Origin of the sequence: Nocardioides epinepheli, from assembly GCF_037936805.1 — a bacterium.
Classification (GTDB): domain Bacteria; phylum Actinomycetota; class Actinomycetes; order Propionibacteriales; family Nocardioidaceae; genus Nocardioides.
In genome coordinates this window covers 1-57,671 of sequence record NZ_JBBMMC010000017.1, presented here as the reverse complement: position 1 = coordinate 57,671, position 57,671 = coordinate 1, and the positions used below count along the sequence as shown (strand labels likewise).

Here is a 57,671-nt window from a genome sequence, read left to right as displayed (position 1 = left end):
CCAGCGCTCCAAGGTGCTCGCGATCTGCAACACCAACGGCTCCACGATCCCGCGCGAGTCCGACGCCGTCATCTACACCCACGCGGGCCCCGAGATCGGAGTCGCCTCCACCAAGGGCTTCTTGACCCAGCTCGTGGGCTGCTACCTGCTCGCGCTGTATGTCGCGCAGGTCAAGGGGACCCGCTACGGCGACGAGGTGGAGGAGGTGATGGTCCAGCTCGAAGCCATCCCCGAGCACATCGACACCGTCCTCGCCGGCGCCGACGACGTCTACGAGCTGGCCCGCGCCCACGTCGACTCGCGCTCGGTGCTCTTCCTGGGCCGGCACGCCGGATACCCGGTCGCGCTCGAGGGTGCGCTGAAGCTCAAGGAGATCGCCTACCTCCACGCCGAGGGCTTCGCCGCCGGCGAGCTCAAGCACGGCCCGATCGCGTTGGTGGAGGAGGGCCTGCCGGTGCTGTGCGTGGTGCCGCCGCGCGGCCGCGACCAGCTGCACGAGAAGATGATCTCCGGCATCCAGGAGGTCCGCGCCCGGGGCGCCCGCACGATCTGCCTCGCCGAGGAGGGCGACACTCGGATCGAGCCGTACGCCGACGTGCTGATCCGGCTGCCCAAGGTGCCCGTGCTGCTCCAGCCGCTGGTGGCCGTCGTCCCGCTCCAGCTGTTCGCCTGCGAGCTCGCCACCGCGCTGGGCCACGACGTCGACCAGCCGCGCAACCTGGCCAAGTCCGTCACGGTCGAGTAGCCAGGTGGCCGTCATCGGCGTCGGCATCGACGTGTGCGACCTCGACCGGTTCGCCGCCTCGATGGAGCGCACGCCCGGCCTGCGAGAGAGGCTGTTCACTCCCGCGGAGGCGGTCCGGCCGCTCGCCTCGCTGGCGGCCCGCTTCGCCGCCAAGGAGGCACTGGCCAAGGCCCTGGGCGCGCCGGCCGGACTGGCCTGGCACGACGCCGAGGTGTTCTCCGAGGAGTCCGGCAGGCCGAGACTCGAGCTGCGCGGCACCGTGCTCGACCGCGCGGCCGCGCTCGGCGTCGTCCACGTCCACGTGTCGCTGTCGCACGACGCCGGGATCGCCTCGGCCGTCGTGGTCCTCGAGAGCTGAGAGCGGTACCCCATGAGATACGCACACACCGTCGAGCAGGTCCGGGCGGCCGAGGCCGCCGCCATGGCCGCCCTCCCCGACGGAGCCCTGATGCAGCGTGCTGCGGCGGGACTCGCAGACGCCGTGCTCGACCTGCTCGGCACCACCGGCGCCGTCTACGGACGCCGGGTGGTGCTCCTGGTCGGGCCCGGCGACAACGGCGGCGACGCGCTGTACGCCGGCGCCCGGCTGGCTCGCCGCGGCGTCGCGGTGGCCGCCTGGGCACTGTCGGATCGCGTCCACCAGGCCGGTCTCGAGGCGCTACGGTCCGCCGGTGGCACGGTGCTCGACGGCCCACCCCCGGTCCGGCCGGACCTGGTGGTCGACGGCATCGTCGGGATCGGCGGACGACCCGGGCTGCGTGCCGACGCCGTGGCCGCGCTCGCCGCCCTCGACGGCGTCCCGGTGGTCGCGGTCGACGTGCCGAGCGGCGTCGACGTCGACACCGGGGCTCTGGACGGACCGGCGGTCGAGGCGGTCCTCACCGTCACCTTCGGCACCTACAAGATCGCCGATCTCGTCGACCCCGCCGCCCAGCACGCGGGAGCGGTCCACCTCGTCGACCTGGACCTGGAGCTACCGCCCGCTCCGGTCGAGGCGCTCCAGGCCGCGGACGTCGCCGCACTCCTGCCGCGGCCGCCGGTGGACGCGCAGAAGTACCTGCGCGGCGTCGTCGGAGTGCGGGCCGGCTCGGCCACCTACCCCGGCGCCGGACTGCTGTCGGTGGGCGGCGCCGACTGCGGCATGACCGGGATGGTGCGCTACGTCGGCGACGACCTCGTGCTCCGCATGGTGCAGGCCGCGCACCCCGAGGTGGTCGGCCCCGGTCGCGTCCAGGCGTGGGTGGTGGGATCGGGCAGCGACTCCGGCGCCGAGGCGACGCTCGCCGACGCCCTCGCCGACGCCGTCCCGACGGTCGTCGACGCCGACGCGCTGGCCTTCGTCTCCCCACATGGCGACAACGCCGACCTGATCCTCACCCCGCACGCCGGCGAGCTGGCCCGGATGCTCGACGTCGAGCGCGCCGAGATCGAGGCCCGTCCGCTCGAGCACGCCCGGAGTGCCGCCGAGCGGTACGGCGCCGTCGTGCTGCTCAAGGGACGCCACACGCTCGTCGTCGAGCCGGGCGGGCGCACCCGGGTCACGACCACCGGCACACCGTGGCTCGCGACGGCCGGCGCGGGAGACGTGCTCGGCGGCCTGATCGGCGCCCTGCTCGCCGCCGGACTGGCACCCTTCGACGCGGCATCGGTCGGCTCGTGGGTGCACGGCGCCACCGCCACCGCCGCCTCGGCGGGAGGTCCGATCACCGCCAGCGACGTCGCGCGTGGCCTGCCCGGGATGATGCGGGACCTCCTGCGAGAATCGACCCCATGAGCCGTGCCGAGATCGTCGTCGACCTCGACGCGATCGCCCACAACGTGGGCGTCCTCAAGGAGCTCGCCGGAGTGACGATGATGACCGTCGTCAAGGCCGACGCCTACGGGCACGGCCTGCTGCCCGTGGCGCGCACCGCCCGCGCGGCCGGCGCCGACTGGCTGGCCACCACCACGCTCGACGAAGCACGGGCGCTGCGCGCCGCCGGCGACACCGGGCCGATCCTCACCTGGCTCACGGTGCCGGGGGAGCGCTACGACGACGTCATCCGCGAGGGCATCGACCTGACCGCCTACTCGGTGGCCGAGCTCGACGAGATCGCCGCCGCGGTCACCGACGTCCCGGCCCGCGTACAGCTGAAGGTCGACACCGGCATGAGCCGCGGGGGCGCGTCGCGCGCCGACTGGGAGGCGCTGTTCGCCCGGGCCCGAGCCGGCGAGGTCGCCGGAGACTGGGCCATCACCGGGATCTGGTCGCACCTGGCCTGCGCCGACGAGCCCGACCACCCGGCCAACGACGCGCAGCAGGCCGTCTTCGACGACGCGATCGCGGCTGCCGAGGCCGCCGGGCTCGACCCCGAGCTGCGCCACCTCGCCAACTCCGCTGCGACGATCCTGCGTCCGCAGGCGCGCTACAACGCCGTCCGGACCGGCATCGCGAGCTATGGCCTCGACCCGGCCCCGTCCATCGAGCACGGCACCGACCTGCGCCCGGCGATGACGGTGCGGGCCGACCTGGCCATGGTCAAGCAGATCGCCGCCGGCGACTCGGTCTCCTACGGCTACACCTGGACCGCCCCGTCGGCCACCAAGGTGGGCGTGGTGCCGGTCGGCTACGCCGACGGCGTCCCGCGCACCGGGAGCGGGCGGCTCGAGGTGGCGGTCGGTGGTCGACGCCGACCGGTGCGCGGCATCGTGTGCATGGACCAGGTCGTGGTCGACCTGGGCGAGGACGCCGAGGTGCGCGCCGGCGACGACGTCGTGCTGTTCGGCCCGCCGGGGGAGGGGCGGCCGACCGCCCAGGACTGGGCGGAGGCCAGTGGCACCATCAACTACGAGATCGTGACGCGGGCCGGCGGACGGCTGACGCGGCGCTACATCGGAGGGAGTGAGGCATGAGCGGATCGCGGCGCTGGCTGCTGGGAGCGATCGGCGGAGCCCTGGGTGTCGCGGCGGCCGGGACCGCCGTCGGACTGCTGCGCAAGCAGCACCACACCGTGGGCCGGGCGGTCGACCTCGAGATCCCCTTCGGCAGCCTGCACTCGGCACCGGTCACCGTGGTCGCCGACGACGGCGTCCCCCTGCACGTCGAGATCGACGAGGTCGAGCCCGGCGAGGAGCCCCCCGGCACGCCACGCGGCAAGAAGGCCCCGGCTCCGGTCACCGTCATCTTCGTGCACGGCTACTGCCTCAACCTCGACTGCTGGCACTTCCAGCGCGCCGCCTACCGCGGGCTGGTCCGTAGCGTCTACTACGACCAGCGCTCGCACGGTCGCTCCGGCAGGTCCGATCGTGAGCACGCCACCATCGACCAGCTGGCGCGCGATCTGCACCAGGTCATCGAGCAGACGGCGCCCGACGGCCCGGTGGTCCTCGTCGGCCACTCGATGGGCGGGATGACCATCGTCGCCTTCGCCGAGCTGTACCCCGAGCTGATCGGCACCAAGGTGGTCGGCGTCGCGCTGATCTCCACCACGGCCGGTGGACTCGACCCGAGCCGGATCCTGCTGCCGATGCTGCCGGCTCGGGTCACCGGATCCGTGGCGCACCGGGCGATCGCCACCTTGCACCGCCGGCACAGCACCGTCGACACCGTGCGCCGGGCCGGCCGGGCGGTGGCCAACGCCGCCACCCGACGGCTGGCGTTCGGCGGCGACGTCCCGGACTCCTACGTGCGCTTCGTCGACGACATGCTGTCGCAGACGCCGTTCGAGGTGGTCGCCGACTTCTTCCCGAGCTTCGGCGACCTCGACAAGTTCGACTTCGTGGAGGTGCTCGGCTCGATCCCGGTCTCGGTGATCTGCGGCACGGCCGACAAGCTCACCTCGATCGGGCACTCCCGCAAGCTGCACGCGCGGATCCCCGGATCCCAGCTCCTGGAGTGCGAGGGAGCCGGTCACATGGTGCCCTTGGAGCGCCACGACCAGGTCAACGCCGAGCTCGACCAGCTGATCACCGCAGCCACCGCCCGGGCGTCGCGAAGGTGACCGACGACCTCAACGTGCGTCGCATCGGCCCGGAGTCGGCCGCGACGGTGCTCGAGATCGTGCGCGAGGCGTTCGGGAGCCGGCCGCCGCTCGACCCGCCCGCCGACGCGCTCACCGAGACCGAGGCCTCGATCGCCACCCGGCTGGCGCTCGGTGGCGGCCTGCTCGCGCGCTTGGACGGCGAGCCGGTCGGGGCGCTCATCCTGGACGCCGTGGGCGACGCGGTCTACCTGCGCCGGTTCGGCGTCCTCGCCGCGGCGCGCGGACGCGGCGTGGCCGGCGCACTGATCCAGGCCGCCTCGGAGGCGGCCGTCGGGAAGCCCTGGCTGCGGGTGGTGGCCCGCGAGGAGCTGCCTGCGACCGTGGCCTTCTGGACCCGGCGCGGCTTCGTGCAGACCGACCGCCGCTCTCCCTACGTCGAGCTCGTGCGACCCGTCCCGTCGTTCTACGAGGTCGCCACTCCCGAGGACATGCGGGCCCTCGGCGCGCGCGTGGCGACGAGCCTGCGGCCCGGCGACCTGGTGGTGCTCACCGGGGACCTCGGGGCGGGCAAGACGACCTTCACGCAGGGTCTCGGACTCGGGCTGGGCGTAGCGGGTGCGGTCACCTCGCCCACCTTCGTGATCGCCCGCGAGCACCGCTCGGATCGTGGCGGTCCCGAGCTCGTGCACGTCGACGCCTACCGGCTCGGCGGCGCCGCCGAGCTCGACGACCTCGACCTCGACACCTCCTTGGCCGACGCCGTCACGGTGGTCGAGTGGGGGGAGGGCCTGGCCGAGGACCTCGCCGACTCGCGGCTGCAGATCCGGATCACCAGGATGACCAGTGGCGCCGACGGCGACGACCCCGGCGGCGACGACCACGATCCCCGCCTGGTGGAGATCCTCAAGCTCGGTCCCCGTTGGGCCACGACGTGACCGACCCGGCGGCGTGCACGGCCCTCGTGGTGGTCGACGTCCAGCACGCCTTCCTCGGCGCCGACCCACCTCCCGCCGACGCCGCAGGCCTGCTGGCCGCGTTGACCACCCTTCTCGGCTCGGCCCGAGCCGCGGGCGCCACCGTGATCCACATCCGCGACCTCGGCACCGCCGACTCGCGCTTCCCGACCACCGGCGCCGGGCGTGATCTGGTGCTCGCGGTCCACCCCGGCGAGGTCGTGGTCGAGAAGACCGACGACGACGCGTTCCTCGGGACCGCCCTGGCCCAGGAGCTCGGCGGCCATGAGGTGATCGCGGTGGGCGGTCTCCAGTCGGAGATGTGTGTGGCGGCGATGGCGCGCGGTGCGATCGCCCGCGGCCATCGCGTCGTCCTTCCTCACGACGCGCACACCACCTTCGACATCCCGGCCGGACCGCTCGGCGCGGCGGTGCCCGCCGAGCACGTCAAGCGGGTCGCGGCGTGGTCGCTCGGTGACGGCGCGGCCGTGGTCGCCACCGCCGCCGAGGTCCGTTTCCGCTCTCGCCCCGATGCCCTACGGTCATAGCCGTGCTCCTCGCCTTCGACACCGCCTCGCCGACCGTCACCGTCGCCCTGCTCGACGGCGACGACGTGCGCGCCGAGGCGGTCTCCACCGAGGCCATGCGGCACGGCGAGCAGCTGGCGCCGCTGATCGAGGAGACCCTCGCGCTGGCGGGCGTGGGTCGCGGCGACATCACGGGCATCGCGGTCGGGGTCGGTCCGGGGCCGTTCACCGGACTGCGGGTCGGACTCGTCACCGCGCGCACCCTGGGCCTGGTGCTCGACGTCCCGGTCACCGGAGTGTGCAGCCTCGACGCGCTCGCGCTCCAGGCGGTCGAGGCAGGCGACGTCGGCGAGCCATTCGTCGTCGCCACCGACGCGCGCCGCAAGGAGGTCTACCTCGCCGAGTACGACGCGGCGGGCGACCGGCTCGGTGCCCCGAGCGTCGCCCGACCCGGCACCGTCGCCACCGAGCGTCCGGTGGTCGGGGAGGGCGCCGTCCTGTACCCCGACGCGTTCCCGCACCGGGTCGGCCCGGTGCGGCCGGCCGCGGCCTGGCTCGGCCTGGGGATGCTGCGCGGGCGCGCCGAACGGCTGCCCCCCGAGCCCCTGTACCTGCGCCGCCCGGACGCCGAGATCCCGGGCGCCCCGAAACCCGTGTCGTGACCGCCGTCGTCCGTCCCGCACGACCGGCGGACGCCGACGTCGTGTGGTCGCTGGAGGAGGAGTGCCTGGCGATCGACGCCTGGCCCGCCGGCCTGGTGCGCTCCGGCGTCACGGGGGAGACCCCGACCGTGTCCTTCTGGGTGGCCGAGACCGCGCAGGGCGTCGTGGGCTACGCAGCAGCCAGCGTCGTCGCCGACCTGGCCGAGCTCCAGCGGATCGCCGTGGGTACCGAACAGCGGCGCCGCGGGCTGGCCGGTCTCCTGCTCGGTGCGGTGGTCACGCACGCGAGGTCGGGAGGCGCGGACCGGCTGCTGCTCGAGGTTCGCGAGGACAACGACGCCGCACGCGCGTTCTACCGGCGCCACGGCTTCACCGAGATCGACCGGCGCCGCCGCTACTACCGCGACGGCGCCACGGCCGTGGTCATGCTTCTCCCACTCGACTGAGCCGGCCCAGTCCAGGCTCTCAGTCCAGGACCTCCGGCGCGATGCCGTCGTCGTCGAGCCAGTCCGAGCCGTCGTCGAACAGGTCGCGATCACCGCGCCGCTCGTCGCGGTCGCGGCCACCACGGCGTCCGCCGGCCACGCCTCCGGCCCCGGCACGGCCACCGGCGGCCCCACGTCCGCCACGTGCGCCGGAGCCTCCACGCGATCCCGTGCCACCAGCCAGTGGGCCACGGCCCGCCACGCCTCGTCCGGCCGTGCCGCGGGCGCCGGACCCTGCTCGCGAGCCGGGAACGCCTCCGGCCAACGGACCACGACCGAGTGGGCCGGCCGCCGACGGCCGGCTGGTCGCACCGATCGGACGAGTGGTCGGCGAGCCGGGCACGACGCCGGGAGGACGCGCTCCGGGCGGGACGGCGCCGGGCGACGCGGGCGCTCCGGGCGGAATGCCGCCGGGAGCGATCGGAGCGATGCCCGGTCCGGGCGCGGGAGCGGGGGATCCGACCGGTCCGGGAGTGATGCCGCCGGGGCCCGAGGGGATCGGTCCGGGCGCACCTGGGGCGGGCGCGCCGGGGCCGGCTGGCGTACCGGGCAGGCCGGGGCCGGCGGGGTGGCCGGGGAAGCCGGGGTGACCGGGACCTCCGGGATAGCCGGGTGAGCCGGGACCTCCGGGATAGCCGGGTGAGCCGGGACCTCCGGGATAGCCGGGCGAGCCGGGACCTCCGGGATAGCCGGGCGAGCCGGGACCTCCGGGATAGCCGGGCGAGCCAGGACCTCCGGGATAGCCGGGCGACCCGGGCTCGCCCGGGGTCGGCGGAGTCGGCATCCCGGGCTGCCGGCCGCCGATGGGCCGCGAACCCGGTGGCCGCGAGCCCCCCGGGCCGGTGCGTCCGCCCGGGCCGGTGTTCTGTCCCTCCGGGGTCTCGGGACCGCGGGATCCCACATACATCCGCTGGATCACGGGCAGTTCCTGGTCGAAGACGTGATCGAGCCGCCGCACCCACGCGAACGAGGTGTCCTCGCGGGCCTGCAGGTTGTCGTTGTACTTCTTGACCTTGTCGCTGTGCTTCTTCTGGTTCTTCAGGTCGTCATCGGTGGGCGGGCCCACCGTGCGCGGCGCGGGGCCGGGGTCGTCGAGCTCGGGGCTGTTGATGTCCATCTGGTCGCGGGCTCCCCGCGCGTCGCGCACCACCATGGCGGTGTGGACCAATGCCCGGTGCCCGTCCTTGAGCAGCTTGACCCGCTCGTCGAGTCCGCCCGCGGTGTTGAGGAAGGACCGGCCGATGGCGGGGCCGGTCTCTCCGCCGATCTCCTCGTCGCGACCCGCCGCGAGCCGCAGGGCCTCCGCGACCGAGTCGAGCAGCTCGGAGCAGCGCAGCCACTCGGCGGCGCCGCTCTCGATCTGCTGGTCGTCGGCGCCCATGAGGTAGGTGCGGAAGTCCTGCTCGTTCGGCCCGCTCATCGGTGCCCCTCCTCGGTGGTGCATCCGGGCTGATCCCCGAAGCCCGGGCCGGTGGTGCACGACTCGACCTGATCGAGGGTCGGGACCGCGGTATTGCTGATGGTGACGGTGGTGCGGCGGGTGTCGTCCTGGGCGGTCTGGTCGGTGAACTGGATGTCTTCGTGGAAGTGCCGGATCCGGGTGGCGTAGCCCTCGAGCCCGGCGACGAGGTCGCTCATCGCGCCGACGACGTGCGCATGCGCCTGGTCGACGTTCCAGCCGAAGTTCTTGCCACTCTCCGAGCCGCCGAAGGCGGTGGCCGGCGTGCCGGGCGGCCGCCCACCACGCTGGACGTCATCCGCGCTCTGGGTGAGGATGCGCACGATCTCGCGGATCGTCTCCTCCTCGACATTCAGCGCTCCCAAGATCGCGCCGACCTGCAGTGCGTCGGCGATTGCGTCGCCAAACCCCATCAGTACGTCTCCCGTCCTACTCGTGCCCAGATCACGCAATGTCGCCTACCCGACCCGAGGAGCACCAAACACCCGGGCGGCAGATTCCCGTAGGCTCGATCGAGATGACCCGTCCACCTCTCCCGCGGCGCGTCCGGCACGCGGCGGCCGCGGCCACGATCGTGACCGTTGCCCTGGTCGCGACCGGCTGCTCGGACGACTCGGGTGGCCGCGATAGCGGGCCCTCCACCGCGCCGCCCTCGTCGCCCTCGTCGCCGGCGTCGGGCGATCCGACGACGAGCGACCCGGCGCCCTCTCCGACGCCTGCCAGCGAGACTCCGACCGGTCCAGCGCCCGCTACCGGCCCCGAGCTGCGGATGAAGGCGGCCTCGGTACGGATGCCGGACGGATGGGAGCTGGACGCCAACCAGGCCCGCACCCTGGCCAGCGGCGGCGAGGGCAACCTCCGCCCCGGCCGGATGAACCTGTCGCAGTTCCCCTCCCTGGTCCAGGACCCGACTCCCCGCGAGCTCGAACAGGCGGCGATCGACACCTATCTCGATGGTCGCGGGCGGGCCGTGGCGCCCGTCGTCGTCGACGGCGTCGAGATGCGACACGTCACCGGCACGATCGACGGCACCACGGTCGATCGCTACACGACCGTCGTCGACGGCGACCTGGTCGGCCTGTCGGTGGTGCTCGCCGAGGGACTTCCCAAGCCCGAGCGCCAGGCGATCCTCGACAGCGTGCTGGCGAGCTTCACCTGGCGCTGAGCCCGGCAGGTCGGCGAGCGCTCGTCAGTCGGCCAGGAGGAAGGGCGGATCGAGGTCGGAACCGGGCAACGGCCCGAGCACCGTCTGCACCGGGCCGCCCTCGGCAAGGTCGAGGGTGACCAGCTTCCACGTGACGGAGCCGAAGTCGTAGATGCTCGCCACGACGGTCTGGTCGTCGAGGAAGCGATAGCCGCCGATGCCCTGGCTCCTCGTGGTGTCGACGGTGGCCACCTTGTTCAGGTCCCGGTCGAGCACGGTGACCTGGGCTGGGCCGAAGCCGTCGGTCTGTGGGTCGACCGCGAGCAGGTGCTCGCCGTCGGGGCTGATGTCGTCGAAGCGGTAGTCGCACGTCTCCGGCACCACCACGGCACCGGTCCGGGTGTCGAGGACCTCGCTGCACGCGGTGAAGTCGTCGACGAACCGGATCACCGCCACGACCTCACCATTGGCGGACGCCGCGCTCACCCGGCTCTTCCCCGGAGCCACTGGGGTCTGCGTGCCGTCCTGGTCGATCGCCACCGAGCGCTGCTCCTTCTCGAGGGTCACGTACACGCGGCACTCGGTGGCGCAGTCCTCGCCGACCGCGGCGACGGGGGTCGTCGCGTAGCGGGGGAGGCCCTCGGCGAGCACCCGCTCGCCGTCGCCCCAGACCGTCTGCAGGGCACCGTCGGTGGACACGAACACGACATAGGACCCGCCCTGCGAGGTGAGCGGCGGCAGCGCTGCCGCGTAGCTGTCGCTGAAGTCGGCCCTCGAGTCCTGGACATAGAGCACGTCGACGGTGATCTCGTTGAGCTCGTCAGGGTTGTTGGCCCAGGCGACGACCCGGTCGCCGAGGTCGGTGGCGCCCTCGTAGGCCTGCGGCAGCACGAGTGTCGAGCCATCTGCGCGGTGCAGCTTCCTGCCGCTCAGGTACGGCACCTGATCGCCCTGGTTCGCGGGCGGCTGGACGTTCGCGGTGTCGCTGGCGGTCGGGGTGTGCGTGGCCACCGGAGGCTGAAGCGAGTCGTCGGAGCCGCCCGCGATCAGGGCGACGGGAGTGATCAGCGCCGCAGTGGCGAGCACGCCCGCGACGACCATCCCGGCCCGCCGGCGCTTGATGGAGCCGGCGCGGCCGCGGATCTGGTCGAGGGTGAGCGGGGCCTCGTGGAGGTCGCGGACGCGGCGCTCGAACTCGCTGCTCATCTCGCGCTCCCAGGTGTCGTTCTCGGGTCGTTCGGTGTTCATCGGTCCCCCTCCTGTCGTCCGGGGTGTAGGTCGGCGGGAACCCGCTCGCGCAGCGCCGCGATCGCGCGGCTGCACTGCGACTTCACGGTGCCGACGGAGATGCCGAGGACGTCGGCGGTCTCGGCCTCGCTGAGCTGCTCGTAGTAGCGCAGCACCACCACGGCGCGAGCCTTCGGCGGCAGCGAGGTGACGACGTCCCACAGCGCTGCGCCGCGACCGTCGTCGTAGGTGTCGTGGTGCGGGCTGTCGGGGATCACCTCGGTGGCGTGCTCACGCCGCTTCCATGCCCGGCGCCACAGCGAGTTGTTCTCGTTGACCATGATCCGGCGCACGTAGGCGTCGGTGGAGGCGCGGTCGGAGACCTTGTCCCAGGCCAGGTACAGCTTGGCCAGGGAGCTCTGGAGGATGTCCTCGGCCTGGTTGCGGTCACCGGTGAGCAGGTAGGCGGTGCGCAGCAGGCTCGGCTGGCGCGCCTGGAGATACTCGGTGAACTCCCGGTCGCGCCGCTCCCTGCGGCCCGCGCTGCCCATGGCACCAGTGTCGGCGCTCGTGCGGCTGTTCAGCAGCATCGCCGCTCCTTCCCTCGTTCCACGCACCCAAGACGCGAACGGGGGAGAGAAGGTTGCAATCGTCGGTACCCGCTCGTGTCCATTCCACGCCCCGGGGGGCGCGCCGGTTGTCACGATGGGGTTGCATGGGCCGTGCACACCCAGTGACAACCGAGGAGCACACATGCAGCAGGTCAAGGCCGTGGTCGCGAAGGCCAAGGGAGAGCCCGTCGAGCTGGTCACCATCAACGTGCCCGACCCCGGTCCGGGCGAGGCCGTGGTGCAGATCCAGGCCTGCGGGGTGTGCCACACCGACCTGCACTACCGAGAGGGCGGGATCAACGACGACTTCCCGTTCCTGCTCGGTCACGAGGCCGCGGGGATCGTGGAGGCGGTCGGGCCCGACGTCACCTCGATCGCACCCGGCGACTTCGTGGTGCTCAACTGGCGCGCGGTCTGTGGCGAGTGTCGTGCGTGCGCTCGCGGCGACCTGCAGTACTGCTTCAACACCCACAACGCCACCCAGAAGATGACGCTCGAGGACGGCACCGAGCTGTCCCCGGCATTGGGGATCGGTGCGTTCGCGGAGAAGACCCTCGTCGCGGCGGGGCAGTGCACGAAGGTCGACCCCGACGCCCGTCCGGCGGCCGTCGGGCTGCTCGGCTGCGGCGTGATGGCCGGCATCGGTGCCGCGATCAACACCGGCGAGGTCACCCGCGGCAGGTCGGTCGCGGTGATCGGCTGCGGCGGCGTGGGCGTGGCGGCAATCGCGGGCTCGGCGCTGGCCGGCGCCTCGCCGATCATCGCCGTCGACATCGACCCCAAGAAGCTCGAGCAGGCCGAGAAGATGGGCGCCACCCACACCGTCGACTCCTCGAAGACCGACCCGGTCGAGGAGATCAAGCGGATCTGCGCCGAGACCTACCCCGGTGCCGAGGGCGCCGACGTCGTGGTGGAGGCCGTCGGGCGTCCCGAGACCTGGAAGCAGGCGTTCTACGCCCGCGACCTGGCCGGCACCGTCGTCCTGGTCGGGGTGCCGACGCCGGACATGAAGGTGCCCGACCTGCCGCTGATCGACGTGTTCGGCCGCGGCGGCGCGCTGAAGTCCTCCTGGTACGGCGACTGCCTGCCCAGCCGCGACTTCCCGATGCTGGTCGACCTGTACCGCCAGGGCCGACTCGACCTCGACTCGTTCGTGACCGAGGAGATCGGCATCGAGGACATCGAGGCCGCCTTCGAGAAGATGCACCACGGCGACGTGCTGCGCTCGGTCGTGGTGCTCTGATGGCTGCATCGACCAGGGTGGACCACGCCGTCTCGTCGGGCACCTTCACCCTCGACGGTGAGACCTTCGACGTCGACAACAACATCTGGGTGATCGGCGACGACACCGAGTGCGTCGTGATCGACGCGCCGCACTCGGTCGAGGACATCATGGCCGTCGTGGGGGACCGCAAGGTCAAGGCGATCGTGCTCACCCACGCCCACGACGACCACAGCCGGGTCGCGCCGGCGCTGCGCGAGCGGGTGTCGGCGCCGATCCTGCTGCACCCCGACGACAAGCCGCTGTGGGACCTCACCCACGGCGAGGACTACCTGTGGGACGTCGACCTCGCCGACGGCACCACCCTCGACGTCGGCGGCACGACCCTGCAGGTGCTCCACACGCCCGGCCACGCGCCCGGCGCGGTGTGCCTCTACGCCCCCGACCTGGGCGCGGTGTTCACCGGCGACACGCTGTTCAACGGCGGTCCCGGCGCCACCGGCCGCTCCTTCAGCGACCGCCCGACCATCGAGGCCTCCATCCGGGCGCGCCTGTTCGCGCTACCCGAGGACACCGTCGTCCACACCGGTCACGGCGACGACACCACCATCGGTGCCGAGAAGGCCCTCCTCGACGGCGCCTGAGGGGTCGTAGCGGCGATAGTCCCGGGAGTTCGGGTTGCTGTCATGCACGTTCGGCAACCCAAACTCCCGGGACTATCCCTTTTGTCGGACAACCTCAGCCTCGGTGGGAGGGGGCCGACTCGGGCTCGCCGGGCTCGGTGGGAGCCTTCTCGTCACCGTGGCCGGGCCACCAGGCGGCGTGGCCGAGGATGGCGGTGAGGGCCGGGGTGAAGAACATCGCCATCACGAACGCCGCGACCAGGATGCCGAAGGACAGCGCGAAGCCCATCGACCGGAAGAGTCCCGGCCCGCCGAGCATCAGTGAGCCGAAGGTGCCGGCCAGGATGATGCCGGCTGCGGCGATGGTGGGGCCGGCGTGCTTGATGGCCTCCGCCGCCGCCTCGCGCGGGCTGCGGCCCTCGCGGGCCTCCTCGCGCAGGCGGGCGACCATCAAGATGTTGTAGTCGGTGCCGAGGGCGGTGACGAACAGATAGATGTAGATCGGCAGGATGAAGATCAGGCCGTTCTCGCCCGCCAGGTGCTGGAAGATGATCACGGTGGCCCCCAGCGTTGCCGCGAAGCCCAGGCCGACGGCGGCCATGAGGTACCAGGGCGCGACGAGGCTGCGCAGCAGCAGCGCGAGGATCAACATGATCACCAGCGCCGCCGCCGGGAAGACCACCTTGTAGTCGCGCACCATCGCCGCCTGCAGGTCGGCGAAGACCGACGGCGTGCCGCCGACGTACGCGGTCGTGCCCGGCGGGGCGTCGCTGTGGGCGGTGTCGCGGATCGGTCCCTTGACGTCGGCGAGGGCGGCGTCGGAGGAGGTGTCGTGGTCGAGCACCAGGCTGATCTGGGCGGCGGTGCCGTCCTTGGACAGCTGAGCCGGGTAGACCGACGAGACGCCCTCGGCCTTGCCCAGCGCGGCGCCGTAGCTCTCCAGGGCCGTCGGGTCGAGCTTGTCGCCGTCGTCGGACTTCACGATCACCGGGACCGGGTCGCTGGCGCCGGCGGCGAAGTGGTCCTGGAAGGTGTTGAGCGCCTCGGTGGACTCGACGTTCTCGGGCAGGCTGGCGTTGAAGTCGAAGGACGGGTTGAACTGGAGGGAGAAGAGCGCGAGCACGACCATGACCAGCCCGGAGGCCGCGGCGAAGATGCCCGGACGACGTCCGACCGCCTCGCCGGCCCGCGCGAAGCGCGCGGCCTTCGGCTCCTGCCGCCACTTCTTCGAGGGCCAGAACAGCGCCCGCCCCAGGACGGTGACGACGGCCGGGACCAAGGTGAGCGCGGCGACCAGGGTCACCGCCACCGCGATCGCCAGCGCCGGGCCGATGGCCCGGAAGATGCCCAGCGAGCTCAGCAGCAGGGCGAGGAAGGCGACGATCACCGCGCCACCGGCCGAGGCGATCGCCTCGCCGGCCCGCTGGAGCGCGCCGACGACGGCGGTCCTGGTGTCCTCGCCGAGCCGAAGCCGCTCGCGATAGCGGAACAGGAAGAACAGGATGTAGTCGGTGCCGATACCGTAGAGGACGACGACGAGGATCGTCTCGACCGAGGAGTCGGCCTTGAGGCCGAAGATGTCGTTGGCCCACGCGATCAGGCCGTTGGCGATCACCGACACCACGCCCACGACCACGATCGGCATCAGGCAGATGATGACGCTGCGGAAGATGAGGGCCAGCAGCACGACGATGAGCACGATCGTGGCGATGCCGACGATCGCGAGGGTCCGTTCGCTCTGGTCCTGCGAGTCCAGGCCCTGTGGCACGGCGCCGGTCGACTGGACCTCGAGGTCGGTGCCCTTCACCAGGTCGGACAGGTCGCTGCGCAGCGACTTGGCATCGTCGAACGCCGTGGTGTCGTAGCCGGTGGCGCCGTCGGCGAGCCCGATGACGCCGAGCTGGACCAGGCCGTCCTCGGAGACCTGCGGAGCGCCGTCGGGCGTGGCGACCACGACCTGCGGCACGAACGTCTTGGTGCCCAGCTCCGGGCCGAGCTCCTTGGCGATCTTCGCGACCTCGGCCTGGTCGGCCTCGGTGAGCTTGCTGCCGTCGGAGCGCTGGAACACCAGGATCGCCGCCGGCGTCGTGGCGCCGGGGAACTCCTCGGACTGGATGTTGATGGCCTTGATCGACTCGTAATGGTCGGGCAGGAAGTCCGACTCGTCCTGCGTGGTCTGCAGGGCGGGGGCGAAGACGACCACGAGGGCGGCGAGCACCACCCACGCCCCGATGACGTACCAAGGACGCCGGGAGGCGACCCGGCCGAGTGCAGTGAACACAGCTACCTAGAGAACCACTTCCGAGGCTCGATGGGAAACGGATTCAGAAGGGCTCCACGAGCAGCGCCGTGCCGTGCCCGTCGACCCGGGTGAGGACGAGGGTCGCCTCGCTGTCGCCGTCGAGGTCGAGCCGGCGCCGCAGCTGCTCCGGCACGACGTCGACGCCGCGCTTCTTGATGGTCAGTCGGCCTACCCCGCGCTCGCGCAGCGCGGCCCGCAACTGCTTCTCGCGGTAGGGGAGTGGCTCCAGGATCCGGTAGCCGCGGGCGAACGGCGTGCGGAAGGAGTCGTCGGAGGTCACGTAGGCGATGTGCTCGTCGACGAGACCGCCGTGCACCCCGGCGGCGACGGCGGTGACCAGGCCGGCCCGGATCACCGCGCCGTCGGGTTCGTAGAGGAACTCCCCGATCGGGCGCACCGGTGCGCCGGGGTCGTCGTCGTCGGTGAGGGTGGCCAGGCCGCCGTCGCCGACGACGGTGGCGCGGCGGCGTGCGGTGGCCAGCCGGCCCGACCAGAGCGCGGCCTCCTTCACCTCGCCGTGGTCGCTCACCCACTCGGCCTCGACGCCGTCGGGCACCAGGTCGTGCGGGATGCCCGGCGCCGCCTTCACGCACGCGTCGCGACCGAGCAGGCCCTCGACGAACTCCCACGGCGGCGTCCAGGCCTCGGGGCGCCAGGTGCGCCCGGTCCCGGTGCGCCGGGCCGGGTCGGCGAAGGCGACGTCGAACGGTGCGAGGTCGAGTCGGGTCGCGTCGGCCACCGTGACCGCCCCAGGCAGGCCCAGTGCGGCGAGGTTGGCCTCGGCCACCGCCACCCGCACCGGGTCGAGATCCACGCCGACGCTGACGATCCCGGCCTCCGCCGCGGCGATGAGGTCGCCGCCGATGCCGCAGCCGAGGTCGACCAGGCTCTGGGTGCCGAACGCGGTGAGCCGGCCGGCTCGGTGCCGGGCCACCGGGGCGCGGGTGGCCTGCTCGAGGCCGTCGGGGGTGAAGTAGAGCGCTGCGGCACGGTCGCCGAACTTCGCCTCCGCGCGACGGCGGAGCTGGGCCTGGGTGAGTGCCGCGGCGACGTGCGCCGGGTCGGCGATTCGCCGCAGCCGGGTCTGGACGGCGAGCTCGTCGGCCGGACCGCCGGCGGTGTCGGAGGTGAGCTCGGTCGCGGTGGCGAGCAGGGCCTGGCCGTCGTCGGTCAGGAGCCATCGGAAGGCGTCGAGGTCCACCGCGGAATCCTCGCAGGCGGGGTGTCGCAGGGGCGACGTCGCGGTTCGATGACGGGCCAGGCTGGCACTCGTTGGGTGGGAGTGCTAGTTTCAGAACTGGCACTCTCGCCTTGAGGGTGCCAGCGCTTGCGAAGCGGTACGACCCCCGCGACGGCGTACCAGGGAGCAAGCCCACCACGTGAGCCCACAACCCACGCGAATCCCACGCGCAACCAAGGAAAGTGGAGGTCGACATCGTGTCGGTCAACATCAAGCCTCTCGAGGACCGGATCGTCGTCAAGGCCCTCGAGGCCGAGCAGACCACCGCCTCCGGCCTGGTCATCCCGGACACCGCCAAGGAGAAGCCCCAGGAGGGCGAGGTCGTGGCGGTCGGCCCCGGCCGCTTCAACGAGGACGGCGACGACCGCATCCCGCTCGACGTCTCGGTCGGCGACAAGGTCATCTACAGCAAGTACGGCGGCACCGAGGTCAAGTACGGCGGCGAGGAGTACCTGATCCTCTCGGCGCGCGACGTGCTCGCGATCGTCTCCTGACGCACCACATGTCCTGACCGAAACGGCGCGAGCACCCTCGCGCCGTTTCGTGTTCGGCCCCGAACCACCCCAAGTCACCACCCGAACCAATCCGGCAAGGAGCACCACCCAGATGCCCAAGATCCTGGAGTTCGACGAGAACGCCCGGCGTTCGCTCGAGCGCGGTGTCGACGCGCTCGCCGACGCCGTCAAGGTCACCCTCGGCCCCAAGGGCCGCTACGTCGTCCTCGACAAGAAGTGGGGCGCGCCGACCATCACCAACGACGGCGTCACCGTCGCCCGTGAGGTCGAGCTCGACGACCCGTTCGAGAACCTCGGCGCGCAGCTCACCAAGGAGGTCGCGACCAAGACCAACGACATCGCCGGCGACGGCACCACCACCGCCACGGTGCTCGCCCAGGCGATGGTCCACGAGGGCCTGCGCGCGGTCGCTGCCGGCGCCAACCCGATGGGCCTCAAGCGTGGCATGGACCAGGCCGCCCAGGCGGTCTCCGAGGAGCTGCTCAAGTCGGCCCGCGAGATCGAGACCCGCGAGGACATGGCCTCGGTCGCCACCATCTCCAGCCGCGACGAGCACATCGGCAACCTGCTCGCCGACGCCTTCGACAAGGTCGGCAAGGACGGCGTGATCACGGTCGAGGAGTCCAACACCATGGGCACCGAGCTCGAGTTCACCGAGGGGATGCAGTTCGACAAGGGCTACATCAGCCAGTACTTCGTCACCGACCCCGAGCGGATGGAGGCCGTCCTCGACGAGCCCTACATCCTGCTCAACCAGGGCAAGATCTCCTCGATCCAGGACCTGCTGCCGCTGCTGGAGAAGGTCATCCAGTCCGGCAAGCCGCTGTTCATCATCGCCGAGGACGTCGACGGCGAGGCCCTCTCGACGCTGGTGGTCAACAAGATCCGCGGCACGTTCAACGCCGTCGCGGTCAAGGCGCCCGCCTTCGGTGACCGCCGCAAGGCCATGCTCGAGGACATCGCGATCCTCACCGGCGCCACCGTCGTGGCCCCCGAGGTCGGTCTCAAGCTCGACCAGGTCGGCCTCGAGGTGCTCGGCACCGCTCGTCGCGTCGTGGTCACCAAGGACGACACCACGATCGTCGACGGCGGCGGCGACCCCGCCAAGGTCGAGGCCCGCGTCAACCAGATCAAGGCCGAGATCGAGAACACCGACTCCGACTGGGACCGCGAGAAGCTCCAGGAGCGTCTGGCCAAGCTCGCCGGCGGCGTCTGCGTCATCAAGGTCGGCGCGGCCACCGAGGTGGAGCTGAAGGAGAAGAAGCACCGCATCGAGGACGCCGTGTCCGCCACCCGTGCGGCCATCGAGGAGGGCATCGTCGCCGGCGGCGGCTCGGCCCTCATCCACGCCTCCACGGTGCTCGACGACGACCTCGGCCTCAAGGAGGACGAGGGCACCGGCGTTCGCGTCGTGCGTCGCTCGATGGTGGAGCCGCTGCGCTGGATCGCCGAGAACGGCGGCGAGAACGGCTACGTCGTCACCACCAAGGTCAAGGAGCAGGGTCCTGGCTTCGGCTACAACGCGGCCACCGACGAGTACGGCGACCTGATCGCCCAGGGCGTCATCGACCCGGTCAAGGTCACCCGCTCCGCGCTGGTGAACGCCACCTCGATCGCGGCGATGCTGCTCACGACCGAGACGCTCGTCGTCGACAAGCCCGAGGACGAGGACGAGGCCGACACCGGCCACGGTCACGGCCACGGCCACTGATCGACCCCCGCTGATCCTCTGATCAGCCTCGAACGGCCCGTCGCGGATCTCCGCGGCGGGCCGTTGCGCTGTTGGGCCCCGGGCAGGCGGGCTAACGCGCGACTGAGAGGATGAGTCGGTGCATCAGAAGGTGAGCGTGGCAGAGCGGCGCTCACTCGTCCTGCTCCCAGTAGTGCTCGCGCTGCTGTCGATGCTCGGCCCGTTCGCCATCGACACCCCGTTCCCGGCGTTCAAGAGCATGGGTGAGGAGTTCTCCGCCGACAAGGGCTCGATGCAGCTGGTGGTCAGCGCCTACCTGTTGGCGTTCGGGTTGATGAGCCCGTTCCACGGACCGCTCTCGGACGCGATCGGCCGCCGCAAGGTCATGGTCGGTGGCGTCGGTGTGTTCGCCCTCGCCTCCATCGGCTGCGCCCTGTCGCAGTCGCTGCCGATGCTGCTGGTGTTCCGAGTCCTCCAGGGTCTCAGCGCGGGCGGGGGCGTGATCGTGAGCCGCACCGTGGTCCGCGACCTGTACGACGGCGACCAGGCCCAGCGCCTGATGTCGCGGGTGATGCTGATCTTCGGCGTCGCGCCCGCGGTCGCGCCGATCGTCGGCGGCCTGCTGCTCCAGCTGGGTCCCTGGCCGCTGATCTTCTGGTTCCTCGCCGCGGTGGGTGGGCTGCTCGCCGTCGTCGTGATCACGCTGCTCCCGGAGACTCACCCGCCGGAGCGGCGGATCCCCTTCTCCGTGGGCTCACTGGTCGCCAGCCTGGCCGACATCGGCAGGAGCCCGAGGTTCCACCTGGTGGCCTGGGGCGCCGCCTTCGGCTTCGCGGGGCAGTTCCTCTACATCGGCGCCGCGCCGATCTTCGTGGTCGATCTGCTCGGCCTGGGCGAGCTCGACTTCTGGGTCTTCTTCGTGCCGATGATCATCGGCCTGATGACCGGTGCCTGGGTCAGCGGCCGCACGGCCGGACGGGTACGCCGGGGCGTGCTCATCTCGGCGGGCATGACCTTCGCGCTGTTCGGCGCGGGGGTGAACGTGCTGCTCGCCGCGCTCCCGGCGACCAGCGGCGAGCTGCCCTGGGCGGTCATCGGCCCGGCCCTCATCGCGGCCGGCTCGGGCGCGGCCTACCCCTCGCAGCAGCTGATCCTGCTCGACATGTTCCCGGCGCTGCGCGGCTCCGCGGTCTCGATGTTCACCTTCTTCACCCTCGTGCTCAACGCGCTCATCGCGGCCCTGGTGGCGCCCCGGGTCACCGACTCGGTGCTCACCATGGCCCTGGCCGCCTTGGTCCTGATCGCGGTCGGCCTCTCGCTGTGGACCCTCCACGTGCTGCTGGGCCTGCGTGCGCGCCACGAGGCGGCGTCGGTCCCGGAGTCGCTCGCTCCCACCGACTCGCTGTAACCGCTGCCGCGCAACCCAGCTCGGGAGCGTTGGCAGGGACGGTTGCCGGGGTTCGATCAATCAGCGCTCGCTGGCTGTCGCTCGCTTGCTCAACCTCCGGCGGGTCCCTGGACATCTCCGTGGGCGGCGAGGAAGGTGAGCGGATGCGACTCGGAGCCCTTCTCGTGCCAGCCCTCGCCCTCATGCTTCCCCTGGCTGCCGTGCCGGCCGACGCCGGCGGCGGCCACGGTCATTCGGCCGACCCGTTCGCCCACGGCTGGCGTGAGTCGGTGATCGACGCCGACCAGAACCTCCGCGGGCTCGACGCGGTGAGCAAGCGGGAGGCGTGGGTCACCGGCGAGAGCCTCAGCGACGGCGCCGCGCGGGTCTTCCGCACCACCGACGGCGGCCGGCGCTGGCGCGACGTCAGCCCGCCGGACACCGTCGGGCTCTCCTTCCGCGACGTCGAGGTCGAGGGCCGGGTGGCGCACGTGCTGGCGATCGGTCCCGGGGAGGACTCGCGGATCTACCGCTCCACCGACGGCGGCGCCTCGTGGACCGAGTCCTTCCGCAACACCGACGAGGCCGCCTTCTACGACTGCATGGCGTTCTACCCCGGCGGCCGCCACGGCCTCGCCGTGAGCGATCCGGTCGACGGGAAGCTGCGCATCCTCGCCACCGACGACGCCGGCCGGTCGTGGTCGGTGCTCCCGAACGCCGGCATGCCCGACTCTGCCGACGAGTTCGGCTTCGCCGCCAGCGGCGACTGCCTGGTCACCGCCGGGCTCTCGGCGTTCCTCGTCACCGGCGGCGCGAAGTCGCGGATCCTGCGCTCCGACGACCGCGGCCGTACCTGGACGGCCACCGAATCGGGGATCCCGGCAGGGGAGTCCGCCGGCGGCTTCGCAGGCGCGTTCGCCTCCTCGCGGCACGGCATCGCGGTCGGCGGTGACTTCGCCGACGCCACCGACCACACCGACGTCGTCGCCTACACCAGAGACGGCCGGACCTGGACCGGCGGCATCGACCTGACCCACATCGGGGAGGACGTCGCCTACGTCCGGGGCTGGAAGGTCGCAGTCGCGACCGGCGACTACGGTGGGTCGGCCGGCACCAGCCTCACCCTCGACGGGGGAGCGACCTGGCGCCGGGTCAGCGACCTGGGCTATCACGCGATCGACTGCGTCAGCGGTGTCTGCTGGGCTGCCGGCAGCAGGGGACGGGTCGGACACAACTAGCAGCGGAGGACGGTGCGCCATTGCGACCCGGTGTCCGTAGCGTCCTCCTCTCCTGGCTGGCCTTGCTGGTGGCACTCGCCCTCGCCGCCTGCGACGGGCAGGACAAGCCCGACGACGAGCCGAGCACGCCCGCGGACGACGGCCCGGGCGCCGTCGACCCGTTCGCCGCCGGGTGGGAGGAGACCGTGGTCGAGGCGAGCCAGGACTTCCGTGGCCTGGCGGCCGTCAGCGACAGCGAGGCCTGGGTCGCCGGCGAGGACGTCGAGGGCGACCGGCCACAGGTGCTGCGGACCACCGACGGCGGCGAGACGTGGGACGACGTGACGCCCCCCGACTCCGCGGGTCTGAGCTTCCGCGAGGTCGAGGTGCACGACGGCGTGGCCCACGTGCTGGCCGTCGGCTACGGACAGAACTCGAGGATCCTGCGCTCCAGCGACGGCGGCGCCTCGTGGGCCACGACGTTCCGCAACGACGACGACGACGCGTTCTACGCGTGCCTGGACCTCTACCCCGACGGACGACGCGGACTCGCGGTCGCCTCCCTGACCAGCGGACCTGCCGGCGACGGTGGCTTCCGGATCCTCCTGACCGACGACGCCGGGGAGTCGTGGCGCCTCCCACCTGCCGGCGGCATCGTCCCGGCGGTGCTCGACCGGGTCGAGGCGGTCGGCGGCGGCTGCCTGGTGACCGTCGACGACTCGGCCTTCGTCATCACCAGCGGGGAGACACCGCGCGTGCTGCGCTCCGACGACTACGGGTCGACGTGGACGGCGACGCCCTCCCGGCTCCGGGCCGGCGCCACCGGCGGCGGCGCCGCCGGCGCCTTCGCCTCGCCGCGGCAGGGCATCGTGGTCGGGGGCGACCAGGCCGACTCCGGTCAGCACGCCGAGGCGGCGTCCTTCACTCGCGACGGGCGACGGTGGGAGGTGTCCACGGGCACGACCCACGTGTCCGAGGACGTCGCCCTCCTCAGCGGCTTCGCCGGCGCGGCCGACGGCCAGGTCGCGATCAGTACCGGCGACGTCGGACTGTCGGTGGGGTCGAGTCTCAGCACCGACGCCGGCGCGTCCTGGACGCGGGTCAGCGACCTCGGCTACCACACCGTCGACTGCGCGGGCGCGACCTGCTGGGCCGCAGGCAGCGGCGGACGCGTCGGCCACAACTGACCCATCCGGGTGTGGTCGTCGCCACGCCGTAGGCTTGGCTCGTGGAGGTTCCTGAGAAGTTCGCCGCCCTCGGTCTCACCTACGACGATGTGCTGCTCCTGCCGGGGCACTCCGACCTCGCGCCAGACGAGATCGACACCACGACCCGGCTGACCCGCGAGATCAGCATCCGGGTGCCGATCCTCAGCGCGGCCATGGACACCGTCACCGAGTCGCGCATGGCCATCGCGATGGCGCGCCAGGGCGGGCTCGGCGTCCTGCACCGCAACCTGTCGATCGAGGACCAGGCCTACCAGGTCGACCTGGTGAAGCGGACCCAGACCGGGATCATCTCCAACCCGGTCACCATCGGCCCCGACGCGACCCTGGAGGAGCTCGACCGGCTCTGCGGCGAGTACCGCGTCTCCGGGCTCCCCGTGGTCGACGCCGACAACCGCCTGCTCGGCATCTGCACCAACCGCGACCTGCGCTTCACGCCGGTGGCGGAGTGGTCGACCACGAAGGTCGAGGAGGTGATGTCGCCCATGCCGCTGGTCACCGGCCCGGTCGGGATCTCCCGCGAGGACGCCACCCTCCTGCTGCGCCAGCACAAGCGCGAGCGGCTGCCGCTTGTCGACGACCAGGGCCGGCTCGGCGGACTCATCACCGTCAAGGACTTCGTCAAGGGCGAGCAGTTCCCGCTGGCCTCCAACGACGACCACGGCCGCCTGATGGTCGGCGCCGCCATCGGCTACTTCGGCGACGCCTGGCTGCGCGCGACCACGCTGGTCGAGGCGGGCGTCGACGTGCTCGTCGCCGACACCGCCCACGGCAACGTGCGGATGCTGCTCGACATGGTCAAGCGGCTCAAGACCGACCCGGCCACCTCGCACGTGCAGGTGATCGGCGGCAACGTCGCCACCCGCGAGGGCGCCCAGGCCTTCGTCGACGCCGGCGCCGACGCGATCAAGGTCGGCGTCGGTCCCGGCTCGATCTGCACCACCCGCGTCGTCACCGGCGTCGGGGTCCCGCAGATCACCGCCATCTACGAGGCCTCGCTGGCCGCCAAGCCGGCCGGCGTCCCGGTGATCGCCGACGGCGGCATGAAGCACTCCGGCGAGATCGCCAAGGCCCTGGTCGCAGGCGCGGACAGCGTCATGGTCGGCTCGCTGCTCGCCGGCTGCGAGGAGTCGCCGGGCGACCTGGTGTTCGTCAACGGCAAGCAGTTCAAGTCCTACCGCGGCATGGGCTCGCTCGGCGCGATGTCCAGCCGCGGCAGGAAGTCCTACTCCAAGGACCGCTACTTCCAGGCCGAGGTCACCAGCGACGACCAGATCGTGCCCGAGGGCATCGAGGGCCAGGTCGCCTTCCGTGGCCCGCTGTCGGCGGTGGCCCACCAGCTCATCGGCGGCCTCAACCAGTCGATGTTCTACGTCGGCGCCCGGACCATCCCCGAGCTCCAGGACCGCGGCCGGTTCGTGCGGATCACCTCCGCCTCGCTCGCCGAGAGCCACCCGCACGGCGTCCAGATGACCGTCGAGGCGCCGAACTACTCCGGGTCGTGACCGACCCGGTGACCCAGGTCGTCGTCTACACAGACGGCGCCTGCGTGCCGAACCCCGGTCCGGGAGGCTGGGGTGCGTTCCTGCGCTACGGCGACCACGAGCTCGACCTGTGCGGCGGGGAGGCCGAGACCACCACGAACAACCGGATGGAGCTGATGGCGCCGATCATGGCGCTCGAACGGCTCAGCCGGCGCTCGGCGGTGCAGCTCTACACCGACAGCGTCTACGTCCGAAACGGCATCACCAAGTGGGTGCACGGCTGGGCGAGCAACGGCTGGCGGACCTCGTCGAAGCAGCCGGTGAAGAACGTCGACCTGTGGCAGCGGCTGGTGACCGCCTGTGCCGAGCACGACGTCGCCTGGCACTGGGTCAAGGGTCACGCCGGTACGCCTGGCAACGAGCGGGCCGACCGGCTCGCGGCTCGCGGGCTCCGCGAGGCGGTCGCCGCGGCTGAGACCGGCTGAACCGAGTGCCCCGGCCGCGTGGGAAACTGCGGCCATGACCGAGATCCAGATCGGCCAGGCCAAGCGGGCCCGCCGTGCCTACGCCTTCGACGACATCGCGATCGTGCCCTCGCGGCGCACCCGCGACCCGCAGGAGGTCAATCTCGACTGGCAGATCGACGCCTACCGGTTCTCGCTGCCGGTGCTCGCCGCGCCGATGGACTCGGTCATGTCGCCGGCCACCGCGATCGCGCTCGGCAAGCTCGGCGGTCTCGGCGTCCTCAACCTCGAGGGCCTGTGGACCCGCTACGAGGACCCCAGCGACCTGCTCGCCGAGGTCGCCGACCTCGAGGGGATCGACGCGACCGCGCGGATGCAGGAGATCTACACCGAGCCGGTCAAGCCCGAGCTCGTCACCGAGCGACTGCGCGAGATGCGCGCGGCCGGCGTCACCGTCGCCGGCTCCCTCTCACCGCAGCGCACCAAGGAGTTCGCCAAGGTGGTGGTCGACGCCGGCGTCGACATGTTCGTGATCCGCGGAACCACGGTGAGCGCCGAGCACGTCTCCAGCCAGGCCGAGCCCTTGAACCTCAAGGAGTTCATCTACGAGCTCGACGTGCCGGTCATCGTCGGCGGATGCGCCACCCACCAGGCCGCGCTGCACCTCATGCGGACCGGTGCCGCCGGCGTCCTGGTGGGCTTCGGCGGGGGAGCGGCCCACACCACCCGCAGCGTGCTGGGCGTCGCCGTCCCGATGGCCAGCGCGGTCGCCGACGTCGCCGCCGCACGTCGCGACTACCTCGACGAGTCCGGCGGTCGCTACGTCCACGTGATCGCGGACGGGTCGATCGGGCGGTCCGGCGACATCGCGAAGGCCATCGCCTGTGGCGCCGACGCGGTGATGGTCGGCTCGCCGTTCGCGCGGGCCAGCGACGCGCCGGGCCACGGCTTCCACTGGGGCGCCGAGGCCCACCACGAGCGGCTCCCGCGGGGGCGTCGGGTCCGCTTCGACCAGATCGGCACCTTGGAGGAGATCCTCTTCGGCCCCTCCCGCGTGGCCGACGGCACGATGAACCTCATCGGAGCGCTGCGCCGGTCGATGGCGACCACCGGCTACACCGAGCTCAAGGAGTTCCAGCGTGTCGAGGTCGTCGTCGACGGGTGAGATGGCGACGATGCCGGGGTTGGCAAGAAAAGTCGAAACCGTTTTGGCCACGCCTCTAGCGCGTCCTGCGCGGCTCGCCTAGGTTCGAGATCCGGGCCATCGGGGGCCCGTCCCCCACGTCGATCCTTGCCGGTCCACGTGCGGTGCGGTTTCCCTGGCCACCCATCTCGGAGGGAAACGCAATGGCATCAGCTCGCCGTCGATCTCGAATGGTCGGCACAGTCGGACTCAGCCTCACCGCGTTGGTGATCTCAGGCGCCGCCTTGGCCGCACCGGCCTCGCCGGACGTCTCGGCAGATCAGCAACGCGCCCTGGACGCCGGCCTGCAGGTCGCACCGAAGACGCCCGCGAAGGCGCGCGGCGACCTCACCGTCAACCCCTATCTCGCCAACGTCCCGGACGCCACCAAGGCCGACTACGCCGCGTGGCGCGCGAAGATGTCGGCCGCGGCCGACCGTCGCGTCGACACCGCGAAGTACAAGACCGCACGCCGTCAGGCGAACGCGGTGACGCCGGCCGCTGCCGCGGCGATCGTCCACGACGAGCAGGAGCCGGCCGGTACCGCGGGCTCCAACGACACGCTGGCGAACGCCGAGCGGATCACGGCCTTCGGCACCGCCGCCGCCAAGAACAACGTGGTGCGGATCCTGGGCAGCCAGGCGAACCTGGCGACGCCGCGGCCCACCGCACTCCCGCCGGTGCCCGAGGACAACGGCTCGATCCCGCTCGCCGGCGACACCGGGATCTCCGGCTCGTCCGCGATCACCACGACCGGTCAGCTCGGCGACGGGCCCCACGGTCCCGAGGGTGACAACACCAACGACTTCGACTTCTACTCCGTCGACCTCACCGCCGGTCTCTCGCTCGTGGCCGACACCTCCGGGCAGAGCACCGACACGATCCTCGCCCTCTACAACGCCGCCGGAGAGCTCGTCGCGGCCGACGACGACGGTGGCGACGGCGTGGCCAGCCTCCTGGAGTACACCGCGGAGGCCGACGGCACCTACTACCTGCTCGTCGCGGGCTACTCCTCGCGCGGACCACTCCCCGCCGACCCGAACGACAGCGGATCGGGCGCCGGCGGCGCCCGCACCGGCCCGTACAACCTGGCCGTCACCCAGCGTCGGGTCGACCGCGACATGTACGCGGTGAAGCTGCGGCCCGGCGACGTGATCGGCGGCGTCGCGAACGGCAACGCCGACGCACTCACCGTCTACCGGCCCAACGGCGACCAGGCGGTCGGGTCGAACGGGCTGGACGCCTCCTCGCTCTACGCGCCGGAGTCGCCGCTGCCCGGCGGCGGCAACACCACCTTCGCCTACGTCGCCGAGGAGGCCGGCTGGTACGTCCTCGACGTCGGCGGCCTGGTCGGCAACTACTCGGTGCAGCTCGAGGGCTACCGTCCCGGCGCCCAGCTGGACCGCAACAAGACCCACACCGTGCTGCTCGACTTCGAGGGCGGCCGCGTCAACACCGGCATCTGGGGCGGCTACGGCGTCAGCCAGCTCTCGCCGTTCTCCGCCTTCCTCGGCAAGTGGGGCATCACCCGCGCCCGCGAGCAGGCGATGATCAACAAGGTCACCAACGCGGTCCGGGCGAACCTGGAGGAGACCGGCGACGGCGGCCTGAACGACCCGAAGGTCACCGTCACCACCACCCGCGCGCACCCCGAGCTGATCGGCAAGCCCAACGTGTCGCGGATCTACGTGAGCGGGACGATCGCCGAGTCCGGCATCAACACCATCGGCATCGCGCAGTACATCGACCCGGGCAACTACGGCCACGAGGACTCCGCGATCGTGCTCCTCGACGTGGTGAGCGCGGCGAGCGGGCCGAGCACGTCCTTCAACACCTATCTCAAGGCGTCCAGTGACCGCGAGAAGTTCGTCGCCGGCGCGCTGGGCAATGTCACCGCCCACGAGATCGGCCACCTGATCGGCAACTACCACACCGACAACATGTCGGAGATCGTCAACCTGATGGACTCCGGCGGGGCCAACTTCCAGAACCTCTACGGCGTCGGACCCGACGGCATCGGCGGCACCGCCGACGACCCGAACGTCCGCTTCGTCGAGGACCACTACTCCCCGGCCGAGGGCTTCACCGGCACCGAGGACAGCCAGAACGTCAGCGCCTGGGCCTACCCCAGGCTCTGACGCCGTAGCCCCACTCGCGGCCCGGGACTGCTTCGGCGGTCCCGGGCCGTGGTGTTCCCGGATCAGCCCTCGTGAAGCCCGGGCGGCCGTCCGAGGCCGTTCACCGCCGCGCGGATGGATGCGCGCGCGGCGAGCAGCCGAGAGCGGTCGGCTCGGGCGTCGGCGAGGGCGGTGGAGATCCGCCGGACCCGGATCGGTCCACCGACGCCGTAGGCGTTCCACGTCGTCGGCACGTACGCGGCGCGGCGGACCGTGAAGCTCCCGTCGGGTCGCTCGACGAAGACGAAGCGGACCACGATCCCCTCGTAGGTCGCACTGCGCGACGTCTCCTGCTGGGCGACCATGTTGCCCATGCCGTAGACCACCCACTTCCCGTTCACCCTCGTGATCGGCTGGACGACGTGGGCGTGCTCGCCCAGCACGAGGTCGACGTCGGGGGAGCGGGTGAGTCGCTCGACCAGCGCCTCCTGCTCCGCGGTCGGCAGGTGGTCGTACTCGGTGCCGCCGTGCAGGTGCACCACGACGATGTCGGCCCCCGCGCGCCGGGCGCGCCGGGCCTGGGAGAGGAGGTTGTCGGCGTCCCACATCGAGACCGACCACGGACGCCCCTCGGGCAACGGGAAGCCGTTGAGGCCGTAGGTGCCGGCGACGACACCCACGCTGACGCCGTCGGCGCTGGTCAGGATGACCGGACGACGTCGCTCGGCCGCGCTGCGGAACGTGCCGATCGGCGTCACGCCGTGGCGGTCGAGCTGGTCGGCGGTGTAGCGCAGGCCCTCCCAGCCCTGGTCGACGGCGTGGTTCGAGGCGGTCGTGCAGCCGTCGAACCCCATCGAGGCCAGCCACGGGGCGACCTCGCGTGGTGCGGCGAAGACGGGATAGCTCTGGAGCGGCTGACCCGGCCGCGCGAACGGCACCTCCTCGTGGCACAACGCCAGGTCGGCATCGCGGATCAAGGGCCGCAGCTCGGCGAACATGGGGTCGAAGTCGTAGCGTCCGGCGCTGCCCGTGGCCTCGGCGTCGGCGGCCGCGCTCTGCCACACCGTGTTGTGCCAGAGCAGGTCGCCGCCCATCACGAGGCTGAGGGTGCGGGGCTCTCGTGCAGGCGCGGGTGCCGGCGGAGCCTGGGGGGCCGGATCGTCGCGCAGCGGCGTGCTCTGGTCGGCGAGGACGAGTACCGGGCGGTCGGGCGGCTCGCCGGCGGCCGTGGGGAGTGGTGGCGGAGCCCCGAGCGTCGCCAGCACCGCGCAGACCGCCAGCACGGCGCACGCCAGTAGGCGGTGGGGGCTCACATCAAGGAAGACGCACGAACGGGGCGACTGGTTGTCCTGGACGCCCCCTCGTCTAGACCGCGCGCGGCGTCCTTAGGCTTGGGGCGTGGGAGAACTCGTCGCATGGTGGGCCGGTGGGATCGAGCCGGGAGCGCCGAGCTGGTGGGAGCAGGACGCCGACGAGCCGTTCTACGCCGCGAGCCTGATGAAGGTGCCGCTCGCGATCGCCGCCGAGCGGATCGACCTGGACCGGTCGGTACCCGTCCACGACGACTTCGAGTCGGCCGTCGGCGGCCGCTTCACGATCCTGCGCGAGGACGACCAGGACGAGCCGACCTGGGACGCGCTCGGCGAGAGCCTCTCGCTGCGCGAGCTCCGGCGTCGCGCGATCATCGACTCCAGCAACATCGCGACCAACCTGCTGCTGGAGGAGACCGGGATCGCGGCGGTGCAGGAGGTCCTCGCCGCGGCCGGCTGCAGCGAGCGCACCGCCATCGGCCGGGGGATCGGCGATCTCGCGGCGCGTGACGCGGGCCTCGCCAACGACGTCACCGCCCGCGACCTGGCTCGCATCCTCCAGCACCTTCCCCCGGGCGTGGAGGAGGTGATGCGCGACCAGCAGTACCGCGCCGGCATCCCGGCCGGGCTGCCCGCGGGGCCGCTGGTGGCGAACAAGACCGGCTGGATGGAGGAGTTCACCCACGACGTGGCGATCATCCGCCCGGTCGCGGGCGAGCCGTTCGGCCTGGTCGTGCTCACCCGAGGTCTCGACAGCCACGAGGACGCCGAGCGACGGATCGCCGCACTGGCGGCCGAGGCCTGGGAGCGCCGCCCGTGAGCGGCCGGATCGCACAGCTCCGCACCCGTCGTCTGTCGGTACCGCTGCACACGCCGTTCGTCACCGCGCTGCGCCGGACCGAGACCATCGAGACGGTGCTGGTCGAGCTCGTCGACGACGACGGCGCGGTCGGCTGGGGGGAGGCGCCGCAGGTGTGGCAGGTGACCGGCGACTCGCTCGCCGGCTCGCAGGCCTGTCTGGACGGGCCGATCGCCGAGGCGATCGTCGGCCGGTCCGCCGACCCGCGGGAGACGGCCTCGGTCATCCAGGACTGCGTGGTGGGCAACCGCTCGGCGAAGATGGCCGCCGACATCGCGCTGCACGACCTCGCCGCCCGGCGCGCGGGGGTGACCCTGGCCGCCCACCTGGCGGCGTTCGCGGGCGTGAGCGAGCCGCCCGCGACCGAGGTGCCGACCGACGTCACGCTCGCCGCCGGCACGCCCGACGAGCTCGCGAAAGCCGCGGTGGCGCGGGTGGCCGACGGGTTCGGCACCCTCAAGCTCAAGGTGGGCACCGACGCCGCCGGCGACCTCGGCCGGGTCCGCGCCGTCCGCGAGGCTGTCGGGGCCGGGGTCGCGATCCGGCTCGACGCCAACCAGGGCTGGGACGCCTTCGAGGCGATCCGAGTGATCACCGCTCTCGAAGACGCGGGCACCGACGTCGAGGTGGTGGAGCAGCCGGTGCCGGCCCGCGACGTCCTGGGCCTGGCCCATGTCACCGCCCACGTCGAGACCCCGGTGATGGCCGACGAGTCGCTGTTCACGCTCGAGGACCTGGTGGAGATCATCCGGCTCGATGCCGCCGACCTGGTCAACGTCAAGCTCTCCAAGTGCGGTGGTCTCACGCCCGCCCTGGAGCTGCTGCGCGTCGCTCGGCTCCACGACTTCGGCACCTTCGTCGGCTCGATGATGGAGTCGCACATCGGCGTGGGCGCGGCGGCGTCCCTCGTCGCGGCCGTCGGCACGACGAGCCTGCCCGACCTCGACGCCGCGTGGTGGGCCACGGCGTCGCCCTACGACGGTGGGCCGGTCTACGCCGGCGACCGCCTGATCCTGCCCGACCGCCCGGGTCTGGGTATCGAAGGAGTGCAGCCATGAGAGCGATCCGAGTCACCGCAGTGCTGGCAGGTCCGGCCGCCGATGCCGAGCAGGTGACCCAGGTGCTGGCCGGCGAGCGGGTCGAGGTGCACGACCGCGAGGGCGACTGGCTCAAGGTCACCGTGCCCGGTCAGTGGTCGTCGAAGGACCCGATGGGCTATCCCGGCTGGGCGCTGGCCGCCGACCTCGCCCACGACGAGGACAGCGTCGTCGAGATCGCCCGCACCTATCTCGGCACGCCGTACGTGTGGGGCGGCCTCACCCACGACGGCATCGACTGCTCCGGCCTCGTGCACGCCAGCTTCCGCGCCGTCGGCACCGAGGTGCCCCGCGACGCCTTCGACCAGGCCGCCACCTGCGCCAAGGTCGAGCTGGGCGAGGAGCGCCCCGGCGACCTGTGGTTCTTCGCCAAGGACGGACCGGGCACCCGGATCACCCACGTCGGCTTCGTCACCGCCCCCGGCGTGATGCTCCACGCCCCCGACTCCGGCCCGCGCCGCTACGTCGTCGAGGAGGAGCTCCCCGACGAGCGCCGCGCGACGCTGGTCGCGGCAGGGCGGTTCTGAGCGAAGGTGCGACCCGGTCTAGGCCCGCATCGGGTGGGCTTGTCCGGTGGCGTGGAGTTGGTGGTGGTGGAAGGGGCAGTGGAGTCGGGCGTCTCGGGTGTTGGTGTCGCCTCCTTGCTGCCACGAGTGGGTGTGGTGGACGTGGCAGTAGGCGGCGGGGGTGTCGCAGCCTGGTGTCTGGCAGTGCTGTTGTTCGAGGCCGATCGCGTGGCGCTGCGCGGGGCTGTGGAACCGCCTTGTGCGGCCGAGGTCGAGGACCTCGCTGCGGCTGCCGAGGACGGCGGGGATGATCCCGGCCTCGCAGGCCAGCCGCCGTGCCTGACCGGGTGAGATGTCGATGCCGGTGTCGAGGTGGGCTGCTTCGAGTCCGCCGAGGAGGGTGTCCAACTGCATGGTGACGATGACGGTGGCGTTGAGCCCGCCGGCCTTGGGGAGCTTCTCGGTGGGGAACCGTTCCACGTATTCGGCGAACGCCTGCCCGAGCTTCTGCGGGGTGGGCTTGGCGTAGTCATAGGACCCGGCGCCGTCGGTGGCGCGGACGTGTTTGGGTGCGGCGAGCGCGGTGAGGGCTTTGCGGAGCATCGACCCTTGCGCGGCCGGCAGGGTGAACCGTCCGTGGGTGAGGCCTTGGTCGTCGTCGTACATCGAGAACGACGTCTGCTTCCGGGCCCGTGCTTCCTCGGCCTCCAACAGCCGGGCTTCGTGCTCGTCAGCCCGAGCGGGGTCGACGACTTCCAGGATGCGGCGGCCGAGGAGCTTCAACGCTTTCGCGTCGTGATGGGCGGCTTCTGCGATGAGGTGCTTCTCGGCGAGGTCGCGGTGCTCGGGGTCGAGTTCGTCGACCGCCGCGACGATCACCGCGGCTTGGTCCGGAAGGACCCTTCCCTCGGCCGCTGCGATCCGGGTCTGCTCGTAGGTGGCGAGCTCGTGGGCGAGGCGGGTGGTGCGGTGCGCGTGGCCGGGGGTGATCGGGACCAGCCGCCGCAGCCACGTGCTGACCGACCGGGCGCCGATCGTGCCCGGCAGGTCCAACGCCTCCGCCTGGGTCACCGCTCGGGCCTCGAGCTCGGCGAGGCTGGCGGTGACCTCGGCCAGGTCGACCAAAAGCGCAGCGGTGTCGTCGGCGTCCAGGCTCCACAGCGGGGTGTCGACGTGGCCGGCGAGGTCTTTCTTGAACCGCGCGACCAGGACCGCGAGCGGGTGCCCGGTTCCGGTGTTGGTGGTGGCGGCCATGTCTGATTCTACCTCGTATGACGCGTATTCGCTAGTGTGTTCTAGCACGGTTTGGGGTGCCGGGGTTTCGTCGGCGCTCGCTTGCGCTCGCTTGCTCAACCTCCGGCGGCGGGGCGTTTCTTCGGAGGTTGAGCAAGCGGTGCGCGTGAGGAACGAGCGCGGACCGCGCCGACGAAACCTCGCAACCGTCCTCGGGAACGCGAGCCGGGCGAGTCGGGCGCGGATGAATCAGCGACGGCGGAGTGAGCAGGGGTGGCCGCGCAGGCGGCGGCGCGGGCGGAGCCCGTGCCGGCAGCGCGCCGGATGAGTCGACCGACCGGGACCCGCGGTCAAGGACGGGCGTAGTCCGCCGCGAAGCGGGCGCCGCAGGCGATCCTTGACGGCGGGTGTCGGTCGACTACGCGCGCGGCCACCCACCACTCGGGTCAGCCGATCGACCGAGCGCAGCACGATCCCGCCACAGTCGCGCAGTCGGGTGCCGGGGTTTCGTCGGCGCTCGCTGGCGCTCGCTTGCTCAACCTCCGGCGGCGCTCGGTTGCTCGACCTCCGGCGGCGGCGCTCGCTTGCTCGACCTCCGGCGGCGGCGCTCGCTTGCTCGACCTCCAGCGGCGGCGCTCACTTGCTCGCCGTCCGGCGCTACGGCAGGCCGACCTCGGCCCGCTCCAGGATCGCGTCGAGATCGAGTCCGGGGGGAAGGGTTCCCAGTGCGCCACCCCAGTCCCGCGCGAGGCGGGTGGCGCAGAAGGCGTCGGCGACGGCGGTGGGGGCGTGGCGGACCAGGAGTGAGCCCTGGAGCACGAGGGCGAGGCGCTCCACCACGCGGCGGGCGCGCAGCTCCAGGTCGGAGGTGTCGGCGAGCTCCTTCTTCACCTCGGCGACCGCGTCGTCGAGACGGTGGTCGGCGCCCTCGGCCAGCGCGACCTCGGCGAGGAAGCGCTCGACGGTCTCCGGCTCGCGGGCCATCGCGCGCAGCGCGTCCAGGGCGGCGACGTTGCCGGACCCCTCCCAGATCGAGAGGAGGGGGAGCTCGCGGTAGATGCGGGGCAGGCCCGACTCCTCGACGTAGCCGTTGCCGCCGAGGCACTCCATCGCCTCGCCCGCGTGGGCGGGACCGCGCTTGCAGACCCAGTACTTCGAGACCGCCAGCGCCATCCGGCGGAACGCGGCCTCCGACCCGTCTCCGCGGACGGCGCGATCGGTGGCGCCGGCCAAGCGCATCGCCACCGTGGTGGCGGCCTCGGACTCCACCACCAGATCGGCCAGCACGTTGCGCATCAGCGGCTGGTCGACCAGACGTCGCCCGAACGCCGAGCGGTGCCGGGCGTGGTGGGTGGCCAGCAGGGTCGCCTGGCGCATGCCCATCGAGGTGCCGAGGATGCAGTCGAGGCGGGTCATGTTCACCATCTCGACGATGGTTCGCACCCCGCGGCCCTCCTCGCCGACCAGCCATCCGGTGGCGCCGTCGTACTCGATCTCGGAGGAGGCGTTGGACCTGTTGCCGAGCTTGTCCTTGAGCCGCATCAGGTGCATCGGGTTGCGGGTGCCGTCGGGCAGCACCCGCGGTACGAGGAAGCAGGAGAGCCCGCCGGGGGTTTGGGCGAGCGCGAGGAACAGATCGCTCATCGGAGCCGAGGTGAACCACTTGTGACCGGTGAGCCGATACGAGCCGTCCGCCTGCGGGACCGCTTCGGTGGTGTTGGCGCGGACGTCGGAGCCGCCCTGCTTCTCGGTCATCGACATGCCCGCGGTCAGTCCCGCCTTCGCCGTCGGCACCCGGAGCACGGGGTCGTAGGTCGTCGAGGCCAGCAGCGGCTCGTAGACGGCCGCGAGATCGGGTGCGGCGCGCAGGGCGGGCACCACGGCATAGGTCATCGAGATGGGACAGCCGTGCCCGGCATCGACGTTCCACACCAGGAACTTCGCCGCCCGGGCGACGTGGGCGCCGGGACGCTGGTCGACCCAGGGCGTCGCGTGCAGGCCGTGCTCGACGGCGGTGGACATCAGCGAGTGGTAGGCCGGGACGTACTCGACCTCGTCGACCCGATGGCCGAACCGGTCGTGGGTGTGCAGTACCGGCGGCACCCGCTCGGCCAGGCGCCCCCACGACTGCGCCTCCTCGGTGCCGGCCAGCCGGCCGAGCTCGTGCACCTCGTCCACCGCCCATCCCGCGCCCTCTCGTTCGAGTGCGTCGAGCAATGCCGGGTCATCGGCGGTGTCGTGTCCGACGAGCGGCGGTGCCTGGTTGGTGACGTCGTGGGTCTGCACGCCTCAACTGTCTCAGGTGGCTGCGAACTGGATCACGAGCACGGATGCGGGGTGCCCTGCTCGACGGTGCCCTGGCAGGTGCCGTAGCGGTGGAGCAGCCGCTTGAACTCGAGGACCGTCGCCTTCGTGGGCGCTTCCGGGTCGCGCCGGTGGAAGAGCAGGTTGCGGGTCATGCCCGGGTCGGCATAGAACTCGCGGAAGATGATGCCGCCGTTCTTGCCGTACCACTCGACGTAGGAGAGGCCGTCGCGGCGCACCATCCGCCACGAGCGCAGGTTGGTGGTCCGGCGCCCGGACTCCTGGCGCACCAGCCCGTTGGACTCGGCGTAGAACTCGCCGTACACCACCTTGCGGTCGTGGTCGCCGAGCAGCGAGTGCCCGTCGAGCAGGTGGCCGGGGGCGACGTCGAGGACGTCGTAGAGCGTGGCGGTCACGTCGACGAGGTTCACGTCGCGGGTGTCGACGGCGGCCGCGCGACCGGGGTAGTAGGCGAGCAGCGGCACGTTCATCGCGGCCGGGTAGGGGATCGACTTGCCCTCCCAGTTCACCTCGCCCTGGTCGGTGTATCCGTTGTCGCTGACGAAGAACACCGCGGTCCGGTCGAGGACGCCGGCGTCCTGGAGCCGTTGGAAGGTCTCGGCGATCTGGTCGTCGACCGAGCGCAGGGAGCGTGCGCGAGCCGCGAACAGGCCCTCGTAGTAGGCCCGCGACTGGTGGGCGCGCCGGAAGATCGGCAGCTTGTCGCGAGCGTCGCGCTCGGGGGAGTACCGGAAGGGCGGCACCGGGTCGTCGCGGTGCTCGCGTGCGACGGGCGGCATGTGGCGGGGGGCGAACCGGGCGCCCTGCTTGTGCGGGGCGAAGGTGGCGTTGTAGATGAAGAACCGCTCCCCGGAGGCGAGCTTCTCGTCCAGGTAGGCGTTCAGGTAGCGGCCGCTGGTCTCGGTCGAGGTGAGGCCGTCGCGCGGGCGGTATCGCGTCCCGTCGTCCTCGTAGAGCTGGAACTTGCCCGGCCGGCCCTTGTAGGAGTTCCAGAAGTTGAAGCGCTGGAAGCCGGTCGAGAGCGGATGCCGTCCGTAGTAGCTGCTGGGCCGGACCCCGTTGAGGTTCTTGCCGATGCCGTAGGTCGCGATCCGCGCCTGCCCGAGATCGTGCTGGACGGTGTCGCGCACGGTGAGCCGGTGCGCCGCCTTCTGGCTGATCACCCGGTTGTTGTGGGAGTACTGGCCGGTCTGGAGCTGGGCGCGCGCGGGACAGCACACCGGGGTCGAGGTCGTCGCGTTCTCGTAGCAGGTGCCGTGCTCGCGCAGCCACGGACTGCTGCGCGGCAGGTAGAGGTCGGCCTCCTCGCACGAGAAGTCGTGCATGTCGTCGACCAGGAACACGATCGCGTTCTGGGCGGTGGTCGTGCCCGCCGTGCCGTCACCGGGGTCCACCGCCGGGATCGACGGCGCATCGGACGCCGACGGGGAGGCCCCTGCGCCCGTGCCCGGCGCGGGTGCGGCCTCGGCGTCGTGACGCTTGCTCACGACGTTCGCGGCGAGCATCCCGACCGCCAGGACGACGACGATCACCAGCGTCGCGAGCGCCACCCGATCACCGCGGCCGTCCCCTGAAGGCCCCGACGACGGGGTCGGGGGTGGGGCGGGCGGCTGGTGCTGGGGCACGCGCGGAAGTGAACCACCCCGGTCCAAGAAAGCCCTGATCGTGGGACCCGGGAACGAGAAAGTGACCGACCAGTAGCAAGCGTGTCGTCCGTCACCTACGCTCGATCCATGAGCGGATCTGCGAACCCCCAGCCCGGCGGTCCACTTCTCGGGGGACCGGCCGATCCCGAGCACGACCCCAGCGCGGCCTACGTCCTGGACCGCGGCTACGTCGATCGCCTGACCTCGCGACTCCAGGCCTCCTCCGGAAGGACCTTCGCGGTCAACAGCCCGATCGACGGCGCCCCGCTGGCTCACATCCCGGCCTCGACCCCGGCCGACGTCGCCGAGGCCTACGTCCGCGCGCGGCGGGCACAGGCCGCCTGGGCCCGAGTCCCGGTCGAGACACGTGCCGCGGCGATGCTGCGCCTGCACGACCTGATCCTCGACCGGCAGGCCGAGATCATCGACCTGATCGTGCTGGAGTCCGGGAAGGCCCGCAAGCACGCCTTCGACGAGCCGCTCCACATCGCGCTCACCGCGCGCTACTACGCCCGCACCGCCGAGCGCTTCCTCGGCACCGAGCGGCGCGGCGGCGTCGTCCCCGGCCTGACCCGGGTCGAGGTGAACCAGGTGCCCAAGGGCGTGGTCGGCATCATCTCGCCGTGGAACTACCCGTTCACGATGGCGCTGTGCGACGGACTGCCCGCGCTGCTCGCCGGGAACGCCGTGGTCGCCAAGCCCGACGAGCAGACGATGCTCTCGGCGCTGCTCGGCGCCCGACTCCTCGACGAGGCCGGATTCCCCGAGGACCTGTGGCAGGTCGTCGCGGGCCCCGGACCCGAGATCGGCCCGCCGCTCATCGAGGGCGCCGACTACGTCTGCTTCACCGGATCCACCGCGACCGGCCGGGTGATCGCCGGCCAGTGCGCCGAGCGGCTGATCGGCTGCTCGCTCGAGCTCGGCGGCAAGAACCCGCTGCTGGTGTTGCGCGACGCCGACCTCGAGCGCGCCGCGGAGGGCGCCGTCCGAGCGTCGTTCTCCAATGCCGGTCAGCTCTGCGTCTCGACCGAGCGGATCTTCGTGGCCGACCAGGTCTACGACCGGTTCGTCGAGCGCTTCGTCGCGCGCACCGAGGCGATGACCCTCGGCGCGACCCTCGACTGGGGCAACGACATGGGCACCCTGGTCAGCCAGGCCCAGCTCGACCGGGTGATGGCCCACATCGACGACGCCGTCGCGCACGGCGCGCGGGTGCTCGCCGGCGGTCGCGCGCGTCCCGACCTCGGCCCCTACTACGTCGAGCCGACGATCCTCGAGGGCGTCACCCCGGAGATGGCGTGCTTCGCCCACGAGACCTTCGGGCCCGTCGTCTCGCTCTACCGCTTCCACGACGAGGCCGACGCCGTCGCCCGCGCGAACGAGGGCGACTACGGCCTGAACGCCGCGATCTTCAGCCACGACGGCGCCCGCGCCCGCTCACTGGCGCGCCACATCAAGTGCGGCTCGGTGAACATCAACGAGGCGTTCGCGGCCAGCTTCGCCAGCCTCGACGCCCCGATGGGCGGCATGCGCAGCTCGGGGCTGGGGCGCCGTCAGAGCCGCGAAGGCATCCTGCGCTACACCGAGCCGCAGACGGTCGCGACCCAGCGTCTCCTCCGGTTCGCTCCGATGCTCGGGATGTCGGAGGAGGCCTACGCCAAGCTGATGACCGCGAACCTGCGGGTGATGAAGAGGCTCGGTCGCGCATGAGCGCCGACTTCGACGTCCTGATCGTCGGGTCGGGATTCGGCGGCTCGGTCGCGGCGCTCCGGCTGACCGAGAAGGGCTACCGCGTCGGCGTCCTGGAGGCGGGGCCGCGGCTCGCCGACGACGACTTCTCCTCCGGCACCTTCGACCTCAAGCATTACCTGTGGGCGCCCGCGCTCGGCTGTTATGGCATCCAGCGCATCGATGCCGTCCACGACACCCTCATCCTCGCCGGCGCCGGGGTGGGCGGAGGCTCGCTCGTCTATGCCAACACGCTCTACGAGCCGCTCCCGGCGTTCTACGACGACCCGCAGTGGGCCTCCATCACCGACTGGCGCGAGGAGCTCGCGCCCTACTACGACCAGGCCAAGCGGATGCTGGGCGTCGTCGAGAACCCGGTGCGGACGCCGTCGGACGACGTCATGGAGAAGGTCGCCACCGACCTCGACGTCGGCGACACCTTCCGGCCCACGCCGGTCGGGGTGTTCTTCGGCGGGCCGGGTCAGCAGCCGGGGGAGTCGGTCGAGGACCCGTTCTTCGGCGGCGAGGGGCCCGCGCGCAATGCCTGTCTGAACTGCGGCGAGTGCATGTCGGGCTGCCGCCACAACGCCAAGAACACGCTGGTGAAGAACTACCTGCACCTGGCGGAGAAGCGCGGCGCCAAGGTGCTGCCGCTCACCACCGTCACCCGGGTCAGCCCGCGGGGCGAGGAGGACGGTGGCGGCTACGAGGTCGCGGTCCGCTTCACCAAGGCGCGGCGCGCCTCCGTCCGGACCACCCGCACCCTCACCGCCGACCAGGTGGTCTTCGCCGCCGCCTCGCTCGGCACCCAGAAGCTGCTGCACCGGATGAAGGACGAGGGCCACCTGCCCAGGCTCTCCGCGCGGCTCGGCCACCTCTCGCGCACCAACTCCGAGTCGATCCTCGGCGCGATCGCGCCGCGCGACTCCGGCGTCGACTTCTCGCGCGGGGTCGCGATCACCTCGAGCTTCTACCCCGACGAGCACACCCACATCGAGCCGGTGCGCTACGGCCGCGGGTTCAACGCGATGGCGTTGATGCAGACCGTGCTCACCGACGAGGAGGCCGACGTCCCGCGCTGGCGCACCTGGCTGCGTGCGCTGTGGCGCCAGCGCCGCGACCTGCGCGAGATCTACGACCTCAAGCACTGGTCGGAGCGCGCGGTGATCGCGCTGGTGATGCAGAGCCACGACAACTCGATCACCACCTTCGGCAAGCGTGGTCTGCTCGGCTGGCGGATGACCTCGCGCCAGGGCCACGGCTCGCCCAACCCGACGTGGATCCCGGTCGGCAACGACGCCGTCCGCCGGGTGGCCGGCCTCATCGACGGCACGCCGGGCGGAAACATCGGGGAGCCGTTCCACATGCCGCTCACCGCCCACTTCATCGGCGGCTGCGCCATCGGCACCGATCCGGGCACCGGTGTCGTCGACGCCTATCAACGCGTCTTCGGCCACCCTGGCCTGCACGTCGCCGACGGCTCGGCGATCTCGGCGAACCTCGGGGTCAACCCGTCGCTGACCATCACCGCGCAGGCCGAGCGGGCCATGGCGCTGTGGCCCAACAAGGGCGAGCCCGACCCGCGCCCGGCCCTCGGGGACGACTACCGCCGGATCGCCCCGGTGGCCCCGCACGCGCCCGTCGTCCCCGCCGACGCCCCCGGCGCGCTGCGGCTGCCGATCGTCGACATCACCTCCCGACGTCCCTCGTCCGACGGCTGAGGCCGGCCGGCAGGGTGGGATAGTCCCGGCCGTTCGGGTTGCGAATCGACCCGAAAGACAACCCAAACGCCCGGGACTATCGCAAATGTCCGCAGTAAGTGCGGACGACGGGTGGCCGGTCAGAGGAGGCGCGGACGTCGATAGGCTGGCGTCATGACGGCGCCCGCGCACGACCCCGCGCATGATCTGGTCCTCGTTGTCGACTTCGGGGCGCAGTACGCGCAGCTGATCGCCCGGCGAGTGCGCGAGGCACGGGTCTACTCCGAGATCGTGGCCCACCACGTGCCGGTGGAGGAGATGCTGGCCCGGAACCCGAAGGCGATCATCCTGTCCGGAGGGCCGTCCTCGGTCTACGCCGACGGCGCACCGGCGCTCGACCGGGCCCTCCTCGAGGCGGGGATCCCGGTCTTCGGCATGTGCTACGGCTTCCAGCTGATGGCTCAGGGCCTCGGCGGCGAGGTCGCCGCCACCGGCGCGCGAGAGTACGGCCGGACGCCGGTGACGGTCAGCGCCCCCGGCACGCTGCTCGCCGACGTCCCGGCCCAGCACACGGTCTGGATGTCGCACGGCGACTCGGTGGTCGCCGCTCCCGAGGGCTTCGACGTGCTGGCCTCCACCGCGACGACGCCGGTGGCTGCCTTCGAGTCCCTGGAGCGGCGGATGGCCGGGGTGCAGTGGCACCCCGAGGTGCTGCACAGCGAGCACGGGCAGCAGGTGCTCGAGCACTTCCTGCACGACATCGCCGGCTGCCGGCAGACCTGGACCATGCTCAACATCGTCGAGGAGCAGGTCGCCTCCATCCGCGAGCAGATCGGCGAGGGGCGCGCGATCTGCGCGCTGTCGGGCGGTGTCGACTCCGCCGTGGCCGCGGCCATCGTGCAGCGCGCGATCGGCGACCGCCTCACCTGCGTCTACGTCGATCACGGGATGATGCGCCAGGGCGAGACCGAGCAGGTCCGCCACGACTTCGAGGAGGTCTTCGACGTCCTCGACGTCGTCGACGCCTCCGGGCAGTTCCTCGACGCGCTGGCCGGGGTCAGCGACCCCGAGGAGAAGCGCAAGATCATCGGCCGCGAGTTCATCCGCACCTTCGAGGCGGCCGAGACCCGCGTCTTCGGCGACGCCGGCGCCGGGGAGACCGCCTACCTGGTCCAGGGCACCCTGTACCCCGACGTCGTGGAGTCCGGCGGCGGCGCCGGCACGTCGAACATCAAGTCCCACCACAACGTCGGCGGCCTGCCCGACGACCTCAACTTCGAGCTCGTCGAGCCGCTGCGGACCCTGTTCAAGGACGAGGTCCGCGCCGTCGGCGAGCAGCTCGGCCTGCCGAGCACGATGGTGTGGCGCCAGCCGTTCCCCGGGCCTGGGCTGGGCATCCGGATCATCGGCGAGGTCACCCGCGACCGGCTCGACATCCTGCGCCGAGCCGACGCGATCGCTCGCGAGGAGCTGACCCGCGCCGGCCTCGATCGCGACATCTGGCAGATGCCGGTGGTGCTGCTCGCCGACGTCCGCTCGGTGGGCGTGCAGGGCGACGGGCGCACCTACGGGCACCCGGTCGTGCTGCGGCCGGTCACCTCCGAGGACGCGATGACCGCCGACTGGGCGCGACTGCCCTACGACCTGCTGGAGCGGATCTCGACCCGCATCACCAACGAGGTCGCCGAGGTCAACCGGGTCACCCTCGACGTCACCTCCAAGCCCCCCGGCACCATCGAGTGGGAGTGACGACGGCGCCGGAGGGCCAGGGTCAGCAGCCGCCGTCGTCCGGGCAGCTCTCGGGGAGGACCTGCGGTGGGAAGAAGTCGAAGCTGGCCACCTCGCCGCTGGGCCCGGTGAACCGGACCGGCATCGAAGGAAGAGCCTGCATGTCGTTGTCCGGACGGTTGGCCTCGACGCGCTCCTCGCGATGCCGGATGACCCAGGTGTGCTCACCGACCTCGGCATTCACGTTGGTGCCGTCGGGGCCGTCGGCGACCACCTTGGTCGAGTCGCCCCAGAGCTGACCGGCTCCGTAGAAGAGCTCCTCGGAGCAGACGGCTCCCTCGCCCGGGCTGCACCACTGGGCCCATTCCAGGGTGTTGAACCAGGGCAGCTGAGCCTGGACGGGAGTCTTGCCGCGGAACTTGATGACGATGGCCTCGTTCAGGCCGTCTGCGACAGGTCCCTTCGAGACCTGGCACCGTACATACTTCGTGGCGTCGCCGGCGACCAAGGTCGCGGTGAAGCCGGCCTGGTCGGTGAGGTAGGCGTCCAGGCTCCAGTCGGCAGCTTCGCGCGCATCGGCGGCGGGCAGCAGGTCGAGGCACTGGTCGACGATCGCCTGCTCCTGCGGCGGCAGTTCCGCGCTCGGGGATGTCGGCGGCGGAGTCGGGTCAGGGTCGGTGGCGCCCGTCGGTGTCTCCGCCGGGGCGACGGAGGAGTGATCGGGGCCCGGTCCGTCGTGGTCGTTCTGCACCAGCAGGGTGGTGCCGACGCTGGCGGCCACCACGGCGGCCGCGACACCACCGCCGATCAGGGCGGTACGACGACGCCGGGCGCGGCGACCCCGAGCCGAGAGATCGGCAGGGGTGAAGCCGAGCGGACGGCCCTCGTCGTCCGCGGCGAGGTCGAGCAGGTCGGGAATGCGGTCGTTCATGGGGTCTCCTCCAGTTCGATGTCGAGTCCGGCGTCGAGCAGAGCGGCTCGCACCTGGTCCAGAGCCCGTGCGGTCTGGCTCTTGACCGTGCCGGTGGTGATGCCGAGGAGGTCGGCGGTCTCCTCGACCGACAGCTGGGAGAAGTAGCGCAGCACCAGGCAGGCCCGTCGGCGCTCGGGCAGCAGCCGCAGCGCCGAGAGCACGGCCAACCGGCGGTCGGTGGCGGCCATCGGGTCGTGATCGACCGACCCGCCTGTCGTTACCGAGCCGTCGGGGACGACGTCGGCCGACACCTCCCGGCGCCACGGACGCCGAGACTGGTCGATCACCGCGGTGGTGACCGCCCGGTGGGCGTAGGCCCGCACGTTCCCGCCGTGTCTGGTCACCCGCGGCCAGCGGCGATAGAGCGCGAGCAGCGCCTCCTGGGTGGCGTCCTCTGCTCGTGCCCAGTCGCCGCACATCAGGTACGCCGTGCGGCGCAAGGATCGGCCGTGCGCGGCGACGAACTCCTCGAAGTCCGCCTCGTGTGCCGGTGCCATCTACTCTCCCTTCGTCGCCCATAGAACGGGAGCGGCACGATGCGAGGTTGCTCGGGAGGTGCCCCGAAATGCCGATAGGCCCATGCTCAAGGGGGAGAGCATGGGCCCATCGGAATGGAACCTGGGTGGGACTACGAAGCTAGAACAGCCCGAGCGAGCGGACGACCCGGACGTCCCTCTCGAAGGATGCGGTTATGCGTTCCGCTTGTTGAAGATGGTCCATCCGCCGGGCCCGACGGCCAGACCGACGATGATGCAGATGATGCCGAGGAGGATCTGGCCCTGAATGAGTTGAACAACGCCGAAGATCACCAGGATCACGGCAAGGATCCACAAGAGGAAGCCCATGGTGTGCTCCTTCGAAACAAGGTCCCGGGTCGCGGGAACCGTCGCCCGACTTTCGGGCAACCCCGAGCCTTTCGTGTGCGAGCAGCGCCGACCTCACCCCCGGGGGTGCGTTGCCCGGTTCTATTCGAACGTTCAGTGTGACCTGTCGTACAGCGTGGTGCGCTCGACCACGGGGCGGCCGATTCCCTCACCGATCTCGACGAGCTCCGCGACGGTCTTCGCCGAGCCGTGCTGGGAGCCGGCCATGCGGGAGATCGTCTCCTCCATGAGGGTGCCGCCGAGGTCGTTGGCGCCGGAGCGGAGCATGGCTCGGGTGCCGTCGGTGCCGAGCTTGACCCAGCTGGTCTGGATGTTGTCGATGCGGCCGTGGAGCAGGATCCGGGCGAGCGCGTGGACGGCGAGGTTGTCGCGCATCGTGGGTCCGGGGCGGGCCACGCCGGCGAGGTAGATCGGTGCGGAGGTGTGGATGAACGGCAGCGGCACGAACTCGGTGAATCCGGTTCCGCCCGCATCCAGGGCCGTGTCCTGGACGCCGGAGAGCACGCGCAGGTGGTTGACCCAGTGCCGCGGGTTGTCGACGTGGCCGTACATCATGGTCGAGGTGGTCGGGATCCCAAGCCGGTGAGCGGTGCTCACGATCTCGATCCAGGTGCGGGTGGGGAGCTTGCCCTTGGTGAGGATCCAGCGGACGTCGTCGTCGAGGATCTCCGCGGCGGTCCCGGGAAGCGAGCCGAGCCCGGACTCGCGAGCCTTGATGAGGAAGTCCTCGACGGAGAGGCCGGTGCGCGCGGTGCCGTTGACGATCTCCATCGGGGAGAAGGCGTGCACGTGCATGTCCGGCACCCGCTGCTTCACCGCGGTCACGAGGTCGAAGTAGGCGGTGGCCGGGAGCTCGGGATCGATGCCGCCCTGCATGCAGACCTCGGTGGCGCCGAGGTCCCAGGCCTCCGCGGCCCGATCGGCGACCTCGTCGAGAGAGAGCGAGTAGGCATCGGTGTCGGTGCGTCGCTGGGCGAAGGCACAGAACCGGCACCCGACGTAGCAGACGTTGGTGAAGTTGATGTTGCGGTTCACGACGTAGGTGACGTCGTCGCCGACGGTGTCGCGGCGCAGGTCGTCGGCGAGGCGGCAGACCTGGTCCAGCAGCGGGCCCTCTGCGGTCATCAGCGTGAGAGCGTGCTCGTCGGACAGCCCTCCGGGGTCGGTCTCCGCCGCGGCCAGCGCCTCGCGGCCCTCGGCATGCAGCACTGCGGGTGCGCCGGAGTCTCGCGCGGCCTCGCGTACGGCGTCCCAGTCGCCGTAGACGTCGGCGAAGTCCGAGCGCCGATCCTCGGTTCGCCCCTCGACGTCGACGGCCGAGTGGAGGTCGGTGCGCCCGGTGGAGTCCAGCCCGCCGTCGGGCTCCTGCCAGGGAAGGCCGACCGGCCGGACGCCGGGCCGGGCGAGACCGTCGTCGGTGGCGAGCGCCGCGACGTGGGTCGCGACCCGTGGATCGAGCCACGGCTCGCCGGCGCGGACGAACTCGGGGTGCACGGTCAGGCGGGCCTTCAGCGTGAACCCGCACTCGGCGCTGATCGCTGTCAGCCGCTCCAGGCTCGGCCAGGGGCGTTCGGGGTTCACGTGGTCGGGCGTGAGCGGGGACACCCCGCCCCAGTCGTCCACGCCGGCGTCGAGAAGCGCCCGGCACTCGGCCAGGTCGACCAGGTTGGGCGGCGCCTGTACGCGGGCCTTCGGGCCGAGCACGAGCCGCGTCACCGCGATCGCTGCCCGGTACTCGTCCAGCCCGAGGTCGTCGGTGTGTCGCATCGCGGTGTCCGGCTTGGCGCGGAAGTTCTGGACGATCACCTCCTGGACCGAGCCGTACTGCGTCGACACCTTCCGCAGCGCCACGATCGTCTCGGCGCGCTCGGCGAGGGTCTCTCCGATCCCCACCAGAAGCCCGGTGGTGAACGGGATCGAGAGGCGTCCGGCGTCCTCGAGGACGCGCAGTCGCACCGCCGGGTCCTTGTCGGGCGACCCGAAGTGGGCCGCGCCCTTGGTCTCGAAGAGCCGGGTGGACGTCGTCTCGAGCATCATGCCGAGCGAGGGGGAGACGGGCTTGAGCCGGTTGAGCTCCTCCCACGACATGACGCCGGGGTTGAGGTGGGGGAGCAGTCCGGTCTCCTCCAGCACCCGGATCGCCATGGCGCGCACGTAGGCGAGGGTGGAGTCGTAGCCCTGCTCGTCGAGCCATGCGCGTGCCTCGGGCCAGCGCTCCTCGGGCCGGTCGCCGAGGGTGAACAGCGCCTCCAGGCAGCCGAGCGTGGCCCCCTGCGCGGCGATCTCGAGGATCTCGTCGGGTGAGAGGTACGGCGATCGACCCTCCCGCGCGGCCTGGGCCGGCGTCTCCACGAAGGTGCAGTAGTGGCACCGGTCGCGGCACAGCCGGGTGACCGGGATGAACACCTTCGGCGAGTAGGTGACGACGCCAGCACGGCCGGCCGCGGCCAGGCCCGCGTCGCGCACCCGCGCGGCCGCCGCGGTCAGCCGGTCGAGGTCCTCCCCGGTGGCGGCCAGCAGCACCGCGGCCTCGGCGACGTCGAGCCGCGCACCGCGCTCGGCACGGGCCAGTGCGCGTCGTACCTGCTGGGGTGTGGGGGGCGCCTCGGGGGCGGTGTTCGGATCCTGCGTGGTGCTCACTGTCCTCACGGTAGCCACGCTCCGTAGCGAACCGGCGCGCCGCCCACCCGATGACACCCGACCGCCCATTTCTCGCTGACCCGTCAGCTATAGCGGACGGGTCAGCGCGGGGTCGGGGTCGATGTCGTCGGTGGGGGTCGTCGCGTCGTCCTCGGTGCCGAGGGTGTGCGGGTCGAGGGGGGCGTTGGCGGTGTCGAGGCGGCTGGGCCACCAGATCTTCCCACCCAGATCGAGGTTCAAGGCGGTGACCAGCACCGAGCGGACGATCATCGTGTCGAGCAGGACGCCGAGGGCCACCGCGATGCCGATCTCGGCGAGGAACACGACCGGGATGGTGCCGAGCACGAGGAACGTCGCGGCCAGCACCAGGCCGGCGGAGGTGATCACACCGCCGGTGGAGGACAGCGCCACCAAGGTGCCGCGGCGGGTGCCGCGGTCGGCGGTCTCCTCCCGGACCCTGGTCATCAGGAAGATGTTGTAGTCGATGCCCAGCGCCACGAGGAACACGAAGGCGAACAGCGGGAACCCCGGATCGACGTCGGCGCCGTCGGGCCACTGGTCGAAGACGAGCGGGAGGACGTAGTCGAAGATCATCGCCGAGATGCCGAGCGCGGCACCGAAGGAGAGCACCACGGTGCCCATCAGCAGCAGCGGGGCAACCAGCGACCGGAGCAGCCCGACCAGGATCAGGAACACCACGAGCAGCACGATCGGGATGATGACCTTGTTGTCTCGCTCCGAGGCGACCTTGGTGTCGACGTAGAACGCCGACCCGCCGCCGACCATCGCGTCGGCACCTGACACCCCATGGACGGCGTCGCGGGCGGCCAGGACGGTGTCGGCGGCCTCCGGCGAGGCGCTGTCGTGACCGATCGTCGCCTCGAGGTAGGAGCGCTGGTCGGAGATCGGCTGCGGGTCGCCGGGCTGCCCCAGGCCGTCGACGCCGGTGAGGGCCTGGGCCACCTCGGCGATCCGGTCGGTGTTCGCCACGACCTGGATCGTGTTCGACGTGTCCTGCAAGCCGTGGTCGACGAGCACCTGCTGACCCTGGATGGAGTCGAGCCGCTTGGTGTAGCTGTCCTCGGTCGCCAGCCCGCCGGTGTCGAGCTTGAGCACGCCCAGGCAGGCGATGAGCAGCAGGCCGGCGGTGACCACCCAGACCAGCCGCGGACGCGGCGCGATCCGCCGGCCGACCCGCGACCAGAATCCCGTGCGGGTGGGCTCCGGGCTGCGGTAGGTCGGCCGCTTGGGCCAGAACAGCCAGCGCCCGCAGATCACCAGCATCGCCGGGAGCAGGGTGACCATCACCAAGAACGTGACGGCGACGCCGACCGCCAGCACCGGTCCGAGGCCGGCGGTGGAGTTCAGCTCGGCGAACACCAGGCACAGCAGTCCCACGACCACCGTCGCGGCGCTGGCGAGGATCGCGGGAGCGGCGCGGTGCAGGGCGAAGGCCATCGCCTCATGGCGATCCTCGTGACGGCGCAGCTCCTCGCGGTAGCGAGCCACGAGCAGGAGCGCGTAGTCGGTGCCCGCGCCGATCACCAGGATGCCCAAGATGGCCTGACTCTGACCGTTGACGGTCAGGTCGGCGTACTTGGCCAGGAGGTAGACGACGCCCCCGGAGATCGTGTACGCCACCACCGCGCTGAGGATCGGCAGGATCCACAGCACCGGGCTGCGGTAGGTGAACAGCAGGATCACCACGACGACGCCGAGGGCGGTCAGCAGGAGCGCGCCGTCGATGCCCTCGAATGCCTCGGCGGCATCGGCCGCCTGTCCGCCGTAACCGGCCAGGTGCACCGAGGCGCCGTCGAGCTGGGCGATCGCACGGACCTCCTTCGCGGCGTCGGGGATCTTGGTCCAGCCGTCGGGGCCGAAGTCGAAGACGAAGGGCACGAACGCCGCCTGGCCGTCCTCGGAGACGACGACCGGCGGCTGCGGTCCCGAGAGCTGGGCCGCCGACTCCTCGGTGAGGCCGTCGACACCGGCGAGCTCGTGCGCCTGGGCGGCGATCGTCGCGAGATCGTCGGCGGTGAGGCCGGAGCCGCGCTCGTAGACGACGAGGGTCGGGATCTCGTCGGGGTCGAGGGTGTCGGCGAGCTCGTTCGCGACCTTGGTGGACTCCGCCGACCCGGGCAGCCACGAGGACGCCTCGTTGTTCTGGACCTCGGTGAGCTTGCTGCTGAACGCGCCCATCCCGGCCGTTGCCACCAGCACGACGACGAGCACGACCCACTTCGACACGCGCCCGGTCAGGCGCCGTGCGATCCGACGATGCATGATGACGACTCTCCTCGCGCTCGGCCCCCTGCGGTATCGGGGATCACCCTGATAGACGGTCGCCGTGGCCGGTTCTCATCGGCCGTCGCCGATCGGATCTGGAACCCGGACGCGGGTCCTGACAGAGTCGGGACATGTATCCCGGTACCTGGGCCCGGACGACGCCCGACAGGCCCGCGCTGATCATGGCCGGCTCCGGCCGCATGCTCACCTACGCCGAGCTCGACGAGCGCAGCCTGCGGCTGGCGAACTGGCTACGCGGTGCCGGGCTGCGCGAGGGCGACGTCGTCGCCCTCGTCAGCGACAACACACCCGAGGCCTACGAGGTCTACTGGGCAGCCCTGCGCTCGGGCCTCTACATCACGGCCGTGAACCATCACCTCGCGCCCGACGAGGTGTCCTATATCGTCGGTGACTGCGATGCCAAGGCACTCATCGTCTCGGCCGCCAAGGCCGACCTCGTGTCCCGGCTCGACGTCGACGTCGACCGGCGCCTCGCCTACGGAGGCCACGTCGACGGCTTCGGCGACTACGAGGCCGCGCTGCGCGATGCCGGCGCCGAGCCGCTCGCCGAGCAGCGTCACGGCGACGACCTGCTCTACTCCTCCGGCACCACCGGACGCCCCAAGGGCATCAAGCTGCCGCTGCCCGAGCACGCGGTCGACGAGCCGGGCTACAAGTACGTGACGATCTTCGGCGGCCTGTACGGCTTCGACGAGTCGACGGTCTACCTCTCGCCCGCACCGGTCTACCACGCGGCGCCGTTGCGCTTCGGGGGCGTCGTGCACGCGCTTGGCGGCACCCTGGTGATGATGGAGCGGTTCGACGCCGAGGCCTGCCTGGCCGCGATCGAGCGCTACGGCGTGACCCACACCCAGATGGTGCCGACGATGTTCGTGCGTCTGCTCAAGCTGCCCGAGGCCGTCCGCGAGGGTGCCGACGTGTCGTCGCTGCGCTGCGTGGTGCACGCCGCGGCACCGTGCCCGGTCGAGGTGAAGCACCGGATGATCGACTGGCTCGGTCCGATCGTCAACGAGTACTACGCCTCCACGGAGGCCAACGGCGGCACGATGATCTCCAGCGAGCAGTGGCTCGAGCGCCCCGGCTCGGTGGGGGTGCCGCTCATCGGCGTCCCGCACATCTGCGACGGGGACGGCAACGAGGTGCCCGCCGGCACCGTGGGCACCATCTACTTCGAGCGCACCGAGTTCGACGGTGCGCCCTTCGAGTACCACAAGGATCCCGACAAGACCGCCGCCACCCAGCATCCGCGGCATCCGAACTGGACCGCGATCGGCGACCTCGGCTATCTCGACGACGCGGGCTACCTCTACCTCACCGACCGGTCGGCGTTCATGATCATCAGCGGCGGGGTGAACATCTATCCGCAGGAGATCGAGGACCTGTTCAGCCTGCACCCGGCGGTGATCGACATCGGTGTGATCGGGGTGCCCGACGACGAGATGGGCGAGCGGGTCGTGGCCTACGTGCAGCCCGCCGTCCCCGGCACCGAGGATCTCGCCGACGAGCTGACCTCCTATGCCCGCGAGCGGATGGCGCACTACAAGGTGCCGAGGGAGATCTACTTCCGCGACGAGCTGCCTCGCACGCCGACGGGGAAGATGGTGAAGGGCAAGCTCAAGGCCGACTACGTCGCGCCCGCCACCCCCGCCACCTGAGCCTCACAGGCCGAGGGAGCGCCCGATGATCTCCTTCTGGACCTCGGTGGTGCCGCCGTAGATGGTCTGGATGCGCGAGTCGGTGAACGCCTTGGAGATCGGGTACTCGCTCATGTAGCCGTAGCCGCCGTGCAGCTGGACGCCGCGGTCGGCGAACTTCGTCTGCAGCTCGGTGGTCCACCACTTGGCCATCGAGGCCAGCGCGGTGTCGACCTCGCCGGCGTTGAGCTTGAGGATGCAGTCGTTGACGAAGAGGCGGGCGATGTGGACCTCGGTGGCCATCTCGGCCAGCAGGAACCGGTTGTGCTGGAACTTCCCGATCGGGCGGCCGAAGGCCTGGCGCTGCTTGGCGTAGTCGAGGCACATCGCCATGATCTGCTCCATCGCCGCGACCGCGATGGCGGCGATCGAGATCCGCTCCTGCGGCAGGTTCTGCATCAGGTAGATGAAGCCCTGGCCCTCCTCGCCGAGGAGGTTCTCCTTGGGCACCTCGACGTCGTGGAAGAACAGCTCGGCGGTGTCTTGGGCCTTCAGGCCCATCTTGTCGAGGTTGCGACCGCGCTCGAACCCGGGCATCCCGCGCTCGACGACGAGCAGACTGATGCCCTGGTGGCCGGCGTCGGGGTCGGTGCGGCACACCACGATCACCAGGTCGCTGAGGATGCCGTTGGAGATGAAGGTCTTCGAGCCGTTGAGCAGGTAGTGGTCGCCGCGGTCGACCGCGGAGGTGCGCACGCCCTGGAGGTCGGACCCGGCTCCGGGCTCGGTCATCGCGATCGCCGAGATCAGCTCACCGCTGACCAGTCCCGGGAGCCAGCGCTGCTTCTGCTCCTCGGTGCCCAGGGCGCTGAGGTAGGGCACGATGATGTCGGTGTGGACGCCGAAGCCGAGTCCGCTCGCGCCGACTCGGGTGATCTCCTCGGCCAGCACCGTGTGGTACCGGAAGTCGTGGATCCCTGGGCCGCCGTACTGCTCCTCGACGTCGAAGCAGAGCAGGCCCTGCTCGCCGGCCTTGCGCCAGACCTCGCGGTCGACCTGGCCGTCCTTCTCCCACTGCTCGTGGTGCGGCACCACCTCACGCTCCAGGAACGCGCGCGCGGTGGCGCGGAAGTCCTCGTGCTCCTGCTCGTAGATCGACGGCGTCTCCGGCATCGGTCAGACCCACTCCTTGACCCGGGCGATCAGCGCGGCCGGATCCTCGGCGGCCGGCATCACCTGGAGATGACTGACCCCCGACTCGCGGAAGGCCTCGATCCGCTCCTTCACATACGACTCCGGTCCGACGAGGTTTCCGGCCTCCAGCCACTCGGTGGGCACCAGCGCCTCGGCCTCCTTCTTCTTGCCCGAGAGGTAGAGGTCCTGGATCTTGGTGGCCTCCTCCTCGTAGCCGTAGGCGCAGGCGAGGTCGTTGTAGAAGTTCTTGCCCTTCGCGCCCATCCCGCCGACGTAGAGGGCATACATCGGACGGGCCAGGTCGAGCATCCCCTTGACGTCGTCGCCGACGGCGAGCAGTCCGCCCGCGGTGATCTGGAGCGGCCCGAGGTCGGCCGAGCGCTTGGCCGCCCCGGCCGCCAGCGATTCGCCCCAGACCTGCTGGGCCTTCTCGGGGTAGAAGAGGTGGGGGATCCAGCCGTCGGCGATCTCGGCGGTCATCGCGACGTTCTTGTCGCCGAGGGCCGCGACCCAGATCGGGACCTCGGGACGCTCCGGGCGGGTGAGCAGCTTGAGCGGCTTGCCCAGGCCGAGGCCCTGGTCGGCAGGCAGTGGCAGGGTGAAGTCGCGTCCGCTGTGCTCCAACGGCTCGCGACGCAGGCCCTGACGCAGGATGTCGATGACCTCGCGGGTGCGGCCCAGCGGCCGGGCGTAGGGGAGTCCGTGGAAGCCCTCGATCACCTGCGGCCCGGAGGCGCCCAGCCCGATGACGGCGCGTCCTGCCGAGACGTTGTCGAGGCCGGCGGCGGTCTGGAGCAGGGCGCCGGGGGTGCGGGAGAAGACGTTGAGGATGCCGGAGCCGATCTCGATCGTGTCGGTCTTCGCGGCCAGGTAGCCCATCAGCGTGGGGGAGTCGAAGCCGTAGGCCTCGGCGACCCACACCAGGTCGAGCCCGGCCTTCTCCAGGGCGACCACCTGGTCGGCTGCCGCGCGGGGGTTGCCGTCGTACATCAGCATCGTGCTCAGCTTCATCGGGACTCCTCGCGAGCGACTGTGACAGTGTTGGTGTCACGATAGCCCAAGGCGCGCTCGCCGCGACTGTGGTGCGGATCACGCTGGCGTGATCCGCACGCGCCCGATAGACAGGCACACCCAAGCAATCCGTCGAGAGGAACTCCCGTGACCCAGCACCGCATCGCCGTGATCGGCGGCACCGGACCTCAGGGCAAGGGGCTCGGCTACCGCTTCGCCAAACACGGGCACGATGTGGTGATCGGCTCCCGGTCGGCGGAGAAGGCCGTGCCGGTCGCCGCCGAGGTGACCGAGCGACTGAGCGGCGTCGAGGGTGCCGGCGAGGTGAGTGGCGCGGCGAACGCCGACGCCGTGGCCCAGGCCGACGTCGTCCTGCTCGCCGTGCCCTACGACGGCCACGACGAGCTCGTCGCCGCGCTGCCGCTCGCGGGCAAGACCGTGATCTCGTGCGTCAACCCGCTGGCCTTCGACAAGCGCGGTGCCCACGGCCGGATCGTCAACGGTGGCGAGGGATCGGCCGCCGAGTCGGCGCAGGAGCTCGCCCCCGAGGCCACCGTCGTCGGTGCCTTCCACAACGTCTCCGCGGTGCTGCTGTGGGGCGATGACGACTACCTCGACGAGGACGTCCTCGTCGTCGGCGACGTCGTGGAGGCCAAGGAGGTCGCCATGGACCTGGCCGAGTCGGTCACCGGGCGCCGCGGGATCGACGCCGGCAAGCTGCGGCTGGCCCGCCAGCTCGAGCCGTTCACCGCCGTGCTCATCTCGATCAACCGCAAGTACAAGACGCACGCCGGGGTGCGGATCTCGGGGCTCTAGCCTCGAGGCTGGCTCCTCACTCCCCGTTCCAGCTGCGCCACAGGGCGGCGTACGAGCCGTCGGCGGCGACGAGCTCGTCGTGCGAGCCGAGCTCGGAGATCACGCCGTCCTCGACAACGGCGACCCGGTCGGCGTCGTGCGCCGAGAACAGCCGGTGGGCGATCGCGATCACCGTACGGCCCTCGAGCACGCCGGCGAGCGAGCGCTCCAGGTGCCGGGCCGCGCGCGGGTCGATCAGCGAGGTCGCCTCATCGAGCACCAGCGTGTGCGGGTCGGCGAGCACGAGCCGGGCCAGCGCGATCTGCTGGGCCTGGGCGGCGTGCAGCGTGTGCCCCCCGGACCCCACCTCGGTGTCGAGACCCTGGGGGAGCGCCAACGCCCAGTCGAGTGCGTCGACGGCGTCGAGTGCTGCTCGCAGGTCGTCGTCGGTGGCCTCCTCGGGGGCGGCCAGGGCGAGGTTCTCGCGCAGGGTGCCGACGAAGACGTGGTGCTCCTGGGTCACCAGGGCCACGTGGCCGCGCAGGTCGTCCAGCGGCAGCTCGACCAGTCCGACCCCGCCGACGGTGACCGCCCCGGTACGCGGCGGATGGATGCCGGCCAGCAGGCGACCAAGCGTCGACTTCCCGGCTCCGGACGGGCCCACCATCGCGACCCGCTCGCCGACCCCGACGTCGAGGTCGACCCCGTGCAGCACGTCGCGGCCCTCGACGTAGGAGAATCGGACGTCGTCGGCGACGAGGTCCTCGCCGCCCGGCTCGCGGCCGCTGACCTCGCGGTCGTCGGGCACCTGTGCGACGCCGAGCAGCCGGGCGAGCGAGGCGGCACCGATCTGGAGCTCGTCGAGGATCGCCACCACCCGGTCGACCGGGTCGATGAGCATCTGGACGTAGAGCACCGCGGCAGTGACGTCGCCGAGCGACACGCTGCCCTGGGTGTAGAGGTAGCCGCCGAAGAGCAGGGTCAGCACGGTGGGCACCAGGTAGCTCAGGTCCATTACCGGGAAGAACACCGTGCGCAGATAGAGCGTGTACCGCTCGGCCGCGTAGGAGTCGGCGATGTCGGCGTCGATCGCGGTGATCCGCTCGCGACCCAGTCCGAGGGCCTCGACGGTGCGGGCGCCCTCGACGGTCTCGGTGAGGGTCGCGTTGATCTGGGAGTACGACGCGGACTCGCGCAGGTAGCCGTCCTTGGCCCGCCGGAGGTACCAGCGCAGCCCGAACACCAGGGGCGGCACGCCGAACAGGCAGGGCAGCGCCACCCACCAGCCGACCGACACCGCGGCCGCGAAGGTGAGGATCGCGGTGACCACCGCGATGGTCCACTCCGGCAGGGCCCACCGCACCGACCAGCCGAGCTGCTCGACGTCGCGACTGGTGCGGGTGAGCAGGTCGCCCGATCCGGCCGACTCGACGACTCCGACCGGCAGGGCGAGCGAGTTGGCCACGAAGTCCTCGCGCAGCTCGGCGAGCACCTGCTCACCGAGCACCTGGCTTATGTAGCGCGCGTAGCGGGTGAGGATCGTCTGGAGGACGAGGAAGCCCGCGAGGAGCAGGATCACCCGATCGACGTGGCCGACCGTGCTGCCCTGTTCCACGGCCTCGACGAGGTCGCCGAGCAGGCGCGGCGCCGCGAGACCGGCGACCGCCGCCAGGACGTGCAGGACCAGCGCGCTCCACAGCAGTCGCGGGTGCCGCCGGGCCAGGTCGAGGGCATAGGTGCGCATCGAGTTGCCCTCGGCGACGGGCAGCAGGGTGTCGCTCACGACGCCGTCACCTCCTCCCGCGTGACCACGGCGCGATAGGCGGGCTCGTGGTGCATCAGGTCGGCGTGGGTGCCGGTGGCCACGACGCGACCCTCGCGCAGGAAGACGACCTCGTCGGCGGCGTCGAGCATGAGCGGGCTGCTCGTGGTCACGATCGTGGTGCGGCCCGCCCGGTGCTCGCGCAGACGGGCGGCGATCCGCGACTCGGTGTGCGCGTCCACCGCCGAGGTCGGCTCGACCAGCACGAGGATCTCGGGGTCGGCGGCGAGCGCCCGGGCCAGGATGAGCCGTTGGCGCTGGCCGCCGGAGAAGCTGCGGCCGCGCTCGGTGACCGTCGCGTCCAGGCCGTCGGGCAGCGCCTCGAGGATGTCGTCGGCCGAGGCCGTCTCGAGGGCCCGGAGGACCCGCGCAGCGCTGTCGCCGCCGGCGACGTCGAGTCGGTCGCCGAGCCGTCCGGAGAACAGCGTGCTCCCGGTGTCGGAGACCACGATGCGGCGTCGCACGTCCTCGCGACGCAGCGCGGTGAGAGGGACGCCGCCGAGGGTGACGTCGTCGTCGACCTCCGCGGCGCACAGGCCCAGGCGGTCGGCCAGGGCCGCGGACTCCTCCGAGGGCTCGCTGACGATCGCGGTGAGGCTGCCGGGCCGGACCCGCAGACCGCTGCGGGCATCGGAGAGCTCGGCCCCGGCAGGCGGCGGGGTGCGCGGATCGGTCGGGTCGTCGACGTCCGGCTCGAGGACGAGAAGGCGGCACACCCGCGCCGCGGACACCTTCGCGCGGATCACCTTGTTGGCGAACTCGGTGGCGGTGCGCAGCGGGATCATCAAGAACGCCGAGTACCCGTAGAACGCGACCAGCTCGCCCGCGCTGATCCTTCCGGTGACGGCGTACCTGGCGCCGAGCCAGACCACGATCACCACGAACAGTCCAGGCAGGAACACCTGGAGCGCATCGAGCATCGACTGGAGCTTCGCGACCGCCACGCCGGCCTGCCGGGTCTCCTGCGACTCGCGCCGGTAGCGCGCCAGGAACACCTGCTCGCCGCCGATGCCGCGCAGGACGCGCAGTCCGCTCACGATGTCGGTGGCGGTGTTCGACAGGCGTCCGGTCAGCTCGCGCTGGGCGGCGCTGCGGCGCTGGAGCGGCGAGAGCAGCGGGCCGACCAGCAGCACCAGCGCGGGCACCCCGATGAGCACGACGAGGCCGAGCGTCACCGAGGTCTGGAGCAGGATGACCGCGACCAGCACGAACGAGACGACGGCGCCGGAGAACCGCGCGGTGACGTCCATGACCTGGCCCAGGTGCGAGATGTCGCTGTTGCCGATCGCGACCACCTCGCCGGTGGAGACCTTCCGCGGCAGGGTGCCACCCAGGTGCACGGTGTGGCGTCCGGTGAGCTGGACGGTGCGGTAGGCGGCGGTGAGCCAGTTGGTGACCGCGAACCGGTGCCGCTGGATCCCGCTGGCCGCCTGCACCACCCCGACCGCGAGCATGACGCCGGCCAGCCCGAGCAACGCCGACCGGTCACGCGCGGCGACGCCGTCGTCGATGGCCCGGCCGATGACCGCCGGCATCACGGCCTGGCAGCTCATCCAGATGATCCCGAAGATCATCCCGCCCAGCAGCGTCTTCCACTGCCCCTTGGCCAGCCACCACAAGAACCGCATCGGCGAGCGGTGGTCGGCCGTGCCGGGATGGTCGAGGGGCAGATGTCGCACCCGCAGACATTAGAGAGTCCGAGGCCTCGGGAGCGAACCGTTATCGCCTGTGGCCGGAGGTTGAGCAAGCGAGCGCCAGCTGTTGTGGGTAGGGAGGTTGGTGACAGCTCGGCGTGGCGGGGTGGGTAGAGGGCCTTTCCGCGTGTTCGGTGTGT

General features: G+C 71.6%; 48 protein-coding genes (1 of these 48 running past the window's edge). 29 read left to right on the top strand and 19 right to left on the bottom strand.

Translation table 11 applies throughout. The features are described 5' to 3' along the window. The 9 genes in view from glmS to rimI are tightly spaced (at most 12 nt apart) and all read left to right on the top strand, a layout consistent with a single transcriptional unit that may run on beyond the window. Positions 1-745, top strand: partial view of a glutamine--fructose-6-phosphate transaminase (isomerizing) gene (glmS, locus tag WMR31_RS19505; RefSeq protein ID WP_340540562.1) — the 3' end only. 1,130 nt of this gene lie to the left of the window's left edge; 745 of the gene's 1,875 nt are visible here — the last part of the coding sequence; its start codon lies beyond the left edge, outside the window; its stop codon occupies positions 743-745. 4 nt (positions 746-749) lie between these two features. Then, on the top strand, positions 750-1,103 hold the full coding sequence (locus tag WMR31_RS19500) for a holo-ACP synthase (protein ID WP_340540561.1): 354 nt from the start codon (positions 750-752) through the stop codon (positions 1,101-1,103). Between the two features lie 12 nt (positions 1,104-1,115). Beyond that, positions 1,116-2,519 (top strand): NAD(P)H-hydrate epimerase, encoded by a 1,404-nt coding sequence (locus WMR31_RS19495; protein WP_340540560.1) that lies wholly within the window; start codon positions 1,116-1,118, stop codon positions 2,517-2,519. Further along, the gene (gene alr, locus WMR31_RS19490; protein ID WP_340540559.1) at positions 2,516-3,637 is read left to right on the top strand and encodes an alanine racemase; all 1,122 of its coding nucleotides are present in this window, start codon (positions 2,516-2,518) and stop codon (positions 3,635-3,637) included. Before WMR31_RS19495 ends, alr begins: the two co-directional genes overlap by 4 nt. Beyond that, positions 3,634-4,725, top strand: a complete 1,092-nt coding sequence (locus WMR31_RS19485) for an alpha/beta fold hydrolase (RefSeq protein WP_340540558.1) — start codon at positions 3,634-3,636, stop codon at positions 4,723-4,725. The genes alr and WMR31_RS19485 overlap by 4 nt, the downstream gene beginning before the upstream one ends. Beyond that, positions 4,722-5,642 carry a tRNA (adenosine(37)-N6)-threonylcarbamoyltransferase complex ATPase subunit type 1 TsaE gene (tsaE, locus tag WMR31_RS19480; RefSeq protein WP_340540557.1) on the top strand — a complete coding sequence of 307 codons (921 nt, stop codon included), beginning with the start codon at positions 4,722-4,724 and terminating at the stop codon, positions 5,640-5,642. Before WMR31_RS19485 ends, tsaE begins: the two co-directional genes overlap by 4 nt. Continuing rightward, complete coding sequence (locus tag WMR31_RS19475; RefSeq protein ID WP_340540556.1) at positions 5,639-6,208, top strand: isochorismatase family protein; 570 nt, start codon at positions 5,639-5,641, stop codon at positions 6,206-6,208. The genes tsaE and WMR31_RS19475 overlap by 4 nt, the downstream gene beginning before the upstream one ends. 2 nt (positions 6,209-6,210) lie before the next feature. After that, the gene (gene tsaB, locus WMR31_RS19470; RefSeq protein ID WP_340540555.1) at positions 6,211-6,849 is read left to right on the top strand and encodes a tRNA (adenosine(37)-N6)-threonylcarbamoyltransferase complex dimerization subunit type 1 TsaB; all 639 of its coding nucleotides are present in this window, start codon (positions 6,211-6,213) and stop codon (positions 6,847-6,849) included. Next, a complete protein-coding gene (rimI, locus tag WMR31_RS19465) occupies positions 6,846-7,295 on the top strand; it encodes a ribosomal protein S18-alanine N-acetyltransferase (RefSeq protein WP_340540554.1) in 450 nt (149 codons plus the stop codon). Before tsaB ends, rimI begins: the two co-directional genes overlap by 4 nt. 19 nt (positions 7,296-7,314) lie before the next feature. Here the strand turns inward: rimI and WMR31_RS19460 are convergent, their stop codons facing one another. Continuing rightward, positions 7,315-8,754 carry a hypothetical protein gene (locus tag WMR31_RS19460; protein ID WP_340540553.1) on the bottom strand — a complete coding sequence of 480 codons (1,440 nt, stop codon included), beginning with the start codon at positions 8,752-8,754 and terminating at the stop codon, positions 7,315-7,317. Beyond that, positions 8,751-9,206, bottom strand: coding sequence for a hypothetical protein (locus tag WMR31_RS19455; protein WP_340540552.1), 456 nt, complete (start codon positions 9,204-9,206; stop codon positions 8,751-8,753). Before WMR31_RS19455 ends, WMR31_RS19460 begins: the two co-directional genes overlap by 4 nt. Positions 9,207-9,310: 104 nt before the next feature. Between WMR31_RS19455 and WMR31_RS19450 the strand changes: the two genes are divergently transcribed. Beyond that, the gene (locus WMR31_RS19450) at positions 9,311-9,958 is read left to right on the top strand and encodes a hypothetical protein (protein WP_340540551.1); all 648 of its coding nucleotides are present in this window, start codon (positions 9,311-9,313) and stop codon (positions 9,956-9,958) included. Positions 9,959-9,982: 24 nt separating this feature from the next. Here the strand turns inward: WMR31_RS19450 and WMR31_RS19445 are convergent, their stop codons facing one another. Beyond that, positions 9,983-11,185, bottom strand: a complete 1,203-nt coding sequence (locus WMR31_RS19445) for a hypothetical protein (RefSeq protein ID WP_340540550.1) — start codon at positions 11,183-11,185, stop codon at positions 9,983-9,985. Further along, the gene (locus WMR31_RS19440) at positions 11,182-11,754 is read right to left on the bottom strand and encodes a SigE family RNA polymerase sigma factor (protein WP_340540549.1); all 573 of its coding nucleotides are present in this window, start codon (positions 11,752-11,754) and stop codon (positions 11,182-11,184) included. The genes WMR31_RS19445 and WMR31_RS19440 overlap by 4 nt, the downstream gene beginning before the upstream one ends. Positions 11,755-11,917: 163 nt before the next feature. Here WMR31_RS19440 and WMR31_RS19435 point away from each other — a divergent pair, with 163 nt between their 5' ends. Both WMR31_RS19435 and WMR31_RS19430 read left to right on the top strand, forming a co-directional pair. Further along, positions 11,918-13,018 carry an S-(hydroxymethyl)mycothiol dehydrogenase gene (locus WMR31_RS19435; RefSeq protein WP_340540548.1) on the top strand — a complete coding sequence of 367 codons (1,101 nt, stop codon included), beginning with the start codon at positions 11,918-11,920 and terminating at the stop codon, positions 13,016-13,018. Then, the gene (locus WMR31_RS19430) at positions 13,018-13,641 is read left to right on the top strand and encodes an MBL fold metallo-hydrolase (RefSeq protein ID WP_340540547.1); all 624 of its coding nucleotides are present in this window, start codon (positions 13,018-13,020) and stop codon (positions 13,639-13,641) included. The genes WMR31_RS19435 and WMR31_RS19430 overlap by 1 nt, the downstream gene beginning before the upstream one ends. A gap of 94 nt (positions 13,642-13,735) precedes the next feature. Here the strand turns inward: WMR31_RS19430 and WMR31_RS19425 are convergent, their stop codons facing one another. Continuing rightward, positions 13,736-15,901 carry an MMPL family transporter gene (locus WMR31_RS19425; RefSeq protein ID WP_340540546.1) on the bottom strand — a complete coding sequence of 722 codons (2,166 nt, stop codon included), beginning with the start codon at positions 15,899-15,901 and terminating at the stop codon, positions 13,736-13,738. A gap of 43 nt (positions 15,902-15,944) precedes the next feature. After that, the gene (locus WMR31_RS19420; protein ID WP_340540545.1) at positions 15,945-17,123 is read right to left on the bottom strand and encodes a class I SAM-dependent methyltransferase; all 1,179 of its coding nucleotides are present in this window, start codon (positions 17,121-17,123) and stop codon (positions 15,945-15,947) included. A gap of 236 nt (positions 17,124-17,359) precedes the next feature. Between WMR31_RS19420 and groES the strand changes: the two genes are divergently transcribed. The 9 genes from groES to WMR31_RS19375 all read left to right on the top strand — a co-directional run bounded on the left by groES (position 17,360) and on the right by WMR31_RS19375 (position 28,466). Further along, positions 17,360-17,656 carry a co-chaperone GroES gene (gene groES / locus WMR31_RS19415; protein WP_340540598.1) on the top strand — a complete coding sequence of 99 codons (297 nt, stop codon included), beginning with the start codon at positions 17,360-17,362 and terminating at the stop codon, positions 17,654-17,656. Between the two features lie 112 nt (positions 17,657-17,768). Further along, complete coding sequence (gene groL / locus WMR31_RS19410) at positions 17,769-19,388, top strand: chaperonin GroEL (protein ID WP_340540544.1); 1,620 nt, start codon at positions 17,769-17,771, stop codon at positions 19,386-19,388. 118 nt (positions 19,389-19,506) lie between these two features. Further along, entirely contained in the window at positions 19,507-20,775 is a 1,269-nt protein-coding gene (locus tag WMR31_RS19405) for a multidrug effflux MFS transporter (protein WP_340540543.1), read from the top strand. Positions 20,776-20,918: 143 nt separating this feature from the next. Then, positions 20,919-21,992 (top strand): WD40/YVTN/BNR-like repeat-containing protein, encoded by a 1,074-nt coding sequence (locus tag WMR31_RS19400; protein ID WP_340540542.1) that lies wholly within the window; start codon positions 20,919-20,921, stop codon positions 21,990-21,992. Positions 21,993-22,012: 20 nt separating this feature from the next. Beyond that, entirely contained in the window at positions 22,013-23,158 is a 1,146-nt protein-coding gene (locus WMR31_RS19395; protein ID WP_340540541.1) for a beta propeller repeat protein, read from the top strand. A gap of 41 nt (positions 23,159-23,199) precedes the next feature. Then, entirely contained in the window at positions 23,200-24,702 is a 1,503-nt protein-coding gene (guaB, locus tag WMR31_RS19390; RefSeq protein WP_340540540.1) for an IMP dehydrogenase, read from the top strand. Next, positions 24,699-25,166 (top strand): ribonuclease HI, encoded by a 468-nt coding sequence (gene rnhA / locus WMR31_RS19385; RefSeq protein ID WP_340540539.1) that lies wholly within the window; start codon positions 24,699-24,701, stop codon positions 25,164-25,166. The genes guaB and rnhA overlap by 4 nt, the downstream gene beginning before the upstream one ends. Positions 25,167-25,200: 34 nt before the next feature. Then, entirely contained in the window at positions 25,201-26,310 is a 1,110-nt protein-coding gene (locus tag WMR31_RS19380) for a GuaB3 family IMP dehydrogenase-related protein (protein WP_340540538.1), read from the top strand. 209 nt (positions 26,311-26,519) lie between these two features. Then, positions 26,520-28,466 carry a PPC domain-containing protein gene (locus WMR31_RS19375; protein ID WP_340540537.1) on the top strand — a complete coding sequence of 649 codons (1,947 nt, stop codon included), beginning with the start codon at positions 26,520-26,522 and terminating at the stop codon, positions 28,464-28,466. A gap of 62 nt (positions 28,467-28,528) precedes the next feature. Here WMR31_RS19375 and WMR31_RS19370 read toward each other — a convergent pair whose 3' ends face one another. Next, positions 28,529-29,758 carry a CapA family protein gene (locus WMR31_RS19370; RefSeq protein ID WP_340540536.1) on the bottom strand — a complete coding sequence of 410 codons (1,230 nt, stop codon included), beginning with the start codon at positions 29,756-29,758 and terminating at the stop codon, positions 28,529-28,531. An 85-nt stretch (positions 29,759-29,843) separates the two neighbouring features. On the opposite strand from WMR31_RS19370, the gene WMR31_RS19365 reads away from it, so the two are divergent. From WMR31_RS19365 to WMR31_RS19355, 3 genes are read left to right on the top strand one after another with little or no spacing between them, the layout of a single operon-like run. Further along, positions 29,844-30,575, top strand: coding sequence for a serine hydrolase (locus tag WMR31_RS19365; protein WP_340540535.1), 732 nt, complete (start codon positions 29,844-29,846; stop codon positions 30,573-30,575). Continuing rightward, positions 30,572-31,672 (top strand): dipeptide epimerase, encoded by a 1,101-nt coding sequence (locus tag WMR31_RS19360; protein ID WP_340540534.1) that lies wholly within the window; start codon positions 30,572-30,574, stop codon positions 31,670-31,672. The genes WMR31_RS19365 and WMR31_RS19360 overlap by 4 nt, the downstream gene beginning before the upstream one ends. Beyond that, entirely contained in the window at positions 31,669-32,238 is a 570-nt protein-coding gene (locus WMR31_RS19355) for a C40 family peptidase (protein ID WP_340540533.1), read from the top strand. Before WMR31_RS19360 ends, WMR31_RS19355 begins: the two co-directional genes overlap by 4 nt. Positions 32,239-32,256: 18 nt before the next feature. Here the strand turns inward: WMR31_RS19355 and WMR31_RS19350 are convergent, their stop codons facing one another. From WMR31_RS19350 to WMR31_RS19340, 3 genes are all read right to left on the bottom strand, one after another. Next, the gene (locus WMR31_RS19350; RefSeq protein WP_340540532.1) at positions 32,257-33,471 is read right to left on the bottom strand and encodes an HNH endonuclease signature motif containing protein; all 1,215 of its coding nucleotides are present in this window, start codon (positions 33,469-33,471) and stop codon (positions 32,257-32,259) included. 636 nt (positions 33,472-34,107) lie between these two features. Continuing rightward, positions 34,108-35,736 (bottom strand): acyl-CoA dehydrogenase family protein, encoded by a 1,629-nt coding sequence (locus WMR31_RS19345; protein WP_340540531.1) that lies wholly within the window; start codon positions 35,734-35,736, stop codon positions 34,108-34,110. A gap of 32 nt (positions 35,737-35,768) precedes the next feature. After that, complete coding sequence (locus WMR31_RS19340) at positions 35,769-37,325, bottom strand: sulfatase-like hydrolase/transferase (RefSeq protein ID WP_340540530.1); 1,557 nt, start codon at positions 37,323-37,325, stop codon at positions 35,769-35,771. A 183-nt stretch (positions 37,326-37,508) separates the two neighbouring features. Here WMR31_RS19340 and WMR31_RS19335 point away from each other — a divergent pair, with 183 nt between their 5' ends. The 3 genes from WMR31_RS19335 (at position 37,509) to guaA (ending at position 42,598) form a co-directional block, all read left to right on the top strand. After that, positions 37,509-39,131, top strand: coding sequence for a succinic semialdehyde dehydrogenase (locus tag WMR31_RS19335; RefSeq protein ID WP_340540529.1), 1,623 nt, complete (start codon positions 37,509-37,511; stop codon positions 39,129-39,131). Next, the gene (locus WMR31_RS19330) at positions 39,128-40,870 is read left to right on the top strand and encodes a GMC oxidoreductase (RefSeq protein WP_340540528.1); all 1,743 of its coding nucleotides are present in this window, start codon (positions 39,128-39,130) and stop codon (positions 40,868-40,870) included. Before WMR31_RS19335 ends, WMR31_RS19330 begins: the two co-directional genes overlap by 4 nt. A gap of 153 nt (positions 40,871-41,023) precedes the next feature. Then, positions 41,024-42,598: a glutamine-hydrolyzing GMP synthase gene (gene guaA / locus WMR31_RS19325; RefSeq protein WP_340540527.1), complete on the top strand. Its 1,575-nt coding sequence runs from the start codon at positions 41,024-41,026 to the stop codon at positions 42,596-42,598. A 22-nt stretch (positions 42,599-42,620) separates the two neighbouring features. On the opposite strand, the gene WMR31_RS19320 is transcribed toward guaA, so the two are convergent. The 5 genes from WMR31_RS19320 to WMR31_RS19300 form a co-directional block, all read right to left on the bottom strand. Continuing rightward, a complete protein-coding gene (locus WMR31_RS19320) occupies positions 42,621-43,508 on the bottom strand; it encodes a hypothetical protein (protein WP_340540526.1) in 888 nt (295 codons plus the stop codon). Then, the gene (locus tag WMR31_RS19315; protein WP_340540525.1) at positions 43,505-44,047 is read right to left on the bottom strand and encodes an RNA polymerase sigma factor; all 543 of its coding nucleotides are present in this window, start codon (positions 44,045-44,047) and stop codon (positions 43,505-43,507) included. The genes WMR31_RS19320 and WMR31_RS19315 overlap by 4 nt, the downstream gene beginning before the upstream one ends. 192 nt (positions 44,048-44,239) lie before the next feature. Then, a complete protein-coding gene (locus WMR31_RS19310) occupies positions 44,240-44,395 on the bottom strand; it encodes a GPGG-motif small membrane protein (protein WP_340540524.1) in 156 nt (51 codons plus the stop codon). Positions 44,396-44,527: 132 nt separating this feature from the next. Then, positions 44,528-47,074 (bottom strand): bifunctional FO biosynthesis protein CofGH, encoded by a 2,547-nt coding sequence (locus WMR31_RS19305; RefSeq protein WP_340540523.1) that lies wholly within the window; start codon positions 47,072-47,074, stop codon positions 44,528-44,530. Positions 47,075-47,161: 87 nt separating this feature from the next. After that, positions 47,162-49,357: an MMPL family transporter gene (locus WMR31_RS19300; protein WP_340540522.1), complete on the bottom strand. Its 2,196-nt coding sequence runs from the start codon at positions 49,355-49,357 to the stop codon at positions 47,162-47,164. Between the two features lie 134 nt (positions 49,358-49,491). Here WMR31_RS19300 and WMR31_RS19295 point away from each other — a divergent pair, with 134 nt between their 5' ends. Further along, on the top strand, positions 49,492-51,036 hold the full coding sequence (locus WMR31_RS19295; RefSeq protein ID WP_340540521.1) for an acyl-CoA synthetase: 1,545 nt from the start codon (positions 49,492-49,494) through the stop codon (positions 51,034-51,036). Between the two features lie 3 nt (positions 51,037-51,039). Here WMR31_RS19295 and WMR31_RS19290 read toward each other — a convergent pair whose 3' ends face one another. Both WMR31_RS19290 and WMR31_RS19285 read right to left on the bottom strand, forming a co-directional pair. Beyond that, complete coding sequence (locus WMR31_RS19290; RefSeq protein ID WP_340540520.1) at positions 51,040-52,188, bottom strand: acyl-CoA dehydrogenase family protein; 1,149 nt, start codon at positions 52,186-52,188, stop codon at positions 51,040-51,042. A 3-nt stretch (positions 52,189-52,191) separates the two neighbouring features. Beyond that, positions 52,192-53,220 (bottom strand): LLM class F420-dependent oxidoreductase, encoded by a 1,029-nt coding sequence (locus tag WMR31_RS19285; protein ID WP_340540519.1) that lies wholly within the window; start codon positions 53,218-53,220, stop codon positions 52,192-52,194. A 147-nt stretch (positions 53,221-53,367) separates the two neighbouring features. Here WMR31_RS19285 and npdG point away from each other — a divergent pair, with 147 nt between their 5' ends. Further along, a complete protein-coding gene (gene npdG, locus WMR31_RS19280) occupies positions 53,368-54,036 on the top strand; it encodes an NADPH-dependent F420 reductase (protein ID WP_340540518.1) in 669 nt (222 codons plus the stop codon). 16 nt (positions 54,037-54,052) lie between these two features. Here npdG and WMR31_RS19275 read toward each other — a convergent pair whose 3' ends face one another. Then, the gene (locus WMR31_RS19275; protein ID WP_340540517.1) at positions 54,053-55,798 is read right to left on the bottom strand and encodes an ABC transporter ATP-binding protein; all 1,746 of its coding nucleotides are present in this window, start codon (positions 55,796-55,798) and stop codon (positions 54,053-54,055) included. Next, the gene (locus tag WMR31_RS19270; protein WP_340540516.1) at positions 55,795-57,516 is read right to left on the bottom strand and encodes an ABC transporter ATP-binding protein; all 1,722 of its coding nucleotides are present in this window, start codon (positions 57,514-57,516) and stop codon (positions 55,795-55,797) included. The genes WMR31_RS19275 and WMR31_RS19270 overlap by 4 nt, the downstream gene beginning before the upstream one ends. Positions 57,517-57,671: the final 155 nt, after the last annotated feature.

Bases quoted from the DNA above. Each gene is read 5' to 3' on its own strand.
- WMR31_RS19495 (WP_340540560.1), top strand. From the start codon at position 1,116: ATGAGATACGCACACACCGTCGAGCAGGTCCGGGCGGCCGAGGCCGCC.
- alr (WP_340540559.1), top strand. From the start codon at position 2,516: ATGAGCCGTGCCGAGATCGTCGTCGACCTCGACGCGATCGCCCACAAC.
- WMR31_RS19485 (WP_340540558.1), top strand. From the start codon at position 3,634: ATGAGCGGATCGCGGCGCTGGCTGCTGGGAGCGATCGGCGGAGCCCTG.
- WMR31_RS19460 (WP_340540553.1), bottom strand. From the start codon at position 8,754: ATGAGCGGGCCGAACGAGCAGGACTTCCGCACCTACCTCATGGGCGCC.
- WMR31_RS19455 (WP_340540552.1), bottom strand. From the start codon at position 9,206: ATGGGGTTTGGCGACGCAATCGCCGACGCACTGCAGGTCGGCGCGATC.
- WMR31_RS19450 (WP_340540551.1), top strand. From the start codon at position 9,311: ATGACCCGTCCACCTCTCCCGCGGCGCGTCCGGCACGCGGCGGCCGCG.
- WMR31_RS19445 (WP_340540550.1), bottom strand. From the start codon at position 11,185: ATGAACACCGAACGACCCGAGAACGACACCTGGGAGCGCGAGATGAGC.
- WMR31_RS19440 (WP_340540549.1), bottom strand. From the start codon at position 11,754: ATGCTGCTGAACAGCCGCACGAGCGCCGACACTGGTGCCATGGGCAGC.
- WMR31_RS19435 (WP_340540548.1), top strand. From the start codon at position 11,918: ATGCAGCAGGTCAAGGCCGTGGTCGCGAAGGCCAAGGGAGAGCCCGTC.
- WMR31_RS19430 (WP_340540547.1), top strand. From the start codon at position 13,018: ATGGCTGCATCGACCAGGGTGGACCACGCCGTCTCGTCGGGCACCTTC.
- groL (WP_340540544.1), top strand. From the start codon at position 17,769: ATGCCCAAGATCCTGGAGTTCGACGAGAACGCCCGGCGTTCGCTCGAG.
- WMR31_RS19400 (WP_340540542.1), top strand. From the start codon at position 20,919: ATGCGACTCGGAGCCCTTCTCGTGCCAGCCCTCGCCCTCATGCTTCCC.
- WMR31_RS19380 (WP_340540538.1), top strand. From the start codon at position 25,201: ATGACCGAGATCCAGATCGGCCAGGCCAAGCGGGCCCGCCGTGCCTAC.
- WMR31_RS19375 (WP_340540537.1), top strand. From the start codon at position 26,520: ATGGTCGGCACAGTCGGACTCAGCCTCACCGCGTTGGTGATCTCAGGC.
- WMR31_RS19355 (WP_340540533.1), top strand. From the start codon at position 31,669: ATGAGAGCGATCCGAGTCACCGCAGTGCTGGCAGGTCCGGCCGCCGAT.
- WMR31_RS19350 (WP_340540532.1), bottom strand. From the start codon at position 33,471: ATGGCCGCCACCACCAACACCGGAACCGGGCACCCGCTCGCGGTCCTG.
- WMR31_RS19335 (WP_340540529.1), top strand. From the start codon at position 37,509: ATGAGCGGATCTGCGAACCCCCAGCCCGGCGGTCCACTTCTCGGGGGA.
- WMR31_RS19330 (WP_340540528.1), top strand. From the start codon at position 39,128: ATGAGCGCCGACTTCGACGTCCTGATCGTCGGGTCGGGATTCGGCGGC.
- guaA (WP_340540527.1), top strand. From the start codon at position 41,024: ATGACGGCGCCCGCGCACGACCCCGCGCATGATCTGGTCCTCGTTGTC.
- WMR31_RS19320 (WP_340540526.1), bottom strand. From the start codon at position 43,508: ATGAACGACCGCATTCCCGACCTGCTCGACCTCGCCGCGGACGACGAG.
- WMR31_RS19315 (WP_340540525.1), bottom strand. From the start codon at position 44,047: ATGGCACCGGCACACGAGGCGGACTTCGAGGAGTTCGTCGCCGCGCAC.
- WMR31_RS19310 (WP_340540524.1), bottom strand. From the start codon at position 44,395: ATGGGCTTCCTCTTGTGGATCCTTGCCGTGATCCTGGTGATCTTCGGC.
- WMR31_RS19300 (WP_340540522.1), bottom strand. From the start codon at position 49,357: ATGCATCGTCGGATCGCACGGCGCCTGACCGGGCGCGTGTCGAAGTGG.
- WMR31_RS19295 (WP_340540521.1), top strand. From the start codon at position 49,492: ATGTATCCCGGTACCTGGGCCCGGACGACGCCCGACAGGCCCGCGCTG.
- WMR31_RS19290 (WP_340540520.1), bottom strand. From the start codon at position 52,188: ATGCCGGAGACGCCGTCGATCTACGAGCAGGAGCACGAGGACTTCCGC.
- WMR31_RS19285 (WP_340540519.1), bottom strand. From the start codon at position 53,220: ATGAAGCTGAGCACGATGCTGATGTACGACGGCAACCCCCGCGCGGCA.